At 59.8% G+C, this 57,671-nt stretch carries 43 protein-coding genes (1 of these 43 running past the window's edge); 24 read left to right on the top strand and 19 right to left on the bottom strand.

Annotated elements, in window-relative coordinates:
- From ACX80D_RS03240 to ACX80D_RS03230, 3 genes are all read left to right on the top strand, one after another.
- Positions 1-13, top strand: partial view of a hypothetical protein gene (locus ACX80D_RS03240; protein WP_459321194.1) — the final stretch only. The gene continues 431 nt to the left of window position 1, outside the view; only the last 13 of its 444 coding nucleotides appear in the window; its start codon lies off the left edge, out of view; its stop codon occupies positions 11-13.
- Positions 10-366 carry a winged helix-turn-helix domain-containing protein gene (locus ACX80D_RS03235; RefSeq protein ID WP_459321193.1) on the top strand — a complete coding sequence of 119 codons (357 nt, stop codon included), beginning with the start codon at positions 10-12 and terminating at the stop codon, positions 364-366. The genes ACX80D_RS03240 and ACX80D_RS03235 overlap by 4 nt, the downstream gene beginning before the upstream one ends.
- Before the next feature lie 166 nt (positions 367-532).
- Positions 533-2,332 carry an acetyl/propionyl/methylcrotonyl-CoA carboxylase subunit alpha gene (locus ACX80D_RS03230; RefSeq protein WP_459321192.1) on the top strand — a complete coding sequence of 600 codons (1,800 nt, stop codon included), beginning with the start codon at positions 533-535 and terminating at the stop codon, positions 2,330-2,332.
- 106 nt (positions 2,333-2,438) lie between these two features.
- Here ACX80D_RS03230 and ACX80D_RS03225 read toward each other — a convergent pair whose 3' ends face one another.
- The 4 genes from ACX80D_RS03225 to ACX80D_RS03210 all read right to left on the bottom strand — a co-directional run bounded on the left by ACX80D_RS03225 (position 2,439) and on the right by ACX80D_RS03210 (position 7,019).
- On the bottom strand, positions 2,439-3,848 hold the full coding sequence (locus tag ACX80D_RS03225) for an MFS transporter (protein WP_459321191.1): 1,410 nt from the start codon (positions 3,846-3,848) through the stop codon (positions 2,439-2,441).
- A 260-nt stretch (positions 3,849-4,108) separates the two neighbouring features.
- On the bottom strand, positions 4,109-4,246 hold the full coding sequence (locus ACX80D_RS03220) for a methionine/alanine import family NSS transporter small subunit (RefSeq protein ID WP_459321190.1): 138 nt from the start codon (positions 4,244-4,246) through the stop codon (positions 4,109-4,111).
- The gene (locus ACX80D_RS03215) at positions 4,243-5,847 is read right to left on the bottom strand and encodes a sodium-dependent transporter (protein WP_459321189.1); all 1,605 of its coding nucleotides are present in this window, start codon (positions 5,845-5,847) and stop codon (positions 4,243-4,245) included. The genes ACX80D_RS03220 and ACX80D_RS03215 overlap by 4 nt, the downstream gene beginning before the upstream one ends.
- 113 nt (positions 5,848-5,960) lie before the next feature.
- Positions 5,961-7,019: an Ig-like domain-containing protein gene (locus ACX80D_RS03210; protein WP_459321188.1), complete on the bottom strand. Its 1,059-nt coding sequence runs from the start codon at positions 7,017-7,019 to the stop codon at positions 5,961-5,963.
- 311 nt (positions 7,020-7,330) lie between these two features.
- Here ACX80D_RS03210 and ACX80D_RS03205 point away from each other — a divergent pair, with 311 nt between their 5' ends.
- The 4 genes from ACX80D_RS03205 (at position 7,331) to ACX80D_RS03190 (ending at position 13,849) form a co-directional block, all read left to right on the top strand.
- Complete coding sequence (locus tag ACX80D_RS03205) at positions 7,331-8,746, top strand: MFS transporter (protein WP_459321187.1); 1,416 nt, start codon at positions 7,331-7,333, stop codon at positions 8,744-8,746.
- A gap of 119 nt (positions 8,747-8,865) precedes the next feature.
- Positions 8,866-11,028, top strand: a complete 2,163-nt coding sequence (locus tag ACX80D_RS03200; RefSeq protein WP_459321186.1) for a molybdopterin oxidoreductase family protein — start codon at positions 8,866-8,868, stop codon at positions 11,026-11,028.
- Complete coding sequence (locus ACX80D_RS03195) at positions 11,025-12,557, top strand: FAD-dependent oxidoreductase (protein WP_459321185.1); 1,533 nt, start codon at positions 11,025-11,027, stop codon at positions 12,555-12,557. Before ACX80D_RS03200 ends, ACX80D_RS03195 begins: the two co-directional genes overlap by 4 nt.
- Positions 12,558-12,982: 425 nt before the next feature.
- A complete protein-coding gene (locus ACX80D_RS03190; protein ID WP_459321184.1) occupies positions 12,983-13,849 on the top strand; it encodes a hypothetical protein in 867 nt (288 codons plus the stop codon).
- 98 nt (positions 13,850-13,947) lie between these two features.
- Here the strand turns inward: ACX80D_RS03190 and ACX80D_RS03185 are convergent, their stop codons facing one another.
- From ACX80D_RS03185 to ACX80D_RS03175, 3 genes are all read right to left on the bottom strand, one after another.
- Positions 13,948-14,187, bottom strand: a complete 240-nt coding sequence (locus ACX80D_RS03185) for a hypothetical protein (RefSeq protein ID WP_459321183.1) — start codon at positions 14,185-14,187, stop codon at positions 13,948-13,950.
- A 2-nt stretch (positions 14,188-14,189) separates the two neighbouring features.
- A complete protein-coding gene (locus ACX80D_RS03180) occupies positions 14,190-15,629 on the bottom strand; it encodes a glycosyltransferase family 2 protein (protein ID WP_459321182.1) in 1,440 nt (479 codons plus the stop codon).
- A gap of 269 nt (positions 15,630-15,898) precedes the next feature.
- A complete protein-coding gene (locus tag ACX80D_RS03175; protein ID WP_459321339.1) occupies positions 15,899-17,239 on the bottom strand; it encodes an NAD(P)H-quinone dehydrogenase in 1,341 nt (446 codons plus the stop codon).
- A gap of 172 nt (positions 17,240-17,411) precedes the next feature.
- Between ACX80D_RS03175 and ACX80D_RS03170 the strand changes: the two genes are divergently transcribed.
- Together ACX80D_RS03170 and ACX80D_RS03165 are read left to right on the top strand one after the other, a co-directional pair.
- Complete coding sequence (locus ACX80D_RS03170; protein ID WP_459321181.1) at positions 17,412-18,245, top strand: purine-nucleoside phosphorylase; 834 nt, start codon at positions 17,412-17,414, stop codon at positions 18,243-18,245.
- 81 nt (positions 18,246-18,326) lie between these two features.
- Positions 18,327-20,171: a phospho-sugar mutase gene (locus tag ACX80D_RS03165; protein WP_459321338.1), complete on the top strand. Its 1,845-nt coding sequence runs from the start codon at positions 18,327-18,329 to the stop codon at positions 20,169-20,171.
- On the opposite strand, the gene nirD is transcribed toward ACX80D_RS03165, so the two are convergent.
- Positions 20,168-20,554 carry a nitrite reductase small subunit NirD gene (nirD, locus tag ACX80D_RS03160; RefSeq protein WP_459321180.1) on the bottom strand — a complete coding sequence of 129 codons (387 nt, stop codon included), beginning with the start codon at positions 20,552-20,554 and terminating at the stop codon, positions 20,168-20,170. The genes ACX80D_RS03165 and nirD overlap by 4 nt on opposite strands.
- 377 nt (positions 20,555-20,931) lie before the next feature.
- Between nirD and nirB the strand changes: the two genes are divergently transcribed.
- Together nirB and cobA are read left to right on the top strand one after the other, a co-directional pair.
- Positions 20,932-23,610: a nitrite reductase large subunit NirB gene (gene nirB / locus ACX80D_RS03155; RefSeq protein ID WP_459321179.1), complete on the top strand. Its 2,679-nt coding sequence runs from the start codon at positions 20,932-20,934 to the stop codon at positions 23,608-23,610.
- Positions 23,611-23,621: 11 nt separating this feature from the next.
- Positions 23,622-24,428: a uroporphyrinogen-III C-methyltransferase gene (gene cobA, locus ACX80D_RS03150; RefSeq protein ID WP_459321178.1), complete on the top strand. Its 807-nt coding sequence runs from the start codon at positions 23,622-23,624 to the stop codon at positions 24,426-24,428.
- A 22-nt stretch (positions 24,429-24,450) separates the two neighbouring features.
- On the opposite strand, the gene ACX80D_RS03145 is transcribed toward cobA, so the two are convergent.
- Positions 24,451-25,569: an acyltransferase family protein gene (locus tag ACX80D_RS03145; RefSeq protein ID WP_459321177.1), complete on the bottom strand. Its 1,119-nt coding sequence runs from the start codon at positions 25,567-25,569 to the stop codon at positions 24,451-24,453.
- A gap of 305 nt (positions 25,570-25,874) precedes the next feature.
- On the opposite strand from ACX80D_RS03145, the gene ACX80D_RS03140 reads away from it, so the two are divergent.
- From ACX80D_RS03140 to ACX80D_RS03130, 3 genes are all read left to right on the top strand, one after another.
- On the top strand, positions 25,875-26,981 hold the full coding sequence (locus ACX80D_RS03140; RefSeq protein WP_459321337.1) for a uroporphyrinogen-III synthase: 1,107 nt from the start codon (positions 25,875-25,877) through the stop codon (positions 26,979-26,981).
- Positions 26,982-27,074: 93 nt separating this feature from the next.
- Positions 27,075-27,782, top strand: a complete 708-nt coding sequence (deoC, locus tag ACX80D_RS03135; RefSeq protein ID WP_459321176.1) for a deoxyribose-phosphate aldolase — start codon at positions 27,075-27,077, stop codon at positions 27,780-27,782.
- An 83-nt stretch (positions 27,783-27,865) separates the two neighbouring features.
- Positions 27,866-28,090, top strand: a complete 225-nt coding sequence (locus ACX80D_RS03130; protein ID WP_459321175.1) for a hypothetical protein — start codon at positions 27,866-27,868, stop codon at positions 28,088-28,090.
- Between the two features lie 286 nt (positions 28,091-28,376).
- On the opposite strand, the gene mfd is transcribed toward ACX80D_RS03130, so the two are convergent.
- Positions 28,377-32,039, bottom strand: a complete 3,663-nt coding sequence (gene mfd, locus ACX80D_RS03125) for a transcription-repair coupling factor (RefSeq protein WP_459321174.1) — start codon at positions 32,037-32,039, stop codon at positions 28,377-28,379.
- Between the two features lie 434 nt (positions 32,040-32,473).
- Between mfd and ACX80D_RS03120 the strand changes: the two genes are divergently transcribed.
- The 3 genes from ACX80D_RS03120 to ACX80D_RS03110 are packed head-to-tail and all read left to right on the top strand — an operon-like array spanning position 32,474 to position 36,574.
- Entirely contained in the window at positions 32,474-32,977 is a 504-nt protein-coding gene (locus ACX80D_RS03120; protein ID WP_459321173.1) for a DUF2505 domain-containing protein, read from the top strand.
- Positions 32,978-33,017: 40 nt separating this feature from the next.
- The gene (locus ACX80D_RS03115) at positions 33,018-34,811 is read left to right on the top strand and encodes a sensor histidine kinase (RefSeq protein ID WP_459321172.1); all 1,794 of its coding nucleotides are present in this window, start codon (positions 33,018-33,020) and stop codon (positions 34,809-34,811) included.
- Positions 34,811-36,574 (top strand): sensor histidine kinase, encoded by a 1,764-nt coding sequence (locus ACX80D_RS03110; RefSeq protein ID WP_459321171.1) that lies wholly within the window; start codon positions 34,811-34,813, stop codon positions 36,572-36,574. The genes ACX80D_RS03115 and ACX80D_RS03110 overlap by 1 nt, the downstream gene beginning before the upstream one ends.
- Before the next feature lie 12 nt (positions 36,575-36,586).
- On the opposite strand, the gene ACX80D_RS03105 is transcribed toward ACX80D_RS03110, so the two are convergent.
- Complete coding sequence (locus ACX80D_RS03105; protein WP_459321170.1) at positions 36,587-37,423, bottom strand: response regulator transcription factor; 837 nt, start codon at positions 37,421-37,423, stop codon at positions 36,587-36,589.
- Between the two features lie 506 nt (positions 37,424-37,929).
- The gene (locus ACX80D_RS03100) at positions 37,930-38,061 is read right to left on the bottom strand and encodes a hypothetical protein (protein WP_459321169.1); all 132 of its coding nucleotides are present in this window, start codon (positions 38,059-38,061) and stop codon (positions 37,930-37,932) included.
- Between the two features lie 317 nt (positions 38,062-38,378).
- Here ACX80D_RS03100 and ACX80D_RS03095 point away from each other — a divergent pair, with 317 nt between their 5' ends.
- The 3 genes from ACX80D_RS03095 (at position 38,379) to ACX80D_RS03085 (ending at position 42,626) form a co-directional block, all read left to right on the top strand.
- Complete coding sequence (locus tag ACX80D_RS03095; protein ID WP_459321168.1) at positions 38,379-39,230, top strand: alpha/beta fold hydrolase; 852 nt, start codon at positions 38,379-38,381, stop codon at positions 39,228-39,230.
- A complete protein-coding gene (locus ACX80D_RS03090) occupies positions 39,227-40,795 on the top strand; it encodes a sensor histidine kinase (RefSeq protein WP_459321167.1) in 1,569 nt (522 codons plus the stop codon). Before ACX80D_RS03095 ends, ACX80D_RS03090 begins: the two co-directional genes overlap by 4 nt.
- Positions 40,796-40,964: 169 nt before the next feature.
- A complete protein-coding gene (locus tag ACX80D_RS03085) occupies positions 40,965-42,626 on the top strand; it encodes a sensor histidine kinase (protein ID WP_459321166.1) in 1,662 nt (553 codons plus the stop codon).
- Between the two features lie 76 nt (positions 42,627-42,702).
- Here ACX80D_RS03085 and ACX80D_RS03080 read toward each other — a convergent pair whose 3' ends face one another.
- From ACX80D_RS03080 to ACX80D_RS03060, 5 genes are all read right to left on the bottom strand, one after another.
- Complete coding sequence (locus ACX80D_RS03080) at positions 42,703-44,262, bottom strand: sensor histidine kinase (protein ID WP_459321165.1); 1,560 nt, start codon at positions 44,260-44,262, stop codon at positions 42,703-42,705.
- A 97-nt stretch (positions 44,263-44,359) separates the two neighbouring features.
- Positions 44,360-44,731, bottom strand: a complete 372-nt coding sequence (locus ACX80D_RS03075; RefSeq protein WP_459321164.1) for a response regulator transcription factor — start codon at positions 44,729-44,731, stop codon at positions 44,360-44,362.
- Between the two features lie 430 nt (positions 44,732-45,161).
- Positions 45,162-45,485, bottom strand: a complete 324-nt coding sequence (locus ACX80D_RS03070; RefSeq protein WP_459321163.1) for a hypothetical protein — start codon at positions 45,483-45,485, stop codon at positions 45,162-45,164.
- Between the two features lie 537 nt (positions 45,486-46,022).
- On the bottom strand, positions 46,023-46,274 hold the full coding sequence (locus ACX80D_RS03065) for a hypothetical protein (protein ID WP_459321162.1): 252 nt from the start codon (positions 46,272-46,274) through the stop codon (positions 46,023-46,025).
- A 1,339-nt stretch (positions 46,275-47,613) separates the two neighbouring features.
- Entirely contained in the window at positions 47,614-47,940 is a 327-nt protein-coding gene (locus tag ACX80D_RS03060) for a response regulator transcription factor (protein ID WP_459321336.1), read from the bottom strand.
- Between the two features lie 283 nt (positions 47,941-48,223).
- Here ACX80D_RS03060 and ACX80D_RS03055 point away from each other — a divergent pair, with 283 nt between their 5' ends.
- Positions 48,224-49,876, top strand: a complete 1,653-nt coding sequence (locus ACX80D_RS03055) for a sensor histidine kinase (protein ID WP_459321161.1) — start codon at positions 48,224-48,226, stop codon at positions 49,874-49,876.
- A gap of 114 nt (positions 49,877-49,990) precedes the next feature.
- On the opposite strand, the gene ACX80D_RS03050 is transcribed toward ACX80D_RS03055, so the two are convergent.
- Entirely contained in the window at positions 49,991-51,499 is a 1,509-nt protein-coding gene (locus ACX80D_RS03050) for a chitinase (RefSeq protein ID WP_459321160.1), read from the bottom strand.
- A gap of 236 nt (positions 51,500-51,735) precedes the next feature.
- On the opposite strand from ACX80D_RS03050, the gene ACX80D_RS03045 reads away from it, so the two are divergent.
- Both ACX80D_RS03045 and ACX80D_RS03040 read left to right on the top strand, forming a co-directional pair.
- Positions 51,736-54,117, top strand: a complete 2,382-nt coding sequence (locus tag ACX80D_RS03045) for a glycosyltransferase family 2 protein (protein WP_459321159.1) — start codon at positions 51,736-51,738, stop codon at positions 54,115-54,117.
- A 9-nt stretch (positions 54,118-54,126) separates the two neighbouring features.
- Positions 54,127-55,722 (top strand): bifunctional diguanylate cyclase/phosphodiesterase, encoded by a 1,596-nt coding sequence (locus tag ACX80D_RS03040; protein WP_459321158.1) that lies wholly within the window; start codon positions 54,127-54,129, stop codon positions 55,720-55,722.
- Positions 55,723-56,257: 535 nt separating this feature from the next.
- On the opposite strand, the gene ACX80D_RS03035 is transcribed toward ACX80D_RS03040, so the two are convergent.
- Positions 56,258-56,659 (bottom strand): response regulator transcription factor, encoded by a 402-nt coding sequence (locus tag ACX80D_RS03035; RefSeq protein WP_459321157.1) that lies wholly within the window; start codon positions 56,657-56,659, stop codon positions 56,258-56,260.
- 336 nt (positions 56,660-56,995) lie between these two features.
- Between ACX80D_RS03035 and ACX80D_RS03030 the strand changes: the two genes are divergently transcribed.
- Positions 56,996-57,364: a hypothetical protein gene (locus ACX80D_RS03030; protein WP_459321155.1), complete on the top strand. Its 369-nt coding sequence runs from the start codon at positions 56,996-56,998 to the stop codon at positions 57,362-57,364.
- Positions 57,365-57,671 lie beyond the last annotated feature (307 nt).

Below are 57,671 nucleotides of genomic sequence, written 5' to 3'. Positions count from 1 at the left end.
GTTGCGCGCATGAGCCCCCAAGAAGCCCCAGGTACACAAGGCGCTCAAGAGGCCCCAGACACTCAAGACCAGCCCCAGCACCCTCGCCACGAACTCAGCGAAGTACTGCACCAGCCCGTCAGATTCTCCATCGCTGCAGCCCTGTCCAAAACCGAAACCATGGACTTCAAGGACCTTCGCAACACCATTCAGGTGAGTGATTCGGTACTCAGCAAGCAGCTAACCCAGTTGGAAAAGGCCGGTTTCGTGACCATCAAGAAGAGCTTCGTGGGCAAGTTCCCCCGCACCTCACTGAGCCTCAGCCCAGAAGGTAAGCAGGCATGGGAACACCACATAGCCACGCTTCGCCTCATCGCCGGAGGCTGAGTAAGCAATCGCCGGAGGCTGAGTAAGTAACCGCCGGAGGCTGAGCAGGCCCATTCTTGTAGGAACCCCACAAAGGAACCGCATCGCACACGCATAAACGCCATGATGTGTGAGGAAAATCGACATATTCACGCTAGGCTCTCTTGAGAATAGAAGGAGTCCGTCTGTGAGTAATTCACCATCTGCCCCGGCGCACAAGCTGAGCAAAGTACTGATCGCCAATCGCGGCGAAATTGCCGTCCGGATCATCCGGGCAGCACGCGACGAAGGCATCGCCTCCGTCGCCGTCTACGCCGACCCGGACCGCGAGGCGCTGCATGTGCGGATGGCTGATGAAGCGTTCGCGCTGGGCGGCACAACGGCCGCCGACTCTTACCTTGTCATGGACAAGATCCTGGACGCTGCCAAGGCTTCCGGAGCAGACGCCGTTCACCCCGGCTACGGATTCCTTTCCGAGAACGCCGATTTCGCGCAGAAGGTGATCGACGCCGGTCTGCTCTGGATTGGCCCCTCCCCCGCCTCGATCGCATCCTTGGGCGACAAGGTACAGGCGCGCCACATCGCCGAAAAGGTGGGCGCACCCCTGGTTCCCGGCACTAAAAACCCGGTGCAGAACACCCAAGAAGTACTCGATTTCGCCGATGAATTCGGTCTGCCGCTGGCCATCAAGGCTGCTTACGGTGGCGGCGGGCGCGGCATCAAGGTGGTCCGCACCCGTGAAGAAATCCCGGAACTATATGAATCCGCAGTCCGCGAAGCCATCGCAGCTTTTGGCCGCGGCGAGTGCTTCGTGGAGCGCTTCCTGGACGCCCCGCGTCACGTGGAAACGCAATGCCTGGCCGACGCCGCCGGCAATGTTGTGGTGGTCTCCACCAGGGATTGCTCACTTCAGCGCCGCAACCAGAAACTGGTTGAAGAGGCACCTGCCCCGTTCCTGACGGACGCCCAAAACGCCCAGCTGTACGCCGCGTCCAAGGCCATCTTGACCGAAGCCAAGTACCAGGGCGCCGGAACCTGCGAATTCCTGGTCGGCACCGACGGCACCATCTCCTTTCTGGAGGTCAACACCCGCCTCCAAGTGGAGCACCCGGTCTCCGAAGAAGTCACCGGAATCGACCTGGTTCGTGAACAGTTCCGGATCGCCCGTGGCGAAGAACTCGGCTACGGCGATCCCGAAGTCCGCGGCCATTCACTGGAATTCCGCATCAACGGTGAGGACGCCGGCCGCGGCTTCATGCCCGCCCCCGGCACCGTCACCACCTTGACCCTGCCCACCGGCCCCGGCGTCCGCGTCGATTCCGGCATCACGGCCGGGGAAGTCATCGGCGGCAACTTCGATTCCATGCTGGCAAAACTGATCGTCACCGGCGCCACCCGTGAGCAGGCCATCGCCCGCGCCAACCGCGCCCTGGCCGAAATGGAAATCGGCGGCATGCCCACCGTGCTCCCCTTCCACCGCGCGGTAGTCGCCGACCCCGCCTTCGCACCCACCGACGGTAAACCGTTCACCATCCACACCCGCTGGATCGAGACCGAGTTCAACAACACCATCCCCGCCTTCGACCTCGCCTCAGCGGCGGGTGCCGCGGACGACGCCGGCACTCGTCAGAGCGTGACCGTCGAGGTGGGTGGCAAACGGCTTGAGGTGACGCTGCCGTCGTCGTTCGCTGTCAGTAATGGTTCCAGCAAGGGGACGAAGAAGGCCAAGAAGGCCGGACGCAACCGTAGCTCAGGCCCCGCTGCTGCCAATGGCAACGCCCTGACCTCCCCTATGCAGGGCACCATTGTGAAGGTTGCCGTCGCCGATGGTGACGTGGTGGCCGAGGGCGATCTGATCGTGGTCCTGGAGGCCATGAAGATGGAGCAGCCGCTCACAGCGCACCGAGCAGGAACCGTCACCGGGCTGAACGCAGCCACCGGCGACACCGTTTCCGCCGGTGCCGTACTGGCCACCATCGAGGACTAATTCCGAAGCCACGCACAAGGTTCTGAACACACAAACGCTCCCTCACCTTCCAGGGTTTTACGCCAGGAAGGTGAGGGAGCGTTTTGCTGTGAAAGCAAAGGTGGGATCAGCTGACGTTGGAGGTGTAGTCCAGGTCTCGGGTCTCCTTCATGATGAACAGGGCGATCAACGTCAAGATGGCCATCGAGGACAGGTAGATACCCACCAGGAACGGACTTCCGTCGGCAGCCTGCCAGAGCGCCACGGCGATAAACGGTGCCACAGCAGCACCGAGGATGCTGGACATGTTGTAGCTGATGGCAGATCCGGTGTAGCGAACGTTCGTGGGGAACAGTTCCGGAAGCAGGGCACCCATGGGACCAAAGGTCAGGCCCATGAGCGTGAAGCCGAGGATGAGCAGGGTCATGACGCCGGCCAGGCCCGCCCCGAACAGCGGCACAAAGGTCAGGCCGAAGACGGCGATGCCGCCAGTGATCCAGAGTAGCGATTTACGGCGGCCAAACTTCTCGGCCAACGGTCCTGAAACCAGGGTGAAGATACCGAAGAACACGACGCCGACAATGAGCATGATCAAGAATTCGTTGCGGGTGTAGCCCAGTCCGGGGACCCAGCTGGCAATGGCGTCGGCCGTCATTGGCTTGCCGGCGGTTTCTGCCTTGGCCTTGGCTGCTTCAATGGTGGCGGGGGTGGTGCCATAGGACAGCGTGAACGTAGTCATGAGGTAGAACAGCACGTAGGTGGCCAGCATGACGAAGGTGCCCAGGATCAGCGGGCGCCAGCTGGTCTTGAAGACTCGGGCCACGGGCAGTTTGGAGACTTCACCCTGGTCGATGACCTTCTGGAATGCCGGTGTTTCAACGAGTTTGAGGCGGACGTACAGACCAACGATCACCATGACGGCGCTGAGCAGGAACGGAATGCGCCAGCCCCAGGCCTGGAACTGCTCGGTGGTCAGGCCAAAGCTGAGTGCCAAGAAGATGCCGTTGGCGAGGATGAAGCCGATGGGTGCGCCCAGCTGCGGGAAGGTGCCGTAGATGGCGCGCTTACCCTTGGGTGCATTTTCAGTAGCCAACAATGCGGCACCGCTCCACTCGCCGCCCAGGGCCAGGCCCTGCATGAAGCGCATGACCACCAGCAGTGCCGGTGCCCAGAATACCCAACCGGGCACGAGCGCCGTCGGCAGGCAGCCAATCAAGAAGGTGGAGACACCCATGGTGAGCAGCGATGCCACGAGCGTTCCCTTGCGCCCCACTTTGTCGCCAAAGTGTCCGAACACAATGGAACCCAGGGGGCGGGCGATGAAAGCCACACCGAAGATGGCGAAGGAGCTCAGCAATGCTGTGGCGGCGTCGGCGTTCGGGAAGAAGAGCGCCGGGAAGACCAGAACAGCAGCGGTGGCGTAAACGTAAAAGTCGTAGAACTCAATGGTGGTTCCTACCAGGCTGGCCACAATGACCCTGCCCCGACTGTTGACGGGCGGGTTCTCCACCGTCGCCGTATTTTTAGAAGAGCTCATGGCTCGGCTTTCTCTCGGGGCTTTGCTACCACCGGCTGAACAGCTCATCCTGTGCGGCGCACAAGCGGATCAGCATGTCAACGAATTTAGCGGCAAAACCTTTTTATGACACTCTGCGACTATCAAGAGTACCCCCAATGTCCACCTGTTGGACAACGCATCCACAGTTTGGACATTGCGGAGGTGCCAATGCCGGTGCGAGCGCATAGCAATGGCGACCTGGAATATGTCCAATTCGCCATTGTCATGCACGGAACGTACTAGAGTTCGTGCGGCATTTCTTTCGGAAGCATCTCTTCGTCCTCCGGGTGTCGTGACAGGTTCCACAGGGCTAGTCCCAGCCCGCCCCAAACTGTTAAGACGGCAATGATCATCATGGTGATGGCTACCGGGGTCATGACTTCAGCTCCTTGATGTTGTTATCAACGTCGCCTTCAAGTTCAGCGGCGGTGTTGAATGCGTCGTACTCGGGATCCTTGAGCTTGGATTTATCGCTCCAGGGGATAAGGGTCAGCAGGATTGCTCCGACGATCAGCGCGCCGGCCATGCCCCAGCCAAAGACTCCGTTGAACCAGGCGGGGTAGCCCGAGTACTGTTCGGCGCTTTTGCTTTGAATCTCGTTGATGAGCATGTAGCCCAAAGCCACCGGCGCAACGCCTCCGACCAGGATGCGCCAACCGGTCCCCATCTTTACCGAGGAGGTCCGGTTGAGGTGTTTCTGGAGGCGGGGCAGGCTGCTCAGTCCTGCTGAAATCACGATGACCGAGATCAACGCACAGGCCAGAATACCGAACTGGTTCACGAACGCATCTGACGTATCCAGCAGCTGGATGCCCGTGGTGGTCGGGAACAGAAGCAGCGAGATTAGAGCAATCGGGATGGTGACGCTCAACGTGGCGCTCTTGCGGCTCCAGCCCAACTTGTCTTGGAAGGCTGCCACGATAACTTCCAAGATGGAGATCAGCGAGGTCAAGCCGGCAAAGACCAGCGACCCGAAGAACAGCACGCCCAGCACCGCTCCAAAGGGAGCTTCGGAGACGATCGTGGGGAAAGCCACGAAGGCCAATCCAATACCGCCGGACGCCACTTCATCCACGGCTGTTCCTGAGGCGACGGCCATGAAGCCCAAGGCGGCGAAGACGCCAATACCGGCGAGGATTTCAAAGCCGGAGTTGGCGAAGGCCACCACCATCCCCGAACCGGTCAGGTCAGTTTTGCGCTTCAGGTAGGAGGAGTAGGTGACCATGATGCCAAAAGCCACGGAGAGTGAGAAGAAGATGTGGCCGAAGGCTGCGGCCCATACGCCGGGGTTCTGCAGGGCTGCCCAGTCCGGGGTGAAGAACGCGTTCAGGCCCACCATGGCCCCGTCAAGGAACAGGGACTGCACTACCAGGATCACAAACATGATGACCAGCAGTGGCAGGAATACTGCGTTGGCGCGGGAGATGCCCTTGTTGACACCTGCCACCATGATCACAATGGCTATGATCCAGACTGCGAGCATGGGGAAGAAGACGCTGGAAACGAAGTCGAAGGACAATCCTGCAGTGTCCGCGGTCTGCAAGAACTCACCGAAGAAGAAACCCTCGGCGTCGTCGCCCCAGGCTTTGGTGATCGAGAACCACGCATACATGGCCGCCCAGGCGATGATGGCGGCGTAATAAACGGCGATGACGAAGCAGATCAGCACCTGCCACCAGCCGATCGGCTCGGCGGCACGGTGCAAACGGCGGTAGGCAAGGGGTGCGGAGCCACGGAAGCGGTGACCGATCGCGTAGTCCAGGAACAACAGCGGTATACCGGCGCACAATAGTGCCACCAGATAAGGAATCAGGAAGGCGCCCCCACCATTTTCATAGGCGACATACGGAAAGCGCCAAATATTGCCCAGGCCAACGGCGGAACCGATGGCTGAGAGGATAAAGAGTTTTCGCGAGGAGAATGTCTCTCGTGGGGCTGAAGCGGCTTTTCCGCCTCGGCCTGCGGGTGATGTAGTCATGAGGACACATTAACCCACTGACAGCTAACTTCAAGGTATTTGCTGTAACACCTTCCCATTTTCACAGCTAGAGGCCGGATTCTTCTCCACCGCGCTCCCACTCACCGGCCCATTCACCGAACAACAGTGACCGTTCTAGCCGGGGTGTCCCGCGGCAGGTAGAGCGCTGATCCAAGATATTTGGCGTTCAATATGTGCTTACTGAGTTTCATTCCGCTGTACTTGAAGTTGGCCTTGCCATTGACCAGCAGCACAGGGGCACCAATCTTGGTGTTCCAATCGTAGAACTGGACCCAACCTGTGGGCGTAGGCATATTTGCCAGCCTGGACGCAATCACCGCCTGGACCGTCACGGCCTGGCCTCGCGGAATATTGCCGTGATGGGAGGAATGGAATTCCGTGCGGACAGCTGCCATCCCGGACCTCACAGTGTGGGTGATACCGGCCGACGTCGACGAGCCAAAGTTTCCGAGCTGGTCCAGGTATTCGGCCGTGATGACATGTTTGCCGGGGCTAAGGGTGTCGATGGTGGCGCTGGCCCGCCAGTTAGCGCCCATATATGCCCAGGCAACTTCCACGCCGTCCACCCGGAAGGAAATCTCACCCACGGGCGGATGAGTCAGGGGGCCGCTCAGTGCTGAAACGTGGGCAGTGAGGGTCACCGACTGGCCTACTGCGGAGGTGGCCGACGGGCTTACCGTCAGCGTGGTCTGGGTTTCTGGTCCCGTATAAGCCATCACGGAGAAGCGGATTATCCGGGGTGCGAAGTTTGCGTCCCCCGAGTACGCAGCCCGGAAATAGTTTCCTCCCACGGTCAATGGCGGTGTTGAAAGAACATATCCACTGGGGATATCGCTGGTAGGGGACAGCGGATACGTATCGAGCGGTGTGTTGGAGGTATCTGTCAGGAGCGTGATGGTCCCCGTGGGGACGTTAGTGGTTGGCACGGCGGGGAGAACCTCGCCCAGTATGGTGGCCTGGTCACCGGCAAAGTTGATATCCACAGTGAAAGCGTTCAAGGTGACCGCCGCCTGTATGGATGGGGCGCCGGGAGCGGTGACAGCATTGGCCGGAGCCACTGCGGTGAACGCAAAAAGTAGGGCGGCCACTAACGGAAGCGCCAGATATTTTCGAATGATTCTGCGGGGGGACGCAGCAATAAGAGGGTTCACGGTAATTCTCACTTTCCTCACAACACAGTTGCGGAAAGTCCCCCGTACTTTCACCGGCCGCAGAAGGCCGACTGCCCAAGGCTATACCCGCGCCGTGGCCTGCCGAAGAGGCGCCATGGAGGCTCCCGTAAAAGCCCACCTAACCATGGTCTCGAACCGCGGTTAGCTAAACGTCACAACAAGTTCACACCCCGTGACCAGCCCCGAAACTCCGCTTCCCTAACGTTGCTGTTAGTGAGAAACGAAGAGGCACCGACACTGCACTTGCACCAACAGTGCACAGGCACCACACAGCGACCGGGAGGCAAGTCATGACTGTTGAGCAGATGAGCACCAGCAGCAAGAGCGTAAAAACAGGCGCCGGGGCAACAATCACCAGCACGCGGGGCCGGTGGCTCCACCACTGGAACGCCGAGGATGAGCAGCAGTGGAACAGCGTTGGGCGTGCCATTGCCAAACGCAACCTGGCCTGGTCCATCGCCTGCGAATTCCTGGGCTTCGTGGTGTGGCAGCTATGGTCCATCGTGGTGGTCTTCATGCCAGCGGCCGGATTCACCTTCAGCTCCGGAGAGCTCTTTTGGCTCATTTCCATCCCCTCCTTAGTGGGCGCCACACTGCGCATCCCCTACACCTTCATGGTGGCCCAATTCGGCGGACGCAACTGGACCATCTTCTCGGCCCTGCTGCTCCTGATCCCCACCCTCGGTATGGCATGGTGCTTGGGTAACCCGGAGACACCGTTCGCCACCATGCTCGTGGTGGCCGCTCTCGCTGGCTTGGGTGGCGGCAACTTCGCCTCCTCGATGGCGAACATCACCTACTTCTACCCCGCCCGTGAAAAGGGTTGGGCGCTGGGATTGAACGCAGCCGGCGGAAACCTAGGTGCCGCCGTCGCACAGTTCATGGTGCCGCTCGCGGTGACCGTATTGGCCGCGGGAACTCTGGGGCTGCCGCTGGCCGGACTCATGTGGGTCCCGCTGATCCTCATCGCCGCGTGGGGCGCCTGGAAATACATGGACAACCTCGCCAGCGCCAAGTCAGACATCGCCGGTTCCCTGGCATCCCTGCGCGAACCGCACCTGTGGATTCTGGCGCTGCTCTACATTGGCACCTTCGGTTCATTCATTGGATTCTCCGCGGTGTTCCCGAAGCTGATCATGGATTCATTCGGCCCCGACGTGGGCTTGAAGCTGGGCCCGGCCATCATCTCGCTGGCATTCCTGGGCGCGCTGATCGGTTCGCTCGCCCGGCCCTACGGCGGAAAATTGGCCGACCGCTTCGGAGGTGCCCGCGTCACCGTGGCCTGCTTCGGCGTGTTGGCGTTGACCGCCATGGTCCAGGTGGTGACCCTCCCGCTGGGCAGCTTCCCGCTTTTCCTCCTCCTGTTCCTGGTGCTCTTTGCCGCAGCTGGAGCCGGAAATGGCTCCACTTACCGCATGATTCCCATGGTCTTCGCCCTTCGCGCCAAAGCCTCCAACACTTCAGGGGACGCTTCCGGCAGCCATATGAGCGCCACGCGGAAGGGGTCTGCGGCATTGGGCATCATCTCCGCGATCGGCGCCTACGGCGGATTTGTGGTCCCGCAGGTGTTGAACGCATCCCGCCAGTCCACCGGTGGCTATGAAGGTGCATTTATCGGCTTCGTCGCCGCCTACCTGGTTCTCATGGCGCTGACCTGGGCCGTGTACCTGCGCCGCTCATCGGCCGCTTCGCTGGGAAACGTCTAATGTTCCCCACCATGCCCCGCACGACGCCGGATACGCCCCTTCCCTCCCCCGCGGCAGCTCCTGCTGCAGGGGAGAATGGGACGGACACTCACTGTCCTTATTGTGCTTTGCAATGTGCCATGACCGTCACAGCGCAGCCACCAGCGCAGCCGGAACCACAGGTACAGCCACCGGCACAGCCACCAGCACAGCCGGAACCCACCATTGCCGGCCGCGATTTCCCCACCAATCGCGGCGGGTTGTGTCGCAAAGGCTGGACGTCCGGCGCACTCCTGGGCCACGCCAGCCGGGTCACCACTCCCCTGCTCCGCGGCGCCGACGGTCAGCACCGCCCCATCGACTGGGAGCAAGCCCTTGACCTCATCGCCGAGAACGTCCTGCGCACCCGCGAACAGTACGGGGCCGACGCAGTTGGCGTCTTTGGCGGCGGCGGCTTGACGAATGAAAAGGCTTACCAGTTGGGCAAATTCGCCCGCCTGGCACTGGGCACCTCGCGGATCGATTACAACGGCCGTTTTTGCATGTCCTCGGCCGCAGCAGCTGGCAACAGGGCCTTCGGCCTGGACCGCGGCCTACCCTTCCCCCTCGCCGATCTGGATAGTGCTCACACCGTGTTGCTGCTCGGCTCCAACGTTGCCGAGACCATGCCTCCGTTCGTCCAACATGTGGCTGGCACCAGAGCCGCCGGCGGGTTCATCGTGGTGGACCCGCGGCGCACAGCCACGGCAGAATTTACCGCCGACGGTGCTGGTCTGCACCTCCAGCCTGTGCCCGCCACCGATCTGGTGCTGTTGCTGGGCCTGTGCCACATCGTCATTCACGACGGATGGGCCAACAAGGACTTCATCGACAACCGCACCAGCGGCTATGCGCAGCTGGCTCGCAGCGTGGCCTCCTGGTGGCCTGAACGGGTGCAGTCGGTGACGGGTGTGCCCGTGCAACAGCTACGCGAAACTGTCCGGCTTCTGGCCGAGGGAGCGAGGCATGGCGGCAGTTACATCCTCACTGGTCGCGGCGTGGAGCAGCATGTGGATGGCACGGACACGGCCACCGCCGCCATCAATCTGGCCCTCTTGCTAGGGCTCCCCGGCTCGGCCACCAGCGGCTACGGGACTTTGACCGGTCAAGGTAATGGGCAGGGCGGGCGCGAACATGGCCAAAAGGCCGATCAGCTCCCCGGCTACCGCAAAATCACCGACCCCGCTGCCCGCGCCCACGTGGCCAAGGTGTGGGGCGTGGAACCGGAGCAAATTCCCGGTCCTGGCATACCCGCCGTCGAGCTCCTTGCCTCGCTGGGCAAGCCCGACGGCGTGCGCACCTTCTTCATTCACGGCGCCAACGTGGCGGTGTCGGCGCCCAACGCCAGCACTGTGATCGAGGGTCTGCGCCGGTTGGACTTTCTGGTGGTTGCCGATTTTTTCATGTCCGAGACGGCGCGGGAGGCCCATCTGGTGTTGCCGGTGTTGCAGTGGGCGGAGGAGGAGGGCACCATGACCAATCTGGAGGGCCGGGTGCTGCGCCGCCGAGCTGCCGTGACCCCTCCTGCCGGTGCGCGTTCAGAACTGTGGATCATGGCCGAGCTCGCCCGGCGCCTCAATGCGCCCTCAACATTCAGTGCGGACCCGCAGACCGTATTCACCGAATTGCGTGCCGCCTCCGCTGGCGGCTTGGCTGATTATTCCGGCATTGATTACGCCCTGCTGGACGCCGGCGAGGAGGCCTATTGGCCTTACCCTGCCGGCAGCCATGGGACGCCTCGGCTTTTCCTGGACCGCTTTGCCCATGCCGATGGCAAGGCGGCGCTGACACCGGTATCGCCGTCGTCCCGTACTGAAAGGGACCCCCTTTTCACCGGCGCAACCTTGGCCTTGGTGACCGGCCGGCTGTTGGAGCACTACCAATCCGGTGCCCAGACCCGGCGGGTTGAGGCCTTGAGTAGAGCTGCCCCGCACGCCCAGCTGCTCATCCATCCGCTGGCTGCGCAGTCACGAGGAATTCTCGACGGCGCACATGTCACCATTGCGAACGGGCGCGGCTCGGTGCGGTGCACGGCCACGTTCAGCACAGCAATTCGCAGCGATACAGTCTTTCTTCCCTTCCACTTCCCGGACGCCGAGAACGCGAACGTACTCACCAGTGCGGCGGTTGATCCCATCTCCGGCATGCCGGAATTCAAGGCCAGCTCGGTCACGGTCACCGCGGAGATAAGCAACGACAGCAGCAACGCCAGCGCAGTCAATGAGGGCGCGGTCAAGGAAAGCGCATTGGAGGCAGTCGCATGATGAGCGCACCCCTGCACATAGTGGTCATTGGCTACGGGCCCGTGGCGGCCCGGTTGGCCGAGGAGTTATTACCTGGCCTCCAGCGCGGGGATTTGGCCCTGACCATAATTGGTGAGGAAAACGCCGCCGCCTACAACCGGGTACTGGTGGCTGATTTGGGCGTGGGCAGAACCACCGAGGAGGCCATGTCTGTCTCGGATGCGGCGGAGCTGAGAGCAGAAGGAGCTCAAGTGCTGCTGCACACAGAGGTCCGCCGGGTGGACCGCGCCCGCCGAGCAGTCTTGCTGGCCGATGGGGCCTGGATCGGTTATGACAAGCTGGTCTTCGCTACGGGCGCCCGCCCTGTGATCCCTCCCTTGCACGGGCTCAATCCGGATCCAACAGCACGGGCCCCGCTCCCCCGTGGAGTGAGTGCTCTGCGTGATCTTGCTGACGCCGCGGTGCTGCGCAATGCCGTGGAACGCAAGGAACACGTGGTGGTGCTGGGTGGGGGAATCCTTGGGTTGGAGGCTGCACTGGCCGCTCGCGAGGAGGGTGCCAGGGTGAGCGTGGTCCATCACGGTGCGCACACCATGGGCCGCACCATCGACGCCGGCGCGGGCCATACCGTGGCAGCCGCGCTGCGTGCCAGGGGCATCACTGTGGTCTCGCATGCGCGTGCTGTCGGGGTGGAATTGACTCCAGCGGACGACGGCGTTCCCGCCTTTTCCGGTTTGCTTCAGGACGCGGAGATGAGCATACAAGGGGAGCTATTGCTGCTCTCCTGTGGTGTGCGCCCGCGTATTGACGTGGCTGCAGGCGCGGGCCTGTCTACGGAACGGGGAATTTTGGTGGACCACCAGCTCATGGCGCATCACGATCCCCACGTGTTCGCCATTGGTGACTGTGCCCAGGTTCGTTGCCTGGATCCGCAGTGCGGTGACTGCGCTGAGCGTTCAGGGCCGCTGGGTTTGATCGGACCGGGTTGGCGGCAGGCACAATGGCTGGCCGATTTCTTAAGCGGTTCCGTCGCGGCGGCAGTACCGTTGCCTGCTGAACGGGCACCGGTGCTCATGCTCAAGGCTCGCGGTGTGGATGTAGCGGCCGCCGGGGACGTGACGGCCGGGCCCTTTGACGAAGCTCCCGGCTTAACGGTGAGCCAGTGGGCTGATCCCGAGCACGGGAAATATTTGAAGATGAGTACCCGAGGCGGTGTATTGGAGGGCTTTGTCAGCGTCGGCATGCCACGAGCTGGTGCGGAACTCACGCTGCTCTTTGAACGCGGGTCCGAGCTTCCGGCTGACCGTTCGGCGCTACTGCGCCTAGATGCTTCGGACAGGGACAGCTCTGTAGCTGCCGTGCCCGACCCGGCCAGGACGGTCTGCCGCTGTGCCGGTGTCACAGAAGAAGCCATTACCTCAGCGGTAACGGGCGGCTGTTCAACCGTCCCGGAAATTTCAGCCCTCACGCGTGCCGGAACCGGTTGCGGTGGCTGTCATGGTGAGCTGAAAACCCTGATCGAGGCTCATTTCGCCCCGGCAGCTGCCTAACCAGGCTCTGGGAAAGAAGGCCCCTGCGGGATTCATGCTCAGAGTTCAAGGGCCAGTGGCAAGGGTTATCTGGCCGTCGATTGTCCACGTGGCGAGCAGACTAAAGGGGTTCGGGGGAATTCCTGTTGTGCCGCGCCAAGGTAGCAATCGCGCCAAGGTAGCAATGGAGTCCCTAGAACATTTCTCTACCTTGAATACAGCCTCCCTCTACTTACTTATTCCGGCGCCTTGGATGTCTAAGCACGTAGCTGTCCGAGGAAAAACTGAGTACCACTACTGGTGCCCCGCCTGCCGTGTTCCCCTACACTCACTAAACAGCGTAGATTCTGCCCGCGTTGGAGGCTTCGAGGTTCCCCGTGCACAGGGAAACTTCCTTGGGCGGCAATGAGGTGGCAATGATGTCTTCTTCGGACAGATCGGGTCCAGTGAGTACTGCACGCAGCGGGCGCACCTTCCGTGGACTGGCACTGGCTCTGGGACTAACCCTGATACTGCCTTTTGCCGCGTGCTCCACTCCTGTTCCCACTACGCTCCCCCAACAACCTGATGCCGGTTGCACTTTTGGTTTGCCCATCAGGGAACCGCTTGAGACCACTGACAAGGTAGAGGCCAAGTACCTCGAAGACATCATTGTCTGCAGCAATCAAACAACTGGGGCGATCTCACTCACCAACAACAGCGAGATGGTCTGGGGATTCGCGGAGTCCTTCCCCGCGGAGCGTCTTAAGACTGGAACGCGCAGCGCTGAGGTCGCCCAATTTCACAACGCTATCCAGTCCGTGTACAGCAGTGCTTTTATGGCCCCTGGTGAAAGCATCACGGTCATCGGCGGAGCAGAATCACTCGCATGGGCCATTCACCCGGAGCTCAGCTTGGCCTGGACAGCGAACACGTATGTCATGGAACAATTCCAAGCGAAGAGCCTCGCAGCTGTAAGGACGGCAATGACCGATGGTTCACCCACGCATAAGGTCGTGTGGGACTGCACGGTGGCAGTGTTCGACGCCAGCGCCGGTGCAGAAGAGCTGCTGACCACCCCTGACTATGACCCGGCCCAACTCTTCACTGCCGGTTGGGATCTGGCGAGCTCAAGCGGACCTTGCGTTGATTCTTGGAAGAGTGCGGCGAAGGAAGTTGGCGAGGCAAAAATCCCCAAATGGTCCCAGTTCTTGGACAACGCCAGCCTCGCCCTGGAGCCCACGGCAGAACTTGGAGTGAAATCAACCAACCTGAAAAATGCTGTTCTCGGAACCGCGCCGCTACTCTGCGCCGCACTCCGCAAGGGATGTTGATCCTCTGCGCAGGAGAGCAACTGTAAACCGCGCCGTGGGATTTGAAAGCCGGTGTACCCAGTCCAGGCCTTCAACGGACTCCACCACGATTGTGAGTCCTATGCCTCGGGATGCGCAGCAGTCCGGGAACGGCTATCCGCGTCTGGATAGATGCTGCGCGTCTCCGAGCGTCGGTTCCTGCCGAGGAACCAGTCGGTTGGGTATATGTTCGGCAGGATCTTGGCGATGGACAGGGCCGCATACATCAGAGTGTTGATTGCTACAAAGGTTGCCCACACGGCAAACCATTCACTGTGCAACATTGATTCGGGGAGAACCACCCCAGTGGGTAGTGACATTTTTACGATCCCTCCACTTTTTCTTCGAGTTTTAATGTGTGTTCCAGGTGCGTCCATGCGGCACGGCGGCCCGTGGCACTGTCGATGATTCCCTTGACGTAAACCAGGTTCAAGTACATGTCGAAGCAGAGCTCGGGGATCAGCAGCGCAGCCAGCAAACGTGCACGCCACCCGCCCTTCCACACCGTGACGATGCGTTCAAGGGTGAACACCGCACCGAGGCCCAGCCAGAATGGGAACCAAATCCAGCTGTCCAACGCCAACGCCATGACCAGTAGCAGCGCCAGATAGGAGAACAGTGCGATGACGCCGTAGCCGATGCCCAGCTGCTGCGCCCAGTAGCGCAGTGTCTGCGGTGTCATGCCGTAGGCCCCGAGGTTTTCCAGGGCGCCGCGCTGCCACCGCAGGCGCTGGTTCCAAAGCGTCCGCCAGGTCGGCATAAGTTCTGTGACCACTGTGCATTCCGAAGGAGAAACGGTCAATGCGCCGAGCGATTTTAACGCGATTGTCAGCTCGTTGTCCTCAGTCAGTGCTGCGGTGTCGTAGACGTCGCCGGGGATTCCCGGCAGTACATTGCCCCGGTACGCGGCCACTTCGCGCAGAGCAACCGGCCTGAACAATGAAGCCGTACCAGTCAGAACGAACACGCGCCCACGGCGGCGTTTCAGCTCGCGTGAATACCTGATGTATTCGTTGCGCTGGAACTGCCCGATCAATCCGTGGCCGGGTTCCCCATGGAACAGGCCGCCTACGGCCATGAGCGCCCGATCGTTGGCGAAGCGTGAAGCTGCCGCTTCTAGGAAACCGTCATCAAGCTGGGTGTCCGCATCCATGATCATGACAATGTCATTGTCGCCTTGGAAGGGAAGAATGACCGACAGGACCTGATTCAGGGCCCCGGCCTTCTTGTCGGAGTTGCCAACGCTTGGCATGACTTCAACACCACGCTCCATGGCGATACGCTCGGTGCCGTCGGTGCAGTTGTCGGCCACCACAATCACTCGATCGGGTGCCTGGGACTGTGAAAACAGCGAATCAAGCGTGCCCTGAAGCGAGGCTTCCTCGTTGTGCGCCGGAAGCAACACAGTGATTTTGATGGGGCCCGCGAATACGCCGCGATTCTTGTTCATGATCAGCTTGGGCGCCAACGGCGTTGCCGTCACGTTGCCGGAGCGCCGGTAGCGCGTAGCGATACGACGCTCGATCATGGCGATGCCGGCCGCGAGCAACAGAGCCAGCGCGATAGCCGTATATATGACGGAACGGTTCGGGGCTTGGGTGTTGTAGAGGATGCTCCATAATCCAAAAAACGTGCCCTCGGAAGTCGTTCCAGCGTCGACGTTCAACATGGTTCTCACAGCAAACGTCAACAGGACCGCGGCCACAAGGGCTACCACGGCGATGAGGACCCCTGCCCAGCGGCTGAAATTCGGCTTATTCACACATGGAAGCCTAATCGAGTCCGACGGTTTTCCGGAATGATCGACGTTGTGCACTACGACTACTTGACTTTGCCATAAATGAACGCTGTCTAACTAAGACGCTGTCTAACTAAGATTTGGGCCACCGATGTGCAACCTTGGCTAAGCTCACTTGCTGGCCGCCCGTGTGCGGTTTCGCTGTGGAATCCTTTCAGAAGCGGCTACCAGCACCTGTAAAGAATGCAACAACCACAGTCGCAGAATCGAGTCGCCCCGCAAGCCGCCCGCAGTTACATGTGCACGTGCAGGCGCCGAGCAGCCTCTGAGATGGAGCCGGACATGGACGGGTACACGGTGAAGGTGTTGGCCACATCATCTACGTGCAGTTTCTGCGTCACAGCCATCGCGATGGGGAAAATCAGTTCGCAGGCACCGGCTCCCACAACCACGCCACCAATGACCGTTCCTGACCCCTTGCGGGCAATGATCTTCACGAAGCCATCGTTGACGCCGCGCATTTTGGCCCGAGCGTTGGTGTCCAGGGAAAGTTTGATGACATCGCCTTGGTACTTACCCGAAGCCAAATCGGCTTCGGAGACACCTACGGAGGCAATCTCCGGGGAGGTGAAAATGTTGGAGGAAACCTGGGTCAGCTTCAGCGGGCGCACACCGTCGCCGCCCAAGTGAGCCACGGCGATGCGGCCCTGCATTGCTGCCACGGAGGCCAGCGCAAAAACGCCCGTGCAGTCACCGGCAGCGTAGACGTTCGGCGCACTGGTGCGGGAAACACCGTCAACCTTGATGTGGCCGCTGGGGGTGACCTGAACCCCGGCTGCTTCCAGACCAATGCCGGTGGTGTTGGGGATGGAGCCAACGCACACCAGGCAGTGGGTGCCGGTAACTGTTGAGCCATCGCCCAATGTCACCACAACTCCATCGGCAGTGCGCTCCACGGATTCGGCACGTGAGCGGGAGAGCACGCGCAGACCGCGGCGGGCAAAGACGTCCTCCAGCACTGCGGCGGCATCAGAGTCCTCGCCGGGCAAAACTTGGTCGCGGCTGGAAATCAGCGTGACTTTGGAACCCAGTCCATTAAACGCAGAGGCGAATTCGGCCCCGGTTACACCGGAGCCCACCACGATCAGTTCTTCGGGAAGTTCTTCCAAATCATAGATCTGGGTCCAGTTGAAAATGCGTTCGCCATCGGGGCGGGCCGTGGCAAGCTCACGCGGGTGGGCACCCACGGAGACCAGGATGGAGTCAGCCTTGATGATCTCACTGGATTCGCCGCGGTCTACCTCAATAGTGCGGTTATCCAGCAGCTTCCCGGTGCCAATCACAATTTTCACGCCCATGGCTTCCAGACCGCGACGAATATCAGCGGACTGTTCTCTAGCCAGGCGCAGAACGCGTTCGTTGATCTGCTTCAGATCAGCTTTGATGATGGTCTTGGGATTGCCCTCAGCAGATTCGAAGCTCACACCAAGCTGGGTGGAATCTACGCTGCGGTTCATGGCCTCGGCAACGGCAATCAGCGATTTGGACGGGACAACATCGGTCAGGACGGCGGATCCGCCCAGCCCGGTACGTTCCACAATGGTCACCTCGGCACCCATGGAAGCTGCCACCATGGCAGCTTCGTAACCGCCGGGTCCACCACCAAGAATGGCAAGACTGGGAAGGGCAAAGGGCTGAGATACATCCTGTTGACTGGTCACAATTATTCATTGTTCCCTAGCCCGCGCCATGCACCAACTTCCATGCCCTCTGTGCGTGGGCACACAGTGCCGGTATGTTGGTTCCGTGACTATTCAACAAAGCCCCCAGCAGACGCCCGCACAGAGCGATCCCACCGAGCTGGCCCGCGAGGCCGCCGCCTATATTGCCGAACACACCGGTGTTCAAACTCACCACATCGCCGTGGTATTGGGTTCAGGATGGGGTGAAGCCGCCGGACTTATCGGCGAGGTCACCGCAGTCTTGGACGCCGCCGAGGTCCCCGGATTCTCAGCTCCTGCCGTAGTGGGCCATGTGGCCACCCTGACCTCCATCCGCACCCCCGGCGGCAAGAACGTTCTGGTACTGGGCGCCCGAACCCACTTCTACGAAGGCAAGGGCGTGCGCGCCGTGGTTCACGGGGTGCGCACCGCCGCTGCCACCGGCGCCACCATCATGGTCCTGACCAACGGCTGTGGCGGGCTCAACGAGGCGTGGACGCCAGGCACCCCCGTGCTGATCAGCGATCACCTGAACTTGACGGCCACCTCCCCCCTAGAGGGCGCAAAATTTGTGGATCTGACCGACCTGTACTCCGCCAGGCTGCGCGCCGTAGCCCGCGAAGTGGACCCCAGTCTCGATGAAGGCGTCTACGCCCAGTTCACCGGCCCGCATTACGAAACCCCCGCCGAGGTGCAATACGCCAAGCGGATTGGCGCCGATTTGGTGGGCATGTCCACAGCTCTCGAGGCCATTGCCGCCCGCGCTGCAGGCATGGAAGTGTTCGGTATTTCCTTGGTGACCAACCTCGCCGCCGGCATCAGTTCCACCCCGCTGAGCCACACTGAAGTTATTGAGGCAGGTGCCGCCGCGGGCCCCCGTATTTCCGCCTTATTGGCCGGTATCATCGCAAAGATGTAGGAGTTCGTGCGGTGGTGCGGTTACATTGGTCTCGTGAGACATGTAAATGAGAGCAAATCCGAGTCCACCGCAGCACTCGAGATGGTTGCCTTGCAAGAAGCTGCGGGACAATGGAGCACCCAGGATCCCGATCCTGGAACTGCCGCGCAGCTGCGGGAGTTGATCGACGCCGCGCCGTCCAACCCCACCGACTTGGCCGAGCTGGTGGATAGCTTTGCCGGTAATCTCGCGTTCGGTACTGCCGGGCTCCGTGCCGCCATGGGGCCCGGCCCGAACCGGATGAACAAGGTGGTGGTGCGTCGCGCCGCAGCCGGTGTTGCTGCGCACTTGCTCGCACTGGCCAAGGATGCGCAGACACCCCAGCAAGACACGCACGACGTCGATCCCTCCTTGGCGCCTGCGCCCACCTACCGCCCCAGGGCAGTGGTGGGATTCGACGCCCGCTACAACTCTGAGGCTTTTGCGCAGGAGACGGCCGCCATTTTCACTGCGGCAGGCATTGAGACGTTCCTGATGCCTGCTCCGCTGCCAACGCCAGTTCTTGCCTATGCTGTGCGCGCCTTGGATTGTGAGGCTGGCGTCATGGTGACGGCCAGCCACAATCCTCGTCAGGACAACGGTTACAAGGTGTATTTGGGTGGCCGGGCTGTGGCACCGGAAGCCCGGGGTGTGCAGATTGTGGCCCCGCACGATTCTCTGATCGCCGGCCATATTGACGCCGTCGCCAACACCGCGGAACTAGGCGATACCTCAGGCATCGAGATGGCTGGAGAAGGTTGGCACATTCTCGGCGACGCCCTGGTTCAAGAATATAAAGAGGCTGTGGCCGCACTCACCGATCCTGCTGCCTTCCCTGCCCGCGAATTACGCATTGTGCACACCTCCATGCACGGGGTTGGACATGAGACTGCAATAGCTGTGTTAAATCTGGCTGGTTTCACAGACGTCCATGTTGTGCCCGAGCAAAGTGCTCCGGATCCAGATTTCCCCACGGTGCCTTTCCCCAATCCGGAAGAGCCTGGGGCCATGGATCTGGCCTTTGCGCTGGCTCAGAAAGTGGACGCAGATTTGGTTCTGGCCAACGATCCCGACGCCGATCGGGTAGCGGCGGGCGTCCTGGACCCCACCACGGGACAGTGGCATCAGCTGCACGGCGATCAGGTTGGAGCCCTGCTGGGTGCCCACTTGGTAGCCAGAGGCGGACGGACCGGCAGTGCCAGTTCTGAGGTACGTCCCAGCAATGAAGCCGGCCCCGGCGAGACGGCGGGTGCCGGGATTCCGGTATTTGCCAACTCCATCGTGTCCTCCCGCCTGCTGTCGAAAATTGCAGCTGCCGCCGGATACGGCCATGTACAGACTCTGACGGGTTTCAAATGGATTTCACGGGTTCCGGAGCTGACGTACGGCTATGAGGAAGCGCTGGGCTACTGTCTTGCCCCGGACGTTGTCCGTGACAAGGACGGGATTTCCGCCGGACTGCTACTGGCTGAAATGGCCGCCGGGCTCAAAACTGTTGGCCGGACGCTCTTCGACGTTCTGGATGATCTTGCCTTGGCTCACGGCCTGCACGCCAGCAATCTGATCAGTATCCGGGTCGAGGAAGCATCCCACATCCAGGCCATGATGGAGCGGTTGCGGACCCAGCCGCCGGCACACTTCGACGGCTCCCCCATCGCCGAGATGGCTGATCTCTCGGTGGGCAGTGCTGATTTGCCGGCTACCGAAGGAATGGCCTACTGGAGCGATAACGGCACCAGGGTCATCATCCGTCCCAGCGGCACCGAACCGAAACTCAAGTGCTACTTGGAGGTTGTCATCCCCGTCGCCAGCACCGAACTTCTCGGCGCAGCCCATATCGAAGCGCAACGGGCGCTTGCTGCCGTGGTGGTTGATGTCAAGGCAGCGCTGGGCTTGGACCAGCTCTAGAGCGCTACCTCTATCCTGCCGGCCACCACGCGCACCGGGAAGGTATCCAAGGAGAGTTCCGGGCGGCTGAAACACTCCCCCGTCGCCAAGGAGTACACCTCTTTGTGCAGTGGTGAGGCAATCGTGTACGTGTCCCCGCGCGAGCCGAGCACTCCGCGGGCCATGACGTGGGAGGCCGTGGCCGGGTCGGCGTGGGAGACAGCAAACACCTCATCCTCCCCGACCCGGAACAAGGCCAGCTGCTGGCCGTTGATCAGGGCCGCCTCACCCCACGAGTCCTCCAGATCGCGCAACTGGCACACCGGAAACCACTCCTGAACTGCGTGGGAGGGCCCCCTACGGGAAGAGGGAGCGGTGCGGGGCATGTCCAAAAGCTGTTCCATGTGCGTTCCTTAGTGAATTGGGGCCGGCATCCCCCAAGGCGGGATCGGAGGAAACGTGCCGTGGAGTGCGGTGCCCGGCCCACCACTCAGTGACAGGCAGTGCAGACCGGGCAACTGAGATCAACTCTAAAACGGCCGTGTTTCTGCCATCCTCCGCCCCCGTGACAGAAATGTTAAACCTCTCTCACCACCGCCCCACCGGGCCTCGTGAGGCATATGTTAACTGGCTGTTACATTGGCGAAACGGTGTAGTAATGGCCCTTTCCTAGCATGGGAACACACATTGGTGCCGGCGCCAGGCCCACCCAAGAGGGTCCTGATTTGGTGCCACCAATACCAGGTTGCCTCCACCGGGCCCCGACGGAAAGGCCACAGAGATGACGCAGCCAAGCGAGCACAACCCAACGGCCAGCAGTACCCCAACCAGGATCGTCGTCGTGGGCGGCGGACCAGCCGCTCATCGTTTCGTCGAAGCCATGCAGGCCCGCGGCCGCCAGGACTGGCACATCACCGTCCTCGCCGAAGAAATCCACGTCCCCTACGACAGGGTGGCGCTGAGCCAGGCCCTCACGGACGTGAACACCGATCTTTCCTTAGGCGATCAGAACCTCTGGCAGCACCCCGCCATCACGCTCGTCACCGGCGCCGAAGTCGCCACGATCAATCCCGCACAGAGCACCGTGTCCACCATGCACTGCGGAAAAATCACCACCTACCCCTACGACGAGTTGGTCCTGGCCACAGGTTCAGACGCCGTCCGTCTCGAGATCCCCGGTGCCGAACACACCCACGTCTACCGGACCCTGGATGATGTGTGGACGCTCAACCAGCAGGTTGGTGCCCTGAGGAAAAAGTTGGGCCGCACCGTGCAGACGGCAGTCATTGGCGGTGGTCTGCTCGGCTTGGAAGCGGCGGCGGGACTCATCAAACTCGGCGCAGATGCGCAGGTTATCAACGGTGGCCGCTGGCTCATGAACGCCCAACTGGACCAGGGCGCCGGCCAGGCCCTGGGCCGTTTGGTGGCGGCCAAGGGCATGAGCGCCTCCATTGGCGTCTATCCCGCAGCCATTGAGACGGACGACGCCGGCCAGGTCACCGGAGTGCTCATGGCCGACGGCTCCGTGGTGAAAGCAGACCTCGTGGTAGTTTCCGTCGGCGTCCGGCCCCGGGACGAATTGGCCCGCGACAGCGAAGGACTCGCCCAGCATGGATTCGAGCTGGGCCCGCGCGGCGGCATTGTCATCACCGACACCTGCGCCACCACTGTCAGCGGCGTCTGGGCCATTGGCGAGGTGGCCAACTATGAGGGCATGTGCTTAGGGCTGGTAGCCCCGGCCAACACCATGGCAGAGATCGTGGCAGACCGCTTGCACGGCGGCAACGCCACGTTCCCCGGCTTCGACACGGCCACCAAACTCAAACTCTCCGGTGTGGATGTGGCCAGCTTCGGCGACGCTTTCGCCACCACCGAGAACAGCCTCGAAGTGGTGTACGCCGATCCGGCCCGCGGCGTGTACCAAAAAATCGTCACCAGCGCCGATGCCAAAACGCTCCTGGGCGGCATCTTCGTGGGCGACGCCTCCCCTTACACCAGCCTGCGACCACTGCTGGGCCGGGAACTTCCAGCAGAACCCGGCGCGTTCCTCTCAGCCGCTGGCGGCGGGGACGCTCCCACGGTGGAGCTACCCGACGACGCGATCTTGTGCTCCTGCAACAACGTCTCCGCCGGCAGTGTCCGCGACGCGGTCAACGGCTGCGGCACGTGCGACGGCAACGCACCAGTCCAGGATTTGCCAGGACTGAAGGCCTGTACCCGCGCCGGCACCCAGTGCGGTTCCTGTGTGCCGCTGTTGAAGAAGCTCATGGAAGGTGAGCTGAAGAAGTCCGGCATCGCGGTTTCCAAGGCCCTGTGTGAGCACTTTGAGATGTCCCGTCCGGAACTGTTTGAGGCCGTGCGGGCCCTAGAGCTAACCAGCTTCCCTGAGATATTGGCCCGCTTCGGCGCCGATGAGGTAGCCAAAGCAGGGCGTGGCTGCGATATTTGCAAGCCCACCGTGGCCAATATTCTGGCCAGCCAAAACAGCGCCTACGTGCTGGATGAGGGCCGCGGCACCTTGCAGGACACCAATGACCGCGCACTGGCCAACATGCAAAAAGACGGCACCTATTCGGTGGTGCCGCGCATCCCCGGCGGCGAGATCACCCCGGACAAGCTGGCCGTCATCGCCAAGGTGGCCCAGGATTACGGCCTCTACACCAAGATCACCGGCGGCCAACGGATAGACCTCTTCGGGGCCCGGCTGGAACAGTTGCCCGAGATCTGGAAAATTCTGGTGGATGCCGGCATGGAATCCGGGCAGGCCTACGGAAAGTCGCTACGTACCGTGAAGTCCTGCGTTGGCTCCTCCTGGTGCCGCTACGGCGTGCAGGATTCGGTGGCCATGGCCATCAAATTGGAGCTGCGCTACCGCGGTCTGCGCAGCCCGCACAAGTTCAAATTGGGCGTGTCCGGCTGCGCCCGCGAGTGCGCCGAGGCTCGCGGCAAGGACGTAGGAGTCATCGCCACCGCCGATGGTTGGAACGTGTACGTGGGCGGCAACGGCGGCGCCACCCCGGCACACGCCCAGCTGCTCGCCAAGGACCTCGATGACGACACCCTCATCAGCTACATCGACCGCTACCTGATGTACTACATCCGCACCGCTGAGCGTTTGCAGCGCACCGCGCGTTGGCAGGAAGAGCTCGACGGCGGTCTGGCTCACGTGGTGGATGTGGTCGTCAACGATTCGCTGGGCATCGCCGCGGATCTGGAAGCTGCCATGAACACCCACGTGCGCAACTATGAAGACGAATGGGCCGCCACCTTGGCCGATCCCGAGCGGTTGCGCCGATTCCGCTCCTTTGTCAACGCTCCGGAATCGGCTGACGACTCCATTGTGTTTGTTCCCGAACGTGGCCAGATCCGCCCAGCCACCCCATCAGAAAAGGCAGCAGCTGGACCAGTGTTTCTCGCCTCCCACATCCCCCTCCGCAGCACCCTCCTGGAAAAGAACTGAAGGTGATTCCCATGGCAATCCCGCAACCTTTTGGACGTCCCCGGCCACCACGACGCCTAGGACGCGCCGGGCACATCACCCTGGTCGGCGGCGGGCCGGGCCCGGCAGATCTGCTGACACTGCGCGCTGCCCAGGCCCTGGCCGCAGCGGACGTGGTCTTCTTCGACAGGCTGGGGCCCACCGCAGATCTGGCGGAGCTGGCACCGAGAGCCACCTTTGTGGATGTGGGCAAAGCCCCAGGCCATCACAAGGTATCTCAAGAAGAAATCACCGCCCGCATGATCGAGGGCGCCCAGTCGGGCTTGCAGGTGGTGCGCCTCAAAGGCGGAGATCCGTTTGTGTTTGGCCGCGGCGGTGAGGAAATGGCTGGAGCCGTGGCTGCCGGTGTCGCTGTCACAGTGGTGCCCGGAATCTCCAGCTCCATTGCTGTTCCCGGTGCCGCCGGCATTCCCGTGACCCACCGCAACGTCAGCCATCTGTTCACCGTCGTCTCTGGTCACGCACCCCTGAGCACCAGTGAATACAAGCATCTGGCCGGCTTGGGCGGCACCATTGTGGTGCTGATGGGCATCGGCACCCTGCCGTCCCTCGTGGCGGGCCTGCACAGGGCCGGGCTAGCCCATGATGTACCCGTGGCCATTGTGGAGGAGGGCTTTGGGCCAGCTCAGCGCACCACCCTTGCAACGCTGGGGACCATTGTGAACGCATCATCGCTGTGCCGAAATCCTGCGGTCATTGTTATTGGGGAGGTGGTGAAGCTGTCCAGTCTCACCGGATTGGCGGTCCCTGCCGTGGATGTCACCTTGAAGTCGGCGTGAGGATCCTCAAAACCCGAATACCTCAGGAAGATGCACTTTGGGCCACGTCCAAATGGGCTCGCTCAAATCTGTGTTTGAGCCGCAGGGCTGGCATTTCAATCCACCGGTAGGAGGCTTCAGCTACGGCCAAAGTAACGGCGAGCGCGCACACCATGAGCAGGGCCGGGGTGGAGATGAAGTGCTCCAGGGTTTCCAAGGCCAACAGGTTCCATAGGTACAGCCCGTAGGACCGTCTGCCAAGGTAGAGCAGAACCGGTGTTCCCAGTACTGTCAGGGACAGGCTGTTCTGGCTGGTGGTGCTGCGGGCAATGATGGCGCAGGTGGCCAGGCTCAGCAGCGGCACGGTGACGGCGTGGGTGACAATGCTGGACAGTGGCGGTGGAAACAAGGCCACCAAGAGCAGCAGGCACCACGCAATGGGCGAGAAACTGGCCAGCGAATTCCCGAACTGGCCCTTGGTGCGCCGCTGGGCAATGGCCAGCGAGGCACCCATTAGCAACGGCGCAACCCACGTCCAGGTCCGGTAATAGGACATCATCCCGAAGAGGAGGAAGGCGGCAATACTCAGGCCTGTAAAGACAACAACTGCACCGAGCACTGCGCCTTGTAGGTGCCGTTTGAGCCAAGGAGTTCCCAACATGATCAGCAGTAGCGGCGGCCACACCACATAGAACTGTTCTTCCACGGAGAGCGTCCAGAGAGGGGAGATTGAATGCGGAATCCCAAGCCCGGCGAAGTCCGCCCAATTGAAAACGTAAAAGAACGCCATCACGGCACCAATCACGGCACCGCCGCGGTCCATGTTCAGCTGGGTACCGAAGAGAAACGTCATGAGCAAGGCAATCAGCAGGAACACATACAGGGCAGGCAGGAGCCGCAAGGCCCTGCGAATGTAGAACGCTTTGATGTCTACGCGTCGGGAGCTGTCGTATTCTCGCAACAGCAGCGTGGTGATGAGGTATCCGCTGAGAACAAAGAAGACCAGCACACCGTAGGCGCCGCCGCTGAAACCGCCTGGAATAACCATGGGTACAAAATGGGAGGCGATGACGGCCGCTATTGCCAGTCCCCGGATTCCGTCCAGGGCCGCATTACGAGCGCGTGGGCCACCCCGCGTACTGTCTGCAGGCTGAACGTTCACATCTTCTCCCCCTGTGTGCGGCAGGACGGCGACCGTCGCTTCCCGTTGATTGTTCTTTCACTGTATCCCGGCGGGCAGCGCCCATTCCATCCCGGAACCTCTCTACTGCCGCATTGCACTATGGCGCCGTACCGCAGTGCAATATGGCGCAATGCAAAGAGCAGCTCCGGTACTATTGCCACGCTTTCCCCACCCAAACCGGTTGGCCAGCCGCATCGTGTTGACCGGCAGCATTCGGAAGCTTTAAGGACCACATGAGCGAAACCCCAGAATCTCACCCCAGCCCCGCGGGCCAGGCTCACGCCATGGCAGCACAGCCGTTACGTGGCTTTCGGATCGGTGTCACCGCGCACCGCCGGGCAGGAGATTTGATTGACGCCCTGGAACGCCGGGGAGCACAGGTGCAGCACGCCCCTGCCCTCAAGATTGCCCCTGTAGCCGATGACGAGGCCCTGCGCGTTGAGACAGCGGCCGTTATCGCCGCCGCCCCAGACATTGTCATGGTCACCACTGCCTACGGGATGCGGCGCTGGGCCGAGGCCGCCGATGTGGCCGGTCAGGGCGAAGAGCTGCTGGCCACGCTAGCCCGTGCAGCCATTTATGTCCGTGGTCCCAAGGCTCGTGGCGCCGTCAGGGCCGCTGGGCTTGATGACCACGGCATCAGCCCCGATGAAACCACCGCCACATTGACAGATTTAGTCATTGCAGCCGGAGTGAAGGGTAAGACCGTTGCCGTTCAAGTTCATGGCTACACGGATGTCGCTGCTCTCACTCGGCTGCAGGAGGCAGGCGCCACGGTCTTGACGGTGACACCTTATCGCTGGGTCAATGCAGAGGAAGGCGATAAGCTCCCCCAGCTCATTGAATCCGTGATCAACAAGGAAATTGATGTCCTGATGTTCACCAGCGCGCCGGCAGTTGATGCGGTACTCAGCGCCGCAGACGCACTGGGCCGGGGTGAAGAACTCCGTGATGCTTTGCGCGGGCACGGCCCGGCACAGGTGGTGAGTGCCGTGGTGGGCCCTGTCACCGCTGCACCATTGCTAGAAGCAGGCATTGTTCCGATAATGCCGGAGAGGTTCCGGATGGGGGCTTTGATCCGGCTGGTCTGTGAACATCTGGAACAAACCGGGGTGCTGCGGGCAGAGAGCGCCGGGATGGTCTTGGAGGTACGTGGCCAATCGTTGCTGGTCAATGGGCTTCCGGTACCGATAGCCCCCGCTCCCCTGCAGCTGCTGAAGTTGCTCATGGGCGCTGGCGGTGGAGTACTCTCACACAGCGAGCTTGCCGCGGGATCCGGTTCACTCGAGAGCGATCACGCCCTCCACATGACCATGAGCCGGCTGCGTGCTGCGCTACCGGACCCCAGCATTGTGGAAACTGTGGTGAAGCGCGGCTACCGCCTACGCTGAACCAAGAGCCAGGAACCAAGAACCCAGACCGTCCGTTCCGGCCCTTGTGTGGCACCATGGTGTTAATCATTCACACGTGGGAAGGTCCTGATCATGACAACTAATAGCCCCTTCGCGGCAAACCAGGCCGGCGATGAGCTCGCCCAATACATTGACCACACCCTTTTAGCGCCCGAGGCCAGCCGGGATGACATCCTGCGGTTGTGCAAGGAAGCCGCCGAGCATCATTTCAAGTCCGTCTGCGTCAACCCGGTCTGGGTTGAAACAGCCAAGAAAGCCCTGCTCGGCACAGGCGTGCTGACGTGTACTGTGGTGGGCTTCCCTCTTGGCACGCACAACACCGACGTCAAGGTATTCGAGGCCCGCGGCGCCACCATGGACGGCGCCGATGAGATTGACATGGTCATCAACATCGCTTCCGCCCGCGCCCTGGATCGCAACGCCCTCGTGAGCGATATTTCTGCCGTGGCCGAAGTGGTGCACGAGGCAGATTCGCTGCTCAAGGTCATCATTGAAACCTCACTGCTCAGCGATGATGAGAAGATCTTGGCCTGCCAGGCTGCCGTGGAAGCTGGCGCCGATTTCGTCAAGACTTCCACTGGCTTCAACGGCGGCGGCGCCACGGCCCAGGACGTTGGTTTGATGCGCGAAACCGTGGGCCCGGACGTTGGCGTTAAGGCCTCTGGCGGAGTGCGAACCCGGGAAAAGGCACTGGAAATGATCCAGGCCGGCGCCACCCGGATCGGCACCAGTTCAGGTATCGCCATCGTCACCGGCGGCGCGGGCACAGCTTCGTACTAATCCGTACTAAGATCGTGGGTAGATCAACGCGCCGACTCTTCGGTGCATCCACCTTGCTCCCCACTTAGGGGAAAGGAGAAACCGTGTCCAACAACGCTTACCGCGGCGAGAACAGCCTTGTGCAGTCCGTCGTCTTGTTCGTCATTTTCCTTGCCTTGTTCCTTGGCGGAATCTTTACCTTCTCCTACTGGAGCCTGGAAAGCTTTGCCCACGCGTTTGTGCCGGCCATCATCGGCATCGGCCTGTGCTCATTGGCATTTTTCGTCCCGATGACCATCATTGGCCGTTCGGACACCGCCGGCCAGTAACGCCGTACCAATAACTGAACCGCAGCAACGGGCGAAAGTCCTTGCTGCGGTTCAGTTGTTTAATCAGCTATTTCAGACGTACGACGCCGCCCGCCTCGCCTCCCGCCCCTCGCCAATCCGCCCCAGCCAACTTGTATGCGCTGGACTCATGCTGGGTTTGGCGCCACGTAGCTTATGCAACGGGCTCACTTCCAGTCCGGTGCATAGGGAAAGGTGCGTGAGAACTATGCGCCGAGCTCGGTACGAGTCCAGCGCATAGGGTAGCGGGGCCGCTCCTGTCAGCGGATTATTGTGCCGCTACGCTCGCCGGCGTTGTCTCGAAAATCGCTTCGAGCACGCCCTGGGCCCATGTGAGTACCTCGGCATCGGCTAGGTCCCGTCCGCCAATCCGTGCGGTCTTCGGCTTAGGAATCAAGATGGCATTCATGGCAGGCTTAGCCAAGGACCCCGGGTACATGCGGTTCAGCCGCATCTCCTTGGACTCCGGTAATTGCGCCGGAGCAAACTTGATGAAATTACCTTGCATCGCAACGTCCGTCAGACCCGCAGCCCGCGCCAACACCTTGAAGTTAGCAACAGACAACAAATTCACGGCCGCCGGCGGCAACTCACCGTAACGGTCAATCAATTCAGCTTCCACCTCAGCAATGGCCTCCATCGTGACGGCAGCAGCCAGCTTCCGGTAAGCCTCCAACCGCAACCGCTCCCCCGGAACGTAATCGTGTGGCAAGTGAGCGTTGATGGGCAACTCAATCTTCATCTCAGCAGCCCGCTCCTCACCCTCACCACGGAAGTCCGCCACAGCCTCACCCACCAAACGGATATACAAATCAAAGCCAACACCCTGAATATGACCAGACTGCTCACCGCCGAGCAAGTTACCTGCCCCACGGATCTCAAGATCCTTCATCGCCAAGGCCATACCAGCACCAAGCTCGTTATGCGCGGCCACCGCTTTAAGCCGCTCCAACGCCACCTCACCCAACGGCTTATCCGCCGGGTACAAGAAATACGCATACGCTCGCTCGCGCCCACGACCCACACGCCCACGCAACTGATGCAGCTGAGACAACCCATAATTATTGGCCTGCTCAACAATGAGCGTGTTGGCATTAGAGATATCCAGCCCAGTCTCAATAATGGTGGTGCACACCAGAACGTCAAAGCGCTTCTCCCAGAAATCCACAATGATCTGCTCTAGCCGAGATTCAGACATCTGCCCGTGCGCCACGGCAACCCGCGCATCCGGAACCAGCTGCTGGATATGCGCAGCAGTACGCTCAATAGATTTAACACGATTATGCACATAAAACACCTGCCCCTCACGCATAAGCTCACGCCGGATCGCAGCACCCACCTGCTTGTCACTATGCGCACCAACATAGGTCAGCACAGGGTGGCGTTCCTCAGGCGGGGTGGCAAGTGTGGAAGTCTCCCGGATGCCCGTCATGGACATTTCCAAGGTGCGCGGAATGGGCGTGGCACTCATGGCCAAAACGTCAACATTGGTCCGCATCTTTTTCAACGCCTCTTTGTGCTCCACACCAAAGCGCTGTTCCTCATCGACAATCACCAACCCGAGGTCTTTGAACGCGAAGTCCTTGGACAGCAAACGGTGCGTACCGATGACAACATCGACGGCTCCAGTGCGCACTCCTTCGACGATCTCTTTGGATTCTTTAGCCGTTTGGAAACGTGAAAGCGGCTTCACCCGAATCGGGAACCCGGAAAAACGCTCGTTGAACGTCTCATAGTGCTGCTGTGCCAACAGCGTGGTGGGCACCAAAATGGCCACCTGCTTTCCGTCCTGCACCGCCTTGAACGCTGCCCGGACGGCGATTTCGGTCTTTCCGTAGCCCACATCTCCGGAGATCAGACGGTCCATGGGGACTTCCTTCTCCATGTCAGCTTTGACCTCGTTGATGGCCACCAGCTGGTCGGGTGTCTCAACGTAAGGGAAGGCTTCTTCCAGTTCAGCCTGCCACGGGGTGTCGGGTCCGAAGGCATGCCCCCTGGAGGCCATGCGCGCCGAATACAGCCGGATCAGCTCTCCGGCAATTTCCTTGACGGCCTTGCGCGCCTTGGACTTGGTGGCCGCCCAGTCGGAGCCGCCCATCTTCGAGAGCGCCGGAGCGTCCCCACCAACATACGCCGTCACCTGATCCAGCTGATCGGTGGGCACAAACAGCCTGTCTCCTGGTGCACCACGCTTGGACGGCGCGTACTCCAGCACCAGATATTCGCGCAGGCCCGCAACACCACCCACGCCAGCACCGGCCACCTTGCGCTGAATCAGCTCCACGAACTTACCCACACCGTGCTGTTCGTGGACCACGTAATCCCCGGCTTCCAGCTGCAGTGGGTCCACTGCGTTGCGCCGCTTCGAGGGCATCTTGCGCATGTCCTTGGTCGAGACGGCAGAGGCGCGCCCCAGCAAGTCCGCCTCGGTCAGCAACCCCAGCTTGAGCGAGTCAAGGACAAAGCCGCGTCCGGTGTCTGCCGTGGTCACCTCGATGATGCCCGGCTGCGGCGGAAGATCCAGTGAGTCAACGCGCGACGTCGGAATGTTGGCTTCGTGGAACAGTTCAGCCAGGCGCTGGGCCGGACCGGGGCCCTGGGTGGCCACCACAACACGCCACTGGTCCTTAATGCGGGACCCGATGAACTCCATCATCTCCGCAACGTCGCCGCGGTAACCCCGCGGTTCCCGGGCGTGCAGGTTCAGCACGTCGGTGGAAGGTTCCAATTCCTCGTCCTTCGCCAGTGAGCTCAGGGCCCACCAGCCAACCCCATATTTCAGGGCAGTTTCGCGGGTTTCGGCCAACGATTTGAAACCGGCAGAGGCCAGGTCCACCCCGGCCGCTACTCCGCTTGCCTGAGCCAAATCGAGTGGGGCGCTGCCGCCGTCCGAGGCCGTGGACCAGGCGGCCTCGAGGAACTCCTCGTTGGTAGATTCAAGATCGTGGGCGCGGGCACTGACCTTCTCGGGGTCCAAGACCACGGTGATGGAGGCTGCGGGCAACAAGGAGGTTAGCGGCACCATTCCATCCACGAGCGCCGGAGCCAAAGACTCCATGCCTTCCACGGCAATGCCGCCAGCAATCTTCTCCAGCATGGCGGAGGCCACGGGCATGGCGTTTTTCAACTTGGCAGCGCGGCCCATGACCGTGGGGGTGATGAGGATTTCCCGGCACGGCGGAGCGTACAGTTCGCTCGGGTGGCTGACCGAACCTTTGACGGAGGTCAGGGTTCGCTGATCGGCGATGCTGAACCAGCGCATCGAGTCAACTTCGTCACCGAAGAATTCCACCCGGACCGGGTGGTTGTCGGTGGGCGGGAAAACATCGATGATGCCGCCGCGTACAGCAAATTCGCCACGGCGCGTGACCATGTCAACCCGCGCGTAGGCAGCGTCCGCGAGTGCCTTGATGAGCTGGGCAAAGGGAATCTCCTCGCCCACTTGCACCCGCACCGGCACCAGCTCGCCCAAGCCAGCCACCAGCGGCTGGACTACCGCACGGATGGGTGCCACGATCACCCGCAGGTGATCACCGGAATCGTGCTCGGGGTGGGCCAGTCGGCGCAGGACCGAGAGGCGCCGGCCCACGGTGTCAGAGCGCGGTGACAGGCGTTCGTGTGGGAGGGTTTCCCAGCTGGGGAATTCAGCCACAGCCCCCTCCGGCAGGTAAGAGCGCAGGGCGGACACAGTGTCTTCAGCCTCGCGGCCAGTCGCGGTGACGGCCAGTACTACGCTGGGACGAACAGTGGATGGGTCGTGGTTGGAGGCTAGGCCGTCGGCGATCTCGGCCAAGAGGACCGCGCGCATACCTGTGGGGGCGCTAAAGGCCACGTCAGTGCTGCGAGTGGCGGGGTCGGCAGCGGCGTAGCTGCGCACCCGGGCGAACAGTGGATCTTCAGAAAGCGCTGTTCGCAACCCTGCAAGACTCATGGGTGTTTTTCTCCTTGGTGCCTGACGGCCGGCGCCGCCAAAGTACGTTCTCGACCGCGCTGAGGACAACACGAAAGCCCAGAATCTATTAACGAATCCGGGACCGTGTCCAGCTTACTCGCCAGCGGGCTTGCAATCCTAGGAGCCGCCCCACGCGCCCCTTTTTGGTGGAGCAAACCGCCCCTATTAGTGCAACCACGGCCACCACGACCACGGCAACGGCACAGGCGATGTCCGCCGCCGCGGAGGTTTCCCGCCGCCGCTGCGACGCTCACCTCAGAAACGCTCACTCAGAAACACACAGCGCGAAAGCGCATATCCCGGTATCCCCCATTTCGCGGCACAGTGAACTTTCCCTTTGATCCTGCCTATTCGTGGCTGGGGTGCTTGCTATTGTAGGAGCTGGCCCGAACACCACCGATTTTGGAGCAACCATGGCGCTAGCTGCCGCAACAACTCTCTCTGCCACCATCCAGCGCGTCACGGATGTCTTCACCAATGAAGACTTCATCAAGCATGTCAGTGAAACCGTGGGCGGGGAGCTGAAGAAGTTCACCATCAGCGGGCCCACCGATGCAGCCTTCACCACCCAGACCATGCGCACGTTGCCCACCACGCGGATGCCGGAGATGGTCAAAAAGTTCGTAGGCGCAACATTGACTGTCACCCAGGATGAGTCTTGGAGCGCCCCCGCACCGGATGGCTCCCGCACCAACACCATCAAGCTTTCCGTCGCTGGGGCACCCGTGGATGTCTCGGCCCTGCAGAAGTTGACGGCCGACGGCGGCGCCACCTTGGTGGAGCTCAGCGGCGAGGTTACATCCGGTGTGCCGTTCTTGGGCGCCAAGATCGCCTCCGCAGCGGAGCCGGTCATTGGCCGGGCCCTGAACCTGCAGGCCACATTGGCTCAGAAGTGGCTGGACACCCATCCGTCCTAAGTCTGTTCACCACAGCATCCCCACCATCTAAAGGTTGCCCATGGATCATCCTGCTGGCAGAAGCTCAGGCACCGCACCAGGCACCACCTCGGGCACACCAAGCACCAACGAGAGAACAAAGGGCGCACGCAGCAGAACCAAGCTGTACGGCTCCGTGGCCCAGGGCCTTTTAGGCGCGGAGGGCCGCCACGATTTGCTGGTGCGTCAGTTCCCCCTGGTCTTGGTCATGTCGCTCGTTGTTGTATTGATGGCGGTGTTGTACCCCGATTTTCTTGCCGATCCGCTGTTCATCACCGGGTTCCTCATTCTGGTGTTATCGGTGGGGCTGGCCGCGTTTGTGCCCTGGAAAAACTTCGCGCCCGAGGCCGTTCTGCTGTTGCCGGTCCTGGACTTAGCCGCCATCGGGGTAGCCCGCACCGGCGCTGCCGGAGCCATGGAGGTACTGGGGCTGTTGGTCATTTTCCCCACCATTTGGCTGGCCAGTGCTGACAAGGAACGTGGCACCTTGATAGCCACGGTGGGCATGGTGGCAATGGTGTTATCTCCCATTGCCTTTTCGGACGTCACATTAACGGCGCAGGTGTGGAGCAAATTAATTCTCCTTCCGGTCACCATCGGTGGCGTGGGGTTGACGGTCAGCTCCATGACGCGGCGTCTGGAGGCGTCCTCAGCACAAAACCGCCAGGAGCGGCAATTACTGCACTCGATCCTCCAGGCCATCGACGTCGGCGTGGTCGCCCTGGACACACAAGGTCAGGCTGTGGCCTCCAATGATGCCGAACTCGCAACCCGTGCCCGGCTGAGCGCTGTTGCCGTAGGTGGCTCCCCGGCAGCCGCTGCCGCTCGAGCAACCATGGACGCCCTGCCCCTCTACGAGCCGGATGGCACCACGCTCATCCCCTTTGACCGGCGTCCGCTGATGCGCGCCATCCGGGGCGAGCATTTCATCAACTACCTCCACTGGGACCAGGTCGCCGGCGAGAAGGTGGCCCGGTACGCTACGTCCGGTCCCGTGCATAACGACGCCGGTGAGGTGGTGGGGTGCGTTGTGGCGTTCTCTGACGTCACCCCACTGATGGAGGCAGCGGCCAAGCAATCGGCGTTCGTTGCCTCCGTATCGCATGAGCTACGCACTCCCCTGACCTCGATCCTGGGTTATACGGATCTTTTGCGGGAGCGCTTGGAGGACGACGGCGGCCCACCCGCTCCCGAGCTCGCCGTGATCGAGCGCGGCGCGCACCGTTTGGGCGTCGTCGTCGAGGACCTGCTGACGGCGGCATCCGCCACAATGAGCATGACGCCGGTGCGCTTTGACTTGGCCGAGTCCATTCACTCTGCCATCGTGTCCATCAGGCCCACGGCCCATGCCGCAGGTATCGCGCTGGAACAACACATCACAGGCCCAGTGCCCGTCATGGTAGATCCGGAACGCATTGGCCAATTGTTGGATAACTTGCTCTCCAATGCCATCAAATACAGCCCCGCGGGGACCACCGTGAACGTCCAGGCCCGGACCGATGCCCCTGCCGGGCAGGTCGTGGTGGAGATTCACGACCAAGGCCACGGGGTCTCCAACGCTGACACGGAACTGGTCTTTGACACTTTCTACCGCAGCGAAGGCGCCCGCCAATCAGGTGTTCAAGGAGCAGGGCTGGGCCTCAGCGTGGTTAGAGCCATCGCTGAACGCCATGGCGGAACGGTCCAGCTCCACAGCGCCAAGGGCCGCGGCACCACGGTAGAACTGCGCTTACCGGCATTGAAGCCGGCCCCCCACAGCACCGCTGCATCACCCGGCACCCCGTTCACTTCTGTCAAACCCATTCCGGAGCCGTGATGCACAGCAAATCCACCGTGCCCCAGCGGCTCCGCCGGGTGTTTTCCACCTTGGGCAACAACAAACAACTACACCTATTGGGACTCCGGGAACGGCTGTTCCTGACCCAGCTGCCACTGAACGTGGGAGCGGTCCTGGCGGTGGGTGTCCTGGCACTGACCAATCCGGCCGCGTTGACCGATGCCGGTTTCCTGACTGGCGTGCTCATCATTGCGCTGGTGACTGTGGCAGCCTTGGGCGTGCCTTGGGAACGGCTACCGCCGGTGGCCTATTGGGTGCTGCCCTGCGCTGATCTGCTGGCCGTGGGGTTCTTGCATGCAGCGAACGACGGCGGGACCGCCTGGTTGGCGGTAATGACCATTTTCCCGGTCTTTTGGCTGGCCTGGTCCGGCATTTCCATGCGGGCCGCCCGGGCCATCTCCTTCGCCGGTCCCCTGCTGATCGTCTGGTATCCACTGTTCAATGAGGGCATAGTCAGTGCCGCAACCCTGGCCGCACCCTTCCTGTGGCCCATGGCCAACTATGGGCTTGCCGTGGCGGTGTCCATGATCGATTCCAGTGGCGCCGATCGCCGCGCCACCTCTGACTCCCAGGCACTGGAACTCCAGCGCGCACTGCAGGAGAGCAGCCAGCGGGAGCAGCTGTTGGATACAATCCTCAATACGGTGAATATGGCCGTCATGGCCATTGATCTCCAGGGCGCCACACTGTTGGGCAACGCCCCGCAGAACGAGAACCATCTCAGGGCTTCCCGGGCCGGTGTCATCACGGACCGGGAGGAAGACTTGGAAATTTTCGCCGCGGACAAAATCACCCTGATGCCCAATGAGGACCGGCCCATGGCCCGGGCCCGGCGGGGAGAGAGCTTCACGGACCTTTTGGCATGGATTGGCCACGATGAGCATCAGCGCGCCATCTCATCCTCCGCCCGTCCCATCCGTAATGACGACGGCGTCCGTCAGGGTGCGGTGGTGGTGGCCAATGACGTCACGGCCCTTGTCAATGCCTTGGCTGCCAAGGATGCGTTCGTGGCCAACGTGTCCCATGAGCTGCGCACGCCATTGACCTCCATCATCGGCTATCTGGACCTCGTGCTGGAGGATGCCGATGCCCTCCCGGCGGGGGCAGCCACAGCCTTGGGCACGGTGGCCAAGAACTCCGAGAAACTCTTGAAGTTGGTCTCGGACCTGCTGACCACGGCAGCCGACGATCCACAGGTGCAGCCTGTTCCCACGGATCTGGCGGCCTTGATTCGCGGGAGCGTGGAAATGGCTGCCCCGAAGGCGGCTGCGGAAGGGGTGAGCGTCGCCGTCGAGCTTCCTGCGCAGCTCAACGCCACCGTTGATCCGCACCGCATGGGGCAGGTGCTGGATAATCTGATCTCCAATGCCATCAAGTACTCCCCCGGCGGCAATGTCAACGTCAGGGTCGAAGCCGGTCCGTTGGGTATCCGGATCGATATTAGCGATACCGGGATCGGCATCGCAGCCGCCGATCAGGAGGAGGTGTTCGCCAAGTTCTTCCGAGCCCGGTCCTCCCTGACCAGCACAGTGCCCGGCGTGGGATTGGGTCTGGCCATCACCAAGGGGATTGTTGAGGCCCACGGCGGCACCATCTCCGTTCTCAGCCAAGTCGGAGAGGGAAGCACGTTCACCGTCAGCCTGCCCACCAACCGCGGTGTGGGTTACCGCAACGTCGTTGAGCTGGATTCGCCCGCGAGCGAACCGGCGGGTGCCCTGAGCGCTGTCAGCGGTCAGCCCTAACCGGGGTGAGAGCTAAATTGCTAGGCGGTAACCCACTCCGCGCACGGTTTTAATCCAGCGCGGATCCTGGGGATCGTCGCCAAGCTTGCGGCGCAAGTTTGCCATGTGCACCTCGATGGTGCGCTCGTCGGAGTCGCTGATGAAGCCACCGGTGTCGTAGGCGTCGCCGCGGAGGCTGCGGACCAGATCCGCCTTGGTGCGCACCACCTTTCCGCTTTCAAGCAGTGCCTGCAGCAGGTCAAATTCGGTGCGAGTCAGATCCAGCTCAGTGGATTCCAGAGAGACGGTGCGGGACTGGCTATTGAGTGCCAAACCATTGTGGCCCAGGGTTTCCGCCGCGGCGGCAACGGCGGCAGTTGGAGCCGCCTGCTCAGCTGTCCGAGGCTGCGTCATCAGGTTCGCCGGTGCCGCAGTAACACCAGCGCTGGGATCTTCCTGTGCAATGGCGCCGGCGGTTGCCTCGGATAGGGCACCAGCTGTGTGCGGGCGGCGCAACATGGCGCTGACCCGGGCCCGCAGTTCACGCGGACGGAAGGGCTTTGTCAGGTAGTCATCGGCGCCGGACTCCAGGCCCAATAGGGTATCCAGTTCTTCGGCGCGGGCTGTGAGCATGATGATGTAGCTGTCGCTAAACATCCGGATCCGCCGGGCCACCTCAAAACCGTCTATGTCAGGGAGCCCCAGGTCCAGGGTGACAATGACGGGTTGATGGCGGCGAACAGCCTCAACGCCTTCGGCACCGTTGGCCACGGCGTGAACCTCAAAGCCTGACTGTCCCAACACCATGACGATCAGTTCCCGAATGTCCTGATCGTCCTCGATCACAACGGCTACGCGCACCTGTTCCATTTCCCACTCCACCTTTGTTCTGAGACCGGCGGCATGAGTGACTCAAATAATTCCCCGTCATGCCCTATGCAGTATATGGCTTTTAGGTGGGGAAATTGGCGTCAGTACCCGCGGTAAGCCCTTCCCGAAAGCCTTCTTCGGATAGACCTACCGAGTTAAAGTTCATTACTTTAACGATCAGTACCCAGCCGCGCTACCCGCCTTGATCTGCCAACCCAGCTAGCTTACCCCGATTCTTGAGCGAATCTTAGGCAAATCCTGCGTCTATTTCGCGGCATCCTAAAACCACCTCCGGCACAATCGAAGAGGTTCGGGAATTGAGACGCCCGCAGCTGATAAATGCAGGAATTGAGATGCCTGTATTTGACGGAAACATGTGCAGAGCTCATCCGCTGGGGTGAGCAAACCTCATTGTGTCCGCGCGGGAAACCTCCGCATGAGAACGGAGGTTTCCCGCGAAGAGCGAGCTGACCTAGTGGATTTCCTTTGACAAGCCGCGAATCGACCTAGCCTGTGGCGAATCTGCCGAAGCGATGGTGTCCATCAAGGTGGTCGCCGACGCCCCGGAAGCTGAACAGTACGCCGTCATCTGGGCTGAGGTTCGTGGGGACGCCACGGAAGGCAGCAACATTATCCAAGCCAGCCAGGCTGGTGTCCGCGTTTGCCTTTCCGTGGGTGAGGGCAGTGGAGCGCTGAGCTCATGCTCAAGAGTGGGGTCGCCAAGAAGTCGACGACCCGGCCTTCCCTTTAATCCCAATGGGTATTGCCTTCCTCGTGCTTGTGGCGGCTGTCATCTGGTGGATGCTGCGCCGCCAGACGATCGCAAGCTCACGCCAGGTGTAAGCCAGAAAGAGGCCTTGCACCGAAAACACACCTTCAGGCTAGATGCGCGCGCTTCTCTGAGTACATACAATGTCTACGACCCAGCCACCAGATCCGACAGGTAACTTCTCCAATGACTGACGTTTATACCCGCAACAACGTACGTATCCTCGGTCAGGAAGATGGGCCGGTAATGATGTTCGCCCACGGCTTCGGCTGCGACCGCGGCATTTGGGAGAAGATGTTGCCCCGGTTCACGGACACCCACCGCGTAGTGCTGTTCGATCACGTAGGGGCGGGCGAATCTGACATCGGCGCCTACGACTCGGTAAAGTACGCAACCTTGGACGGTTATGCCAATGACGTGCTGGAAATCTGTGAAGCTCTGGACCTTCGAGATGTCACCCTCGTCGCCCACAGTGTCAGCGGCATGATGGCCATTGCCGCCGCAGCAGCCGATCCCCAGCGTCTGAGTCAGCTGGTATTGCTGGCCGCATCACCGAGTTACATGGACTACCCGGAAGACGGGTACGTAGGCGGATTTACCGCCGAAGACCTTGACGGCTTGTTGACCTCCCTCGATGCGAACTATCTTGTATGGGCCACCACCATGGCCCCGGCCATCATGGGAACACCGGATCACCCCGAATATGCTGCCGTGCTGGAAGCCAGTTTCCACCAGGTCAACCCAATGGTGGCCCGCGAATTTGCTCGCGTCGCCTTCCTCTCCGACGTCCGCCACCTCCTCGAGGCCGTCACAGTGCCCAGCCTGATCCTGCAGTGCACCGACGATTTGCTAGCCCCGGTTCACATTGGCCGGTACCTGCACCAGAATCTGGCGCAGAGCACCCTGGTCCAGCTCACAGCCACCGGACACTTCCCCCACGTGAGCTCGCCGGATGAAAGCGCTGACGCCATTGTAAACTATCTGAGCGGCAGGACAAAGCACCCCGCGGAGCCGGAACTGAGCACCGCCCGATCATGACAACTTCCCGTGCCAGTTCCCCCTCACCACACTTCGAAACCCTGTTTCATCAGGCACCGGCCGGCTACGTCATCACCAGTACCGATGGCACCATCCTTGAAGTCAATGACACATTCCTGGCGTGGTGCGGACTGGAACGGGACTCCGTAGAAGGCACCAACCTGCTCATGCTCTTCCCTGTGGGGGACAGAATCATGTACGCCACCCATGCCCTGCCCCAACTGGCCACTACCGGGGAGTTCCGGGAATTGGCGGCAGACATCGTCGGCGCCGCCGGTCAACGCTTTCCAGCCATGCTCTCAGCCACCCGCGGACCGGTGGCTTTGGGAAAGGTGCCCGTGGATAGGATCATCGTATTTAGCGCCCCGCGGCGGCGCAGTTACGAAAGCGAGCTCGAATCCGCCCTCCGTCGGGCAGAGGACGCAGTGAATGCCCGGATCAGGGCCGAAGCTGACGCCGCAGCCCACCTGAAGGCACTGGTGCAAAAGGAGTTGGACCTGCAAGCACTACTGAGGCAAAGCCGCAGGAACGAATCCATCCTTGAAGCCGTACTCGACACCGTTGACGTTGGCATCGCGGTCGTCGACACCGAGGGCCACGAGGTGATGAAGAACAGCCGTTACCAGAACGATCTGAGCCATGCCACCGCCAGCGAAGGCGGGGAAAGGCTACTTTTTGGCCTGGACCGAACCACTCCTTCCCCGCCAATGGAAAAACCCCGGTTACGTGCCGCCAAGGGGGAATCCTTTTCTGACGAGCTGTTCTGGGTCGGCCCCCCTAGCGACCTTAGGGCCCTGAGTTTCTCCGCGCGGACCATCAAGGGCATCAATAATTTCACTGGGTCCGTGCTTGCCGTGGCAGACTTGACTCGCCTGATCAATGCCATGGCTGCGCAGGAGGATTTCGTGGCCAACGTTTCCCACGAACTGCGCACCCCGCTGACCTCCATCATTGGCTACCTCGATCTGGTATTGGATGAACCGGAGCTGCCCGGGCATATTGCCGCTCCCCTGACCGTAGCCATGCGCAACTCCGAACGGCTCCTGGAGCTGGTGAGTGATCTGCTCTCCACCGCCACCCCCGGCGGCGCCATAAACCTTCAATCCGCGGATTTAGCAGAAATCATCCACGCACGCATGGCCTCCGCCACGTTGCGAGCCAACGCCAAGGACATCTCCCTTCTCGTCGAGATTCCTTCCGCCCTGCCAGCGGAGGTGGATCCGCTAAGGATAGGTCAGGTCATCGATAACCTGCTCGCCAATGCCATCAAATACTCCCCCAACGGAGGACGCATCACCATCAGCGCCCGGTACACGCCGGAGACCATCGTGATGGAAGTGACTGACACGGGTATGGGGATGACGGCCGAGGAAGTGCAGCAGGCGTTTAGTAAATTCTTCCGCTCCGGAGCCGTCCGCAAAGCCGCCATTCCCGGTGCGGGCTTGGGACTGGCCATCACCAAAAGCATCGTCGAAGCTCACCAGGGCTCCATTACCCTCACCAGCGACGTCGGTCAGGGCACCACCGCCACCATCGCCCTGCCCCGCAACCCCAGACCCAGCTAATCCATGTAGTCCAAGTAACAGGAGGACGTCAAACACTCCAGCAACTGCTCCACAGCTGGCAATGTGACATCATCGTTAGGTATCAGCCGGAAGCCTCCCGAGCCCACCTTGGCCCCGGTAGGCATTCCAAGAGTGGCCGGTGCACAACTCATGCCGAAGTTGGAATCACTTGTCTCAATCCACAACAGCCACATGGCTTCGCCGTCATTTTTACGAGCGTTCCTTGCGCGTCAAGGTCATCCTCTCGCAAGCACCGCTTAGCCTGACTTTCCTGTTGCTGATGGTTCATGCGGCGGCCCTGTACCCACAGGCATATGCGCACCCGTCCTTCATGATCGGTTTGTGGCTCCACGCTGCCATCCTTGCCCTCTGTTTTGTGGTCCCGTGGAACAGGCTCCCCCAATCCTCCTTCTTGGTGATCCCGTACTTGGACTTTGTGGCCATTGGGTTTATGCGTGACGGCACCTTGGATTACGCCACCACGGCGGGTCTCATGGTGCTATTTCCTGCGTTCTGGCTCTCGGCGTCGGGGCTGGCCCGCAAGACCGCCGTGCTGTTCAGTGCGCTGGGGACGTTGTTGGTCGCTTGGGTCCCCCTCTTCCTTGACCCAGCACCCCTGACTGCCCAAGCGTTGGGTCTGCCGGTGTTGTTCCCCTTTATGGTGGGCGTCTTTGCCTTTGCCGTGGTGGGGATGACGGCCAGCATGGATAGCCAACGCCTGAAAGTTGAATCCAAAGATGACCAATTGCGCACTGCGTTGGCTGAGAGCCGCCAGCGGGAAAAGTTGCTGTCCACCATCCTAAACACCGTTCCGGTGGGGCTTGTGGTGGTCGATGCACAAGGACATGACAGCTTGATGAACGAAACCCAGCGTGCCGCCCACGCGCTGGGCATCCCGGAGGACGTGGCGGACCCGGCCGAGCATGAACTGCTCCTCTTTGGCATGGATAAAGTGACTCCCATGGCGGCAGAGGACCGGCCCGTGCGCCGCGCGGTCAAGGGTGAGTCTTTCAGCGACGCTGGTATTTGGCTCGGTTCCGGGGACCAGGCCCGGGCCTTTTCTACTACGTCCCGCATTATGGAAGATGAGGACGGCAACTACGACGGCGCCGTGGTCGTCTTCCACGACATCACTGACATGACAGAAGCCCTGGCAGCCAAGGACGCCTTTATCGCCAGTGTCTCCCATGAGTTCCGCACACCGTTGACGTCCATCCTGGGCTACACGGGTTTGCTCTTGGAGGATGAGTCCCACCTCCCGGCAGGTGCCCAAAGCTCGCTGGGCATCATTGAGCGGAACGCCGAACGGCTGCTAAGTCTGGTGAATGACCTGCTGGACACCAAAACCATGGAGATCCATCCCGCCCCCGCGGATTTTTCCAAGCTCGTGGCCCACAGCGTTGCAGCAGCCACCCCCGCAGCAATCGGCAATGGCGTCGCCTTGCGGGCTGAAGTCCAGGGGCCGTTGCCGGTCCTGGTCGACGCCGTTCGCATCAGCCAGGTGCTGGACAACCTCGTTTCCAACGCCATTAAGTACACGCCCGACGGCGGCCCCGTCACCGTGCGGGCCTGGACCGAAGGTGACGCCCTGCTGTGCGAGGTGCAGGACGTTGGCTTGGGCATGAGTACCACTGATCAGGAGAAGGCCTTCACCAAATTTTTCCGATCCGATCAAGTCCTCGAACGTTCCATAACAGGACTCGGGCTGGGGCTAGTCATCACCAAGTGGATAGTGGAAAAGCACGGTGGCAACATCTCCTTGCAAAGCGAACCGGGGGCCGGCACCACAGTCCGTTTCGCGCTCCCAGGGGCCGTGCTCGAGAGTGCGTGAAGGCAGGCGGGTTGCCTTAAAAATTAGTCCGGACGCCAATGCCGAGGCTGTTGATCCGGTGACTTTCTAGCTCGAGTCACTGTCCCCGCGTTGGAATCGTGAAGGTGAAAGTGCTGCCCTCACCCTGCTTACTCTTTACGGTGAGGATGCCGCCGTGTGCCTCCACAATGGCCTTCGTGATGGCCAGACCCAAACCGACCCCTGGCACTGATTCCCTGCGCGCTGATTCCGTCCGGTAAAAACGTGTGAACAGCCCGTCTTGCTCATCTTCGCTCATGCCCGCACCATAATCACGAACCGAAACGCGCAGCTCCGATGGGAGGCTTCTACCCACAACTTCCACTACGCCATCGGGGCGAGAAAACTTTACGGCATTGGAAATAAGATTATCCACTGCCTGGCCAATCCTGCCTCGATCAAAACTGCCCTGCATCTTTGCATCCACATCGCAGTGGAGCGTTACTCGATGTTCCTGCGCGCCTGGACGCGCCGTCTCCACCGCAGAGATTAACACGGACCGTAGATCGTCAGAGGTAGCCCTCACCACCATGGCATCACGTGCTGAACCCATCAGGTCGTTGACCAGTGTGAGCAGACGTTCGGCATTGCGTGAAACGATTTGGAGGTAGCTGGCCGCCACTTCGTCGTGAACTTCATCCATCACCAATTCCAGATACCCCAGAATGGAGGTGAGGGGCGTGCGCAGTTCATGAGATACGCTCGCAACAAAATCTTCTTGGGCAGCCGCCGCATCAACAACTTGGGTCACGTCATGAAAAACAATCACGGCTCCCCGGGGCATACCGTCCTCGTCGGTGATTTGCCGGGCGGAGGTGGCCATGGCTCGTTGGCGGGCACCATCCCCCAGCCAGTAGAGCGCGCCGGAGAATTCAGCGCCGTCCACGGCCCGTCGCACGGGACGGTTGAGGGGCGTTGTGAGCGTCTTCTTGTCCGGATCAAAGACGAGAAGTTCTGCTTCTGTTGGATCAGGGTTGTTCGCTGGCATCGCCAACTGATGGAAGAACTGCTGACGGCGATTCATCAGAATATCGTGGCCATTTTCGTCAACAACCACTACGCCCACATCGGCGGCGTCAATGAAAGTATTTAGTTGTGCAGCCCGTCGTTGTGCCTCGGCACTTGCCAGTGCCAGTTGTTTGGCTTGTAGCTGACGGTTAGTGGTCACCACAGTGGCGGCAATGGCCAGAGCCAAAATGATAAAAGGAATGGGCAAAGGTCTGAAGAAGTTGGCCTTGGTCAGTTCAACATGACCAAAAATAATGGGTGCCCAGCCGATGAGCAAAGGGCCGACGAAGGCCACGATTCTTGTCGCGATGGGATGCATGTCAGACCATGCCAGCCAGAGCACCGGGAAAACCAGCAACATGGGTGGGCCGTTAAGAGTGGAGTTGGAGGCATTGATCATGGCCCCGATGGGGATGAAGTCCGCCAGGGGCACCAACCAGCTACACCAATGTGGCAAGCGCTCCCAATGCAGGAGAGACGAGGCAGCCAACAGAACATAGACACCAATGACACCCCAGACAAACAACGGGCTGGTTGCGATCTGTGGCTCCACGGCGTAAAGAAACAAGCCAATGAACAGCGTGGTTATGGCTAAAGGGAGCTGGCTCAAAAAAGCGCGGTGCGCCCTCGGAAGATCGAAGAAGTCCGCCTCGACGACATTGCGCCATCTCGCCTCCGATGAGTTCTGGCGCCCTTGGACGGGTCGATCAGCGCTCAAGGACAGCCACCAATTCTGCTTTCAAATTCTTTGGCGTAAACGGTTTTAACAGGTACGCATCCACACCACAAGCCAAGGCCTGGTCTATGTCATGTTGCTGTCCGCGCGCGCTCAGCATAACGATCTTGCCGCGGTGGAAGGTCCGCAGTTCTTTAAGGATGCTCAAACCATCAGAATCTGGCAACCCCATGTCTAAGGTAATGAGGTCCGGGGGAAATTTGCGCACCAATTCCACTCCGGCACATCCTGTAGCCGCCGACATCACGTGAAATCCCATCTGGCGCAGCAGTATTTCAAGAAGGCCGCGGATATCCTCGTCGTCCTCAATGGCTAGTGCTGTTTTACCGTTCGAATCCCCCATTTTCTCAGTATAGTGACACCATGCCCCCAAGAATTACGTCTGCGATCCATGCGTTTCGGTGGAGGGTTCGTTTGAAAGATCACCTCCAACACGACCTTCGCCCACTTCGCCCACTTCGGCATCGGTCAGGTTCAGCCAACCAATGCGCTCGGTCCAGGGTTGCGGCATCAAAATTGCGTTCAGTGCTGTATTCGTCAACGAACCCGGGTACGTCCGGTTTAGCCGTGTGATCCTGGAATCAGGCAAGTGAGCCACTGCCTTCGTAGGGAATCTGGCGGAAATGGACCTTCGGCCTGTGCACTCCCCCACCCTGCAAGAATCAAAGGCATCTATTTTCCTTGTTAGCCCGGCCAACGAAACCGAGGTGGCGCACTGTCTTTGGAGCTGCACGGTACGTCCTAATCTTGGCGGAACCATGGCGCTTACCGCATTAACAACCCTTACGGCTGCGGCCCAGAGCGTAGCCAATGTATTTGCCAAAAAAGAACTCAACAAGCACATCAGCGAAACGGTCGGTGGCGAGCGAAAATCGTTCACCATCAACGGCGCGTCCACTACTAAGTCCGTGCGCACGCTGCCAATCGCACATATGCATGACATCGCCAAGGAAGTCCGGGGCTCCCCTGTGGATGTGAAGGGTGAGCTCAAGCTCGAGAGCCAAGGCGCTTCCACCCTTGTAGCTCTCACCGGCGAGGTCAAACGCCGAATCCCCTCCCAAGGCGAGACGATTACTTCTGCGGGCCGAGCCGGTCATTGGCCACGCATTGGACTTGCAGGCAACGCTCGCTCAGCAACGGCTGAAAACAGACAGCTAAGCTGTCCCGCTCCTCAACCTCCATCGGACACCCGATACTAAAGGACACGGCACCAGCTCGTCTCAACAAGGGATAAGTCAAGAATTCAGTTCTGTCTCTGAATCTCTAAGTGAGATCCCGCACCGCCCAACAGCGCGGGCGCTGTCATTGGCCAGATGCCGCGGGCTCCTCCACTCAAATCTTCCCTATAGGCAGACGGGGAACCATCGGCCACAGTCAACACTAGGGAGACTGGACCGCCCGGCTCTTCTCTGTCTAGTTCTGCTGCACTGGGCACCCAGATCCTAACAGTGAGGACTTCTGCTATGCCGGGGGCAAGGCTTGCCACGGCCGATGGCCGCAACCCGGCTCTCACCGATGACGGGGCGACGCCACTCAGATTCCGCGCTGCCAGAGAAACACTGACCAGAAAGGAGTAGTCATTACGAACCCACACGGATTCCTCGAGCCACTGCCCTGACATGAGACTCGAGGAATCAGCAAACAGCAAACAGCACAGGAAACACCGGTGAATAGTTACTGTCATCGGCACTGAAAACAAGTTGCTCGTTGTCCAGGCCAAATCCAGGCACAATGATCACATCTGCCATCAAAGATGACCATGTCATTGGCATCGCGGCTAGAGCTGCCCTTCCTCGCGGGCGTCCAGTAGCAGAGTCATCTTCTTGAATTGGAGAAACTGTAGCCCATGCTTCAGATTTCTCCTTAAAACCATATTCAGAGGTCACGGTTCGTCTTCCTTCCACGCCAGCGACACGACCACTAGCGTCTATGAACACGGAAAAGTTTAAGGACGTCACTCGCTACCGAGACCGGCACGCGTGGCGTCGGGGTATGGCATAGTTTGGGCAAAACTCAAGCGTCGTCAGTTCAACCCGTGAGACTCCCACAGAGTGTTTAGCTCAGCAGCTCCTCACGCGGGATGGCCGATCGTCTGCTCGTGGCGAACACACATCACCGTGCGTTGAGTGATTGCCTTACCGAGTCTGTGGCGGAAAAATTCGGGCCAAGGATCTTTGGCAAAAATTGTGGACTGTCCTCTTAATTTTCATGATAGCTTCCTAACCAGAAAATCATGCCCCCAGTAGGCAGTACAAACATAAAACCGCACTGAGACTCAAAACACAAATGCTATTTATTTAGGGAAGCACTCGGTCACATAAATACCCCCTTTTTGTGCCTCCCAGAAGATACTTCAGGGTGTTCTTTCAGTGGATCCGCTAGGCCTGCGGATGGCTTGGCTACGGTCCTGTTTGTCGGGCGTCCCCTATCGGCTCTGGCTGTCATTGGCACCCATTCGCCAACCACGCTGCGAACCGTCCCACTGAGCCCGAGAGCAATCGATAACCTCGTTGCTATTGCCACCAACGCAATCTTCTGCATAGGCGGGAAAATCACTGCAGTGACTCAGTGTTCGCCGTTGCCGTATCGGACGCCCGTGACGAGTTCGGTGACGGGGTTCCGGACGTGTATCAAAAGTAACCGTCACAGCTGATACAGGACCAGAGTGCACGTCAATGTGCTGCGGCCTCCGCTCAAAAGCAAGTGTTCAGCCGCGGGATTGGATTGCGGAATCGAGTAGTCGGTACTCTAGCGTCGCCAAACTCCGCTTCATTAGGCTCAAACGCAACAGGATAAAGTTGCCGCAACCACGGCCTTGAGCAAAGGAAATTCACGCGTTATGAGTCGGTACAGTCGGTGGAAAGCCAGGCGAAGGCGGCAGGCGCGGGAGCAAGACTCGCACTGGAAGTACGTGTTTTTGGGCGTGCTCGCCGCGGCGGCAGTCGCCGTGAGTTTATTGGCCCTTCAAGGCAGCTGAGTGAATCGCTCACTACCCGGTAGCCGGCTCCACTGACGGTTTTGATCCAGCGCGGATCCTTTGGGCTGTCCCCTAATTTCCTGCGCGAATTCGCAACTTAAACCTCGATGGCACGTTCATCTGAGTCGCTGATGTCCTTCCCCAAGCCATTGGCATCGCCGCGACGTTGCCGCACCAGACCGAATCGTGGGCGGGTCAGCTCACCCCGCAGCCGTCAACAACTGCGGCCCGGTCGCCAGTGTTGAGGACTAGACCATTGACTTCTGCCCCGGAGCCAGAGCCGCGTTGGGTGAGACAGCTTCTTCGGCAAACCGCGGGCGGCGCATCATGGCACTGATCCTCGCTCGCAGTTCTCGGGGTCGGGACGGCTTTGACAAGTAGTCATCGGCACGGCCGGTCAGCATGACAATGTAGGCGTCACTGAACAAGCGTATTTGTCGCGCAACTTCGAAGCCTTCTATATCGGGCAGCCCCAGGTCCAAGGTAACAATGGCAGGGTTGTGTTCCCTGACTGCACTCACTCCCTCGGCGCCGCTACGGGCTGCGTGCACCTTAAACCCCGATTGGTTGAGAATGACGGTGATGAGTTCTCTAATGTCCTGATCGTCTTCGACTATTGACAGCTACACCAGAGTTATCCATTATTTCCCACCTAGAATCACTGAGGCGGCTCAAAACATCCGTCACATGTTGTGGCGTTTGGGCACACAGCCTAGTTTCTCGCCTTCACTATGACATTATCGTAGGCGGCGGATCAGCACTCGCTCACGTGAGGCGATTATTTTTGGCCTCACCCAAATCTTTGGTTCACAACGGTCCTGCACCCCTGAAGCGCCCATCACCTAAACGGAAGTCATCTTGTCTGAAACTCTTGCGGAAAAGCTCGTTGGCCGCTTCTTTTATCAACGTTCATTGCGTGTTCGCGTCATACTTAGCCAGCTACCCTTTTTCCTGACCGTGGCGTTAGCCGCGATTCTTATCGCGTGGACCACGCCAGTGCTGCCGCACAATCCGCAGTTGATCGCAGGTTTGTGGCTCACTACGGGCCTCACGGTAGCTTGCTTCGCCGTCCCTTGGGACAGGCTCCCTCGCCCATCATTTCTGATCATCCCCTACCTGGATTTTATAGCCGTGGGACTCTTCCGCGAAGGGATTCAGTCCCATCTCTCGTCGGCGGGCATACTCGCGTTGTTTCCCGTTTATTGGCTCTGCGCTTCAGGATATGCACCCAAGGTCGCCATCTTCTCCAGCACACTAGCGACTTTGTTGATTGCCTGGAATCCAATACTTCAGTCAGAGCAAGTTAGCGGAGACGCGCTGCTGCGTCCGCTGCTCTTTCCTTTCATGATGTTCGGCTTTGCCATTACCGTCGTTATTCTCACCACTAGCATGGACCGCCAACGGATTGCCTTAGTGGGCAAAGACGCGCAGCTCCGTGCAGCTTTGCAGGAGAGTCAGTATCGCGAACGGCTCCTGGAAACAGTCGTGGACACTGTTGGCGTCGGGGTGCTGGCGGTGGATGTGGACGGCAAGGGACAGCTCATGAACACAACTCAAGCCACAATCCATGCGTTAAGTCTGCCCTCGCACATAAGCGATCCAGAGGAGAAGGATCTCCTACTGTTCAGCTCTGAAAAGGTTCCCCTAGCACCGCAGGCTCGGCCAGTTCAGCGCGCCGTCAACGGTGAGTCGTTTACCAATTATCAAATTTGGGTGGGAGAGGGTGAAAATTCCCGAGCAATCTCTGCAACCGCCCGAGTGATTCCTAGCGAAGCCAACGCCTCCGTTGGGTCCGTGATTGCCTTTCACGATGTAACTGACATGGTTAATGCCCTGGCAGCTAAAGATGATCTTCTCGCCAATGTTTCACATGAATTCCGGACACCGCTGACTTCCATCCAGTCTTACATTGCACTAGCACTTGAGTCGCTTGCATCAGATCCCGAAAACGCCACCCTATATTTGCATATTGCCGAGAGGAATGCGGAGCGCATGGGCAACCTCGTCTCAGACTTGCTCACCACAGCTGCTATGTCCGTGGAACGGGTTCCGTGCAACATGTCCCAGCTACTCTCAGACAGCGCCTCGTCCGTTGCCCCGGCGGCAGAAGCCAATGCCGTGAAAGTGGTGCAGCACTGTGACGATCCGCTAATGGCCATGGTTGATGGTGCCCGGATCGGCCAAGTGCTGGATAACTTAGTTTCAAACGCTGTGAAGTACTCGCCCGACGGCGGCACCCTCACCTTACGTGCATGGGCCAATGGCACCGATCTCCACTGCGAAGTCTCGGACACGGGTTTGGGCATGAGCTCTGTTGAACGGGGCCGACTATTCCAAAAGTTCTTCCGTGCAGGAACTGCTGTAAAGCGCGGCATCCCGGGCATCGGACTGGGCTTGATGATTTCCAGGGCAATTCTTGATAGCCACGGTGGCTCCTTGACGCTCGTCAGTGATCCGGGATCGGGAACCACCGTGTCCTTTGTTATTCCCGCTTGTGTGGTGACTCCCTAAAGTCATCGGTTGGTCTCCGCTACCGAGGCAGTCCTTAACCGCGCGCTGAACTTGCAGACCCACAAACATTAGGGGCGTCCGGCAGAATGCCGGACGCCCCTAATGTTTCAGGATCTACTTCTTATCTTTCTCAGCCAGTATTTCTTGGACTTGCGTATTACTGAACATGGTCCATGCCGAATTGGGCGAGCCTTGCATGGCCGCTAAGGGGCTGTCCTGGCGGGTCCACCATTTGGCTTCAAAAATACGCCCTTCGAACATCACCCGCTGACCCTTGAGGTACGTGTCGGCTTCATCCCAGAGCGGATACGTTCCGGCAGGCACCGCGACTTGTACTGCGGGCTTGTCTCCGGGCAGGACCGGCCCAATCAGTTTCCAGGGCACCGCTCCCTCAATTGCAACGGGATTGTCGGGTACTTCGTCCTGAGTCCACCATTTTGCCTCATAAACATTCCCGTGCCAGACAATCCTGTCACCGACAACGTAGACGGCCAGACTGTTCCAAATCGGGTAGGGGCTGGTTTTTGGATCATCGACGGGCAGCGACTCCTTCACGGTCGGCTGAGCGGTAGCTGAGACCTCAACCAAGGGGTTCTTGAGCCCATCGCCGAGCACAGTGGAAAACAACTGCCCCTTTTGATCCACACCACTGCAGCTATTGGAGACCCTGGTGATGTCCGGATAGTTGGGCCCACACGTCGCATCTCGGTTCATGGACCACATGGACATCTTTCCCACGCCCATAGCAACGGCAAACTCATGCAGACCTGCCGCATCCTGAAGTGTGAAAATCTCCCCCAGAACGTCATTTTGTCCGATCATGGGCGTCAAGCCAATCTTTCGCCACAATGACTCAGAGCCAAGTTCCTCACCTGCAGCTTTATAGACGGTACGCAACTGTGCGTGCGTTGCTTCAGCAGCGGCAGTTGAGGCCTCAAGCATTGTGGTGCCAGCAATCTTGCTGCCGCCATAGTCCATCGTCATGATATTGACGCCGGCAAGATCAACCTTGCCGTCCAACATCGCTGTCACTGCAGCGATGCCTTCCGGCGTCAATCCTGTGGGGGCAACTGGAAGAGTTAGCCACACACTCAGCGGCTTGTCATCAGCAAGCCGCTCGGCCTGCAACGCGGCAACTGCATCTGCGCGGCGTGCTAGTGCCGCGGTGTCTGTTAGACCAGCACCTTCTATGTCGAGATCAATAGAGCTCAGGTTGTAGCGGTCAACTACGGAGGCATACGCCTTTTTTAGCTTCGAAACATCGGTGCAAGTGACAGCAAGTTCGTCATTGGCTTGGCCACCGAAGGATACCGAAACTGAACCACCCACTTGAACTAGCCTGGCAACTTTTCGGTCCAGATCCAGATCCTGTCCAGCCTGATCCATCGAATAATAGGTGCCCCAGCTTGGTTCGCAGCCGTTGTCCTTGTCCGCCACAATAAATGAAAGAATGACTGCTTTGGCAGCCTCGGAAGCTGGGACTTCAAAACCATAGGTGGGGGTCGCAGTTACGTCCACGTAGCCGGCGAAGATAGCCCGCTCAGATGCGGCTGCTTCAGCATCGTGATACCGGTTCCATCCGACAATGACTCCAGCCGCTACAAGTGCTGCAACAACGCCCAATGCTAATAGCCGAAATAGTGAAAGTTTCCGCCCTGGAAAGCGCTGAGACACAAGAACCCCAATCTTAGTTACTGCAGAGAAGTGACGTGGATTATTACTGCGTCCGTACCCGGCGAGCTTCCACTACTATAAGTATATTGATAGGCGATCGGTAACTGGTCTCAAGTTCCCAGAAGTCCTTTTTTCACGGTGCGGTTTATTCGCACTTTCTTAGAAAATCTTGTTCAGGGGGAAACATGTCTGAGGTGCTTGTTGCGACAGGGCCGGACCAGAACGATCACGTCGAGATCGCCGACACTACAAAGGTTTCTGCACAGCCGGTGAAGGGGCCTCGGCGTCAGTGGGGCGCCGAGAAGCGCTCGGAACCGCTCTCTATCGTGCATCCAAAGCCGTCGGGCCGCAAAATAACTTTGGGCCGGTTGGCTATCGTTGTCACTATTGTGGCGTGGCTGTTGTATCTGATCACCACAGTAGTCAAGCAAATTGCTGACAACCCCAACCTCGGTTTTCGATTCCAAATGGAAACCGTCTCCTATGTTCTCGTGGTGACATTCTTAACGTTTTCTGCACTGATGTACCTTTTGGCCCGGCAGGGAGCCCTATACCGGTTTCGTGATCACCAGCGAGTACCCCGCGGGGAACTCGATCGGCATTTTGCCACCTACGATGATGGCATCACGGTATTGGTCCCCTCCTATGCTGAAGAAGTCCATGTGGTGCGTGCAACTCTGTGGTCCGCTGCGCTGCAGGAATTTCCTGATCTAAAAGTTGTTCTGCTGCTGGATGATCCGCCTGCTCCCAAGGATCCGGCGGTGGCCGAGAAACTAGACGCCACTCGAGCCTTGGCCGCGGAAATTTCAGATGCCCTGGCAGCCCCCGCCCTACGCGCAAATACCGCTTTGGCCGCATTCCGATCTAAGGGATACACCACGGGTCCGGTTCCAGCCGACGAGCTCCACGCGGTCATGGACGAATATAACTACGCGGCAACGTGGCTGGAGGACATGGCCACAGCTGAACAAGTGGCCGATCACGTGGATGAATTTTTCGTTGACTTGGTCGTCATGGGCCTGTCGCGGGAATTGCGTCTGGTTCTCCTTGCCTTGGACGCGGCAAGGGCGCAATCGAACGCTCCGGACGCGTCCCGAGTTGAGGAGCTATACCTCCGCTTGACCTGGATCTTCAATGTAAAGACCGAATACTTTGAACGTAAAGCCTACGCAAGCCTCTCGCATGAAGCCAACAAGGCCATGAATCTCAATGCCTACATTTCACTCATGGGCGGGAGGTGGCAGCGCGAGGTCACCGACGGTAACGTAGTCCTGCGACGTCGGGCCGAAGAAGAAGATAGCGAGGCAGATAATGCCGAGTCTGATGACCTCATAGTCCCCGACACCACCTACCTCCTTACTCTGGACGCTGATTCCCTGCTGCTGCGGGACTACTGCCTACGTCTGGTCTACTTCCTGGAATCCGCCGGCAATGAACGTGTGGCGGTTGCGCAAACTCCTTATTCCTCGTTCCGTGGAGCACCCACCCGCATCGAACGTATCGCCGGTGCAAGCACCGATATTCAACACATCCTTCACCAAGGAATGACCTACTACGGGGCAACTTTTTGGGTAGGCGCCAACGCCGTGATCCGTAAAATTGCCCTGGAAGATATTGTCGAAGTTGAAACCGTGGGTGGCTTCGAAGTTCGCACGTACATCCAGGACCGCACGGTCATTGAAGACACTGAATCCAGTGTGGATCTTGGTACTCATGGCTGGAAGCTATCGAATTATCCTGAGCGGTTGAGCTACAGTGCCACACCTCCCGACTTCGGATCCTTGGTGGTCCAGCGGCGCCGGTGGGCCAATGGCGGACTCCTCATTTTGCCTAAGCTCTGGGATCAGGTTAGGCGGCGTCGCCAGCGTCGGGAACCAATCCTCTTCCGTGAAATGTTATTGCGTGTCAATTACATGTCCTCGATCGCTTGGGCCAGTTTCGGGCTCTTGTTCCTGCTCGCCTACCCCTATGACAGCCGTCTGCTGAGTCCTCTCGTATTGGCGGCAGCCCTGCCCTATTTCCTGGCCATGGGTAGCGACTTGCGTGACTGTGGGCACCGCTTCAGTGACATCTTCCGCATCTATGGCTTCAATATCATCTTGTTGCCGGTCAACCTTGCAGGCGTTCTTAAATCACTCCAACAGGCGTTCACGGGTGACAAGATTCCCTTTGTGCGCACACCTAAGGTCAAGGACAGGACAGCTGCTCCAGCCCTGTATGTTGTGGTCCCCTACCTCATTGTTGTCTTCTCGCTGTTCACGTTGTGGCGCGATGCTCTCGTGGGCAACTGGGGAAACCTTGCCTTCGCTGCTTTGAATGCCGTATTGGCCGCATACGCCATCCGCGCCTACATCGGGATAAGGAATTCAGCGGTGGACGTAGGCCTCGGTATGCTCAACTTCCTGTACGTCAAGCCGCGTGCACCCAAGGTGGTAGCCCCGGACGTGGTTGTACCCAAGACCATCGAAGAAGTGGACTGGCAAGCACTCCTCTACCACGGAGACAGGAGGCTGAACCGCGATCTGCGAGGCGGCTCAGACCGACGACGGCGCGTATCCTCGCGATGAGGATTACCCATGCTCGCTGAGTCCCCAGACTCCCGAATGGCCCACCTCGTCGAAGCCATCGAGAAGATCGCCGCCGGCGAACTCACCACGCGAGTTCCGGTCTCCCCCGCTCAGGACCAGCTTGACTCAGTCATTGCGGGTTTCAACTTGATGGCGGAAGAGCTGATGTCCTCGCAATCCGAGCTTGAGGCTCGGGTGAAATCGCGGACGGCAATGCTAATGGACGCCTTCCGCAAGATGGAGCTGATGGCCCTCACGGACCCGCTCACAAAACTGCGAAACCGCACTGCGTTGGAGACCGTCCTGGAATCAAGTTTGTTCGACTCTGACGTCAACGGTCCCCCCGCCGTACTGGTCCTGGATCTGAATTCCTTCAAACTCATCAATGACACATTGGGCCATGCCGCAGGCGACCATGTCTTGCAAGTGGTGGCCGAACGCCTGCGCGCCTCGGTTCGCAAGGAAGATACAGCCGTACGTCTTGGTGGAGACGAGTTTGCCGTCGTTTTGCAGAACACCACTGCCACCCGCGCTAGCCAGGTCGCCCACCGAATTGTGAAAGTACTGGCCCAACCTTTCAAGGTCGAAGACACGGTTCTTTCCGTCACGGCGAGTATAGGTATCGCCGTTCCTACTGCAGGCGACTCCGCACTGGATTTGATTCTGCACGCTGACACCGCCATGTACGCAGCCAAGAGACGTGCCGATACCAATGTCACCCTCTTCACTCCTGCCTTGCTCAAGGCGCGTCAGTTGCACCGAGCTCTCGCCACTGAACTCCAAAACGCCATAGATACCGACCAAATGCTGTTGCACTACCAGCCGATTGTGGAGCTGGCCACCGGAAAAGTGGTTGGTGTTGAGGCACTAGTTCGGTGGCAGCATCCAAGCCGTGGCCTGGTAATGCCAGATGAATTCATAGACCTGGCCGAGGAGATTGGTGCCATCGGCCAACTGTCCACCTGGGTTCTCCAGGAAGCACTTGCCCAACTCCGTGTATGGCTGGAGTCCTTGGAGCTTGATCCCCGATTCACCATGAGGGTGAACATATCAGCCACCCAGCTTCAACACCCGGAGCTGTTGGAGGACGTCCAGCGAATCCTTGCTGCCGAGGGGATAGCGCCCAGTGCTCTGGTGCTCGAATTGACCGAGTACTCCATGGTCACAGGAAATGAATGGGATGACTATACGTTCAAAGGCTTGCGTGATCTGGGAGTACGCCTAGCCATAGACGATTTCGGCACGGGCTATTCTTCCATCAGCTACCTGCGCACTCTGCCCGTGAATGGGGTAAAAATGGACAAGTCTCTCATTGGAACACCCACTCAAAAGCAACCGGATCAACTCTTCATCGCCGCCATCTTGCAGCTGGTAAGATCGTGCAATCTTGCCTCGACTTTTGAAGGCGTAGAAACTCAGGAACAGGCTGCCATGCTTGCTGAACTGGGCTGTGAAGATGGCCAAGGCTACTACTTCTCCCGCCCTATCTCGGCAGCTGATATCAATGACAACTTGATATCGCGTTTTCTCACCACCCCCTGGCGATCGGGAAGTGAGGCGAACATGGTGAGGCCACTCTCCTACAGTTCAGATGGGAAGAACTAAATCGACTCAGCCAGCCTCCATCACAGGACTGCAGTGCGTATCATGAGACCTACGCAGTCTTCCCGAACAGGGCACACAACGTATCAACACAACACCAGGGAAGAGGGCGAATTAAGGATATGAAGTACTCCTTATTGCCGTTAGTATCCATGGAGTCACTCACCGCCCTTGAGGAATCCTTGGAAGGGCAAACGGCAATGTCACGTGGGTTTGTCAGCCGATTTATCGAACTCTGGCCCCAGCGGTTTTCACGTCTCACGGACGCTGTAAGCTCTTCAGATTGGTCCGACGCCTCAGAGTCGGCCCTGAGTCTTTTTTCATCCAGCACCATGGTGGGAGCTGAGCGGCTCGGCCAAATGAGTGGCGATCTAGTGGAAATACTCAAACAGGGTGGTCAAGACCAAGTTCGCGAGAGAATTTCTGACATCGGGCGTTGCGGTGATGAGACGGTAATGGAGCTGACCATCCGGTATGTTCAGCACACAACCTGACCGAAAAACATCCACCAACCACTCTTCTCAGCACCTCAGTTCCCCTACAGTGCCCCTGCTGTACTGCTTTCGCTATAGCGGGGACGGCGTAGCACGGCACTAACCCGTGCACGCAGCTCACGTGGGCTGAAGGGCTTAGTGAGATAGTCATCGGCACCGGATCCCAAACCCGCCAAAGTGTCTATTTCATCGGCTCGCCCAGTCAACATGATGATGTGAACATCACTGAATTCCCTTACCCGGCGCGCTACTTCGAAGCCGTCGATGTCCGGCAGCCCAACATCCAAAGTAATGATGTCCGGGTTGCGCGTGCGGATGGTTTCAATGGCGTCAACACCTCGATTCTCGGCGTGAACCTCGAATCCCGCCTGGTTCAGGATCACGGTGATTAATTCGCGAATATCCTGGTCATCTTCAATAATGACGGCCACACGAGAACTGTCCATTTTCCCTCACTAAGGCTGCTTCAACTAGAAGAGAAACACGCCCGTAGCGACCCGAATCCGGCCCCAGACCGTGTTTATAACTACATTATGACATCATCACGGACCCTCTTTATGCATGGGCAAGCAAAGGTCGTCGGTGACCCATGGCTGGTTCTCAGAGTCCCAATCGGGACCATTGCGGCTCAATCGACTATCCGTTTGTATAGTCTTCTGCCCCAAACCACCCAAATTGGTTGATTACAGTCCACAACGGCCGGCTCTGCCACTAATGTTGGAGGACGAAAGGCACCAGTGCTCACGATTGCACGCCACCGGAACAGGAGACGAGAAACCACAATGAAACCTTCTTCGCTGCCTCTTGTTTGCCTAGCAACATTGGAATCACTCGAGGAATCTCTGGACGGCGAGCAGGCGCTCTGCCAGAGATTCGTGAGCACCTACGTTGACATGTGGCCGGGTCGTTTCGTGCGTATTTTTGAAGCTGTCAGCGCAGGGCACTCAGAACACGCCATGGACGCTGTTTTGAGTTTGCGAAGCTCTTGCAAGATGATCGGTGCCGTTCGCTTGGGCGAGCTGGCAGATGATCTCGTCAATGACCTCAACGCTGGCTGCATGGCCGCTGCAACAAAACACCTGAAGGCATTACGGAAATGCGGAAACGAAACAGCGTGGCAGCTCACTTCTAGTTACGCCCAAGTGGCATAACACCTGATTCGACGGCGGCCTCAAAGCTACGTCGAAGACATGTCAGATTCCTAGAAATTACCTCATACGCTTGACCTCACAGTAATCTGGTAACCATGCCCACCCTCAATTTTGATGCTATTGCTGCGCCTGCTTCCGACCCCCTTGACAGGTTCCATGTTGTCATACCGGCAGGGGGCGTCGGCACCCGGTTGTGGGTTACGTCCCGCTGAGTGGTGGAGTTTGCCTCAACACCGTGCGGGTCAGTTCTTTGATTATGCTGCAGTGAGTTCTGGGAGCAAAATCGCCTCCTCCACGGGCTCGGCGG

The organism is Arthrobacter sp. Sr24 (assembly GCF_054511175.1).
Note: the sequence above shows the minus strand (reverse complement) of the source record. Positions and strands in the feature narration are given on the sequence as shown.

Bases quoted from the DNA above. Each gene is read 5' to 3' on its own strand.
- ACX80D_RS03235 (WP_459321193.1), top strand. From the start codon at position 10: ATGAGCCCCCAAGAAGCCCCAGGTACACAAGGCGCTCAAGAGGCCCCA.
- ACX80D_RS03225 (WP_459321191.1), bottom strand. From the start codon at position 3,848: ATGAGCTCTTCTAAAAATACGGCGACGGTGGAGAACCCGCCCGTCAAC.
- ACX80D_RS03220 (WP_459321190.1), bottom strand. From the start codon at position 4,246: ATGACCCCGGTAGCCATCACCATGATGATCATTGCCGTCTTAACAGTT.
- ACX80D_RS03215 (WP_459321189.1), bottom strand. From the start codon at position 5,847: ATGACTACATCACCCGCAGGCCGAGGCGGAAAAGCCGCTTCAGCCCCA.
- ACX80D_RS03205 (WP_459321187.1), top strand. From the start codon at position 7,331: ATGACTGTTGAGCAGATGAGCACCAGCAGCAAGAGCGTAAAAACAGGC.
- ACX80D_RS03200 (WP_459321186.1), top strand. From the start codon at position 8,866: ATGACCGTCACAGCGCAGCCACCAGCGCAGCCGGAACCACAGGTACAG.
- ACX80D_RS03195 (WP_459321185.1), top strand. From the start codon at position 11,025: ATGATGAGCGCACCCCTGCACATAGTGGTCATTGGCTACGGGCCCGTG.
- ACX80D_RS03185 (WP_459321183.1), bottom strand. From the start codon at position 14,187: ATGTCACTACCCACTGGGGTGGTTCTCCCCGAATCAATGTTGCACAGT.
- ACX80D_RS03175 (WP_459321339.1), bottom strand. From the start codon at position 17,239: ATGGTGGCAGCTTCCATGGGTGCCGAGGTGACCATTGTGGAACGTACC.
- ACX80D_RS03165 (WP_459321338.1), top strand. From the start codon at position 18,327: ATGGTTGCCTTGCAAGAAGCTGCGGGACAATGGAGCACCCAGGATCCC.
- nirD (WP_459321180.1), bottom strand. From the start codon at position 20,554: ATGGAACAGCTTTTGGACATGCCCCGCACCGCTCCCTCTTCCCGTAGG.
- nirB (WP_459321179.1), top strand. From the start codon at position 20,932: ATGACGCAGCCAAGCGAGCACAACCCAACGGCCAGCAGTACCCCAACC.
- cobA (WP_459321178.1), top strand. From the start codon at position 23,622: ATGGCAATCCCGCAACCTTTTGGACGTCCCCGGCCACCACGACGCCTA.
- ACX80D_RS03140 (WP_459321337.1), top strand. From the start codon at position 25,875: ATGGCAGCACAGCCGTTACGTGGCTTTCGGATCGGTGTCACCGCGCAC.
- deoC (WP_459321176.1), top strand. From the start codon at position 27,075: ATGACAACTAATAGCCCCTTCGCGGCAAACCAGGCCGGCGATGAGCTC.
- mfd (WP_459321174.1), bottom strand. From the start codon at position 32,039: ATGAGTCTTGCAGGGTTGCGAACAGCGCTTTCTGAAGATCCACTGTTC.
- ACX80D_RS03120 (WP_459321173.1), top strand. From the start codon at position 32,474: ATGGCGCTAGCTGCCGCAACAACTCTCTCTGCCACCATCCAGCGCGTC.
- ACX80D_RS03115 (WP_459321172.1), top strand. From the start codon at position 33,018: ATGGATCATCCTGCTGGCAGAAGCTCAGGCACCGCACCAGGCACCACC.
- ACX80D_RS03110 (WP_459321171.1), top strand. From the start codon at position 34,811: ATGCACAGCAAATCCACCGTGCCCCAGCGGCTCCGCCGGGTGTTTTCC.
- ACX80D_RS03105 (WP_459321170.1), bottom strand. From the start codon at position 37,423: ATGGAACAGGTGCGCGTAGCCGTTGTGATCGAGGACGATCAGGACATT.
- ACX80D_RS03095 (WP_459321168.1), top strand. From the start codon at position 38,379: ATGACTGACGTTTATACCCGCAACAACGTACGTATCCTCGGTCAGGAA.
- ACX80D_RS03090 (WP_459321167.1), top strand. From the start codon at position 39,227: ATGACAACTTCCCGTGCCAGTTCCCCCTCACCACACTTCGAAACCCTG.
- ACX80D_RS03075 (WP_459321164.1), bottom strand. From the start codon at position 44,731: ATGGGGGATTCGAACGGTAAAACAGCACTAGCCATTGAGGACGACGAG.
- ACX80D_RS03070 (WP_459321163.1), bottom strand. From the start codon at position 45,485: ATGACCGGCTCGGCCCGCAGAAGTAATCGTCTCGCCTTGGGAGGGGAT.
- ACX80D_RS03045 (WP_459321159.1), top strand. From the start codon at position 51,736: ATGTCTGAGGTGCTTGTTGCGACAGGGCCGGACCAGAACGATCACGTC.
- ACX80D_RS03040 (WP_459321158.1), top strand. From the start codon at position 54,127: ATGCTCGCTGAGTCCCCAGACTCCCGAATGGCCCACCTCGTCGAAGCC.
- ACX80D_RS03035 (WP_459321157.1), bottom strand. From the start codon at position 56,659: ATGGACAGTTCTCGTGTGGCCGTCATTATTGAAGATGACCAGGATATT.
- ACX80D_RS03030 (WP_459321155.1), top strand. From the start codon at position 56,996: ATGAAACCTTCTTCGCTGCCTCTTGTTTGCCTAGCAACATTGGAATCA.